This is a genomic window from Stutzerimonas tarimensis (genome assembly GCF_042648805.1).
Lineage (GTDB): Bacteria > Pseudomonadota > Gammaproteobacteria > Pseudomonadales > Pseudomonadaceae > Azomonas > Azomonas tarimensis.
Genome location: NZ_JBHRXZ010000022.1, coordinates 900,233 through 957,903, shown reverse-complemented (window position 1 = coordinate 957,903; position 57,671 = coordinate 900,233). Strand labels below are relative to the sequence as shown.

The 57,671-nt window shown below is 63.3% G+C and carries 45 protein-coding genes and 2 pseudogenes (1 of these 47 cut by a window edge); 10 read left to right on the top strand and 37 right to left on the bottom strand.

Annotated features, from left to right (window positions below; translation table 11 throughout):
- The 19 genes from ACFOMF_RS13535 to ACFOMF_RS13445 all read right to left on the bottom strand — a co-directional run.
- On the bottom strand, window positions 1–224 hold the 5' end (the start) of the coding sequence (locus ACFOMF_RS13535; RefSeq protein ID WP_386365677.1) for a VOC family protein. Its footprint begins 421 nt before the window's first position; only the first 224 of its 645 coding nucleotides appear in the window; the start codon lies at window positions 222–224; the stop codon falls past the left edge of the window.
- 99 nt (window positions 225–323) lie between these two features.
- Window positions 324–1,070 (bottom strand): SDR family oxidoreductase, encoded by a 747-nt coding sequence (locus tag ACFOMF_RS13530; protein WP_386365675.1) that lies wholly within the window; start codon window positions 1,068–1,070, stop codon window positions 324–326.
- 157 nt (window positions 1,071–1,227) lie between these two features.
- Window positions 1,228–2,544 (bottom strand): aromatic ring-hydroxylating oxygenase subunit alpha, encoded by a 1,317-nt coding sequence (locus tag ACFOMF_RS13525; RefSeq protein ID WP_386365673.1) that lies wholly within the window; start codon window positions 2,542–2,544, stop codon window positions 1,228–1,230.
- A gap of 66 nt (window positions 2,545–2,610) precedes the next feature.
- A complete protein-coding gene (locus tag ACFOMF_RS13520; RefSeq protein WP_386365671.1) occupies window positions 2,611–3,138 on the bottom strand; it encodes a nuclear transport factor 2 family protein in 528 nt (175 codons plus the stop codon).
- Between the two features lie 2 nt (window positions 3,139–3,140).
- A complete protein-coding gene (locus ACFOMF_RS13515; protein ID WP_386365669.1) occupies window positions 3,141–3,665 on the bottom strand; it encodes a nuclear transport factor 2 family protein in 525 nt (174 codons plus the stop codon).
- A gap of 257 nt (window positions 3,666–3,922) precedes the next feature.
- Window positions 3,923–5,506, bottom strand: a complete 1,584-nt coding sequence (locus tag ACFOMF_RS13510) for an SRPBCC family protein (protein WP_386365667.1) — start codon at window positions 5,504–5,506, stop codon at window positions 3,923–3,925.
- Between the two features lie 103 nt (window positions 5,507–5,609).
- Entirely contained in the window at window positions 5,610–7,268 is a 1,659-nt protein-coding gene (locus ACFOMF_RS13505) for a GMC family oxidoreductase (protein WP_386365665.1), read from the bottom strand.
- Window positions 7,269–7,278: 10 nt separating this feature from the next.
- Complete coding sequence (locus ACFOMF_RS13500; protein WP_386365663.1) at window positions 7,279–8,040, bottom strand: SDR family NAD(P)-dependent oxidoreductase; 762 nt, start codon at window positions 8,038–8,040, stop codon at window positions 7,279–7,281.
- A complete protein-coding gene (locus tag ACFOMF_RS13495; RefSeq protein ID WP_386365660.1) occupies window positions 8,033–9,115 on the bottom strand; it encodes an NADP-dependent oxidoreductase in 1,083 nt (360 codons plus the stop codon). The genes ACFOMF_RS13500 and ACFOMF_RS13495 overlap by 8 nt, the downstream gene beginning before the upstream one ends.
- 46 nt (window positions 9,116–9,161) lie before the next feature.
- Complete coding sequence (locus ACFOMF_RS13490) at window positions 9,162–10,337, bottom strand: MFS transporter (protein ID WP_386365658.1); 1,176 nt, start codon at window positions 10,335–10,337, stop codon at window positions 9,162–9,164.
- A 72-nt stretch (window positions 10,338–10,409) separates the two neighbouring features.
- The gene (locus tag ACFOMF_RS13485; RefSeq protein WP_386365656.1) at window positions 10,410–11,162 is read right to left on the bottom strand and encodes a glucose 1-dehydrogenase; all 753 of its coding nucleotides are present in this window, start codon (window positions 11,160–11,162) and stop codon (window positions 10,410–10,412) included.
- A gap of 234 nt (window positions 11,163–11,396) precedes the next feature.
- Window positions 11,397–12,017, bottom strand: a complete 621-nt coding sequence (locus tag ACFOMF_RS13480; protein ID WP_386365654.1) for a glutathione S-transferase family protein — start codon at window positions 12,015–12,017, stop codon at window positions 11,397–11,399.
- A gap of 15 nt (window positions 12,018–12,032) precedes the next feature.
- Complete coding sequence (locus ACFOMF_RS13475) at window positions 12,033–12,791, bottom strand: SDR family NAD(P)-dependent oxidoreductase (protein WP_386365652.1); 759 nt, start codon at window positions 12,789–12,791, stop codon at window positions 12,033–12,035.
- A gap of 42 nt (window positions 12,792–12,833) precedes the next feature.
- Window positions 12,834–13,571, bottom strand: coding sequence for a ThuA domain-containing protein (locus ACFOMF_RS13470; protein WP_386365650.1), 738 nt, complete (start codon window positions 13,569–13,571; stop codon window positions 12,834–12,836).
- Between the two features lie 60 nt (window positions 13,572–13,631).
- Entirely contained in the window at window positions 13,632–14,432 is an 801-nt protein-coding gene (locus ACFOMF_RS13465) for an SDR family NAD(P)-dependent oxidoreductase (protein ID WP_386365648.1), read from the bottom strand.
- The gene (locus ACFOMF_RS13460; protein ID WP_386365646.1) at window positions 14,432–16,906 is read right to left on the bottom strand and encodes an efflux RND transporter permease subunit; all 2,475 of its coding nucleotides are present in this window, start codon (window positions 16,904–16,906) and stop codon (window positions 14,432–14,434) included. Before ACFOMF_RS13460 ends, ACFOMF_RS13465 begins: the two co-directional genes overlap by 1 nt.
- Window positions 16,890–18,056 carry a WD40/YVTN/BNR-like repeat-containing protein gene (locus ACFOMF_RS13455; RefSeq protein ID WP_386365644.1) on the bottom strand — a complete coding sequence of 389 codons (1,167 nt, stop codon included), beginning with the start codon at window positions 18,054–18,056 and terminating at the stop codon, window positions 16,890–16,892. Before ACFOMF_RS13455 ends, ACFOMF_RS13460 begins: the two co-directional genes overlap by 17 nt.
- A 117-nt stretch (window positions 18,057–18,173) precedes the next feature.
- Window positions 18,174–19,544, bottom strand: coding sequence for a DUF1329 domain-containing protein (locus tag ACFOMF_RS13450; protein ID WP_386365642.1), 1,371 nt, complete (start codon window positions 19,542–19,544; stop codon window positions 18,174–18,176).
- Between the two features lie 32 nt (window positions 19,545–19,576).
- A complete protein-coding gene (locus ACFOMF_RS13445) occupies window positions 19,577–21,196 on the bottom strand; it encodes a DUF1302 domain-containing protein (protein ID WP_386365640.1) in 1,620 nt (539 codons plus the stop codon).
- Window positions 21,197–21,818: 622 nt separating this feature from the next.
- Here ACFOMF_RS13445 and ACFOMF_RS13440 point away from each other — a divergent pair.
- Genes ACFOMF_RS13440 through ACFOMF_RS13410 form a run of 7 tightly spaced genes read left to right on the top strand, consistent with a single transcriptional unit; the run spans window position 21,819 to window position 29,063 of the window.
- Window positions 21,819–23,330: a CoA-acylating methylmalonate-semialdehyde dehydrogenase gene (locus tag ACFOMF_RS13440; protein ID WP_386365638.1), complete on the top strand. Its 1,512-nt coding sequence runs from the start codon at window positions 21,819–21,821 to the stop codon at window positions 23,328–23,330.
- Window positions 23,331–23,382: 52 nt separating this feature from the next.
- A complete protein-coding gene (locus ACFOMF_RS13435) occupies window positions 23,383–24,159 on the top strand; it encodes an enoyl-CoA hydratase (RefSeq protein ID WP_386365636.1) in 777 nt (258 codons plus the stop codon).
- Window positions 24,160–24,213: 54 nt separating this feature from the next.
- Window positions 24,214–25,104, top strand: a complete 891-nt coding sequence (mmsB, locus tag ACFOMF_RS13430; RefSeq protein WP_386365634.1) for a 3-hydroxyisobutyrate dehydrogenase — start codon at window positions 24,214–24,216, stop codon at window positions 25,102–25,104.
- 1 nt (window position 25,105) lies between these two features.
- Window positions 25,106–26,191: an enoyl-CoA hydratase/isomerase family protein gene (locus tag ACFOMF_RS13425; RefSeq protein ID WP_386365632.1), complete on the top strand. Its 1,086-nt coding sequence runs from the start codon at window positions 25,106–25,108 to the stop codon at window positions 26,189–26,191.
- A gap of 12 nt (window positions 26,192–26,203) precedes the next feature.
- Window positions 26,204–27,355, top strand: a complete 1,152-nt coding sequence (locus ACFOMF_RS13420; protein WP_386365630.1) for an acyl-CoA dehydrogenase family protein — start codon at window positions 26,204–26,206, stop codon at window positions 27,353–27,355.
- Between the two features lie 27 nt (window positions 27,356–27,382).
- Window positions 27,383–28,132: an electron transfer flavoprotein subunit beta/FixA family protein gene (locus tag ACFOMF_RS13415; protein ID WP_386365628.1), complete on the top strand. Its 750-nt coding sequence runs from the start codon at window positions 27,383–27,385 to the stop codon at window positions 28,130–28,132.
- 1 nt (window position 28,133) lies between these two features.
- A complete protein-coding gene (locus ACFOMF_RS13410; RefSeq protein WP_386365626.1) occupies window positions 28,134–29,063 on the top strand; it encodes an electron transfer flavoprotein subunit alpha/FixB family protein in 930 nt (309 codons plus the stop codon).
- Window positions 29,064–29,229: 166 nt separating this feature from the next.
- Here the strand turns inward: ACFOMF_RS13410 and ACFOMF_RS13405 are convergent, their stop codons facing one another.
- Window positions 29,230–32,412 (bottom strand): beta-phosphoglucomutase family hydrolase, encoded by a 3,183-nt coding sequence (locus ACFOMF_RS13405; protein ID WP_386365624.1) that lies wholly within the window; start codon window positions 32,410–32,412, stop codon window positions 29,230–29,232.
- A 238-nt stretch (window positions 32,413–32,650) separates the two neighbouring features.
- Here ACFOMF_RS13405 and ACFOMF_RS13400 point away from each other — a divergent pair, with 238 nt between their 5' ends.
- Together ACFOMF_RS13400 and ACFOMF_RS13395 are read left to right on the top strand one after the other, a co-directional pair.
- The gene (locus tag ACFOMF_RS13400) at window positions 32,651–33,487 is read left to right on the top strand and encodes a CvfB family protein (RefSeq protein WP_386365622.1); all 837 of its coding nucleotides are present in this window, start codon (window positions 32,651–32,653) and stop codon (window positions 33,485–33,487) included.
- Window positions 33,488–33,639: 152 nt separating this feature from the next.
- Window positions 33,640–37,760: pseudogene (locus tag ACFOMF_RS13395) on the top strand (CheR family methyltransferase).
- 3 nt (window positions 37,761–37,763) lie between these two features.
- Here ACFOMF_RS13395 and ACFOMF_RS13390 read toward each other — a convergent pair.
- The 7 genes from ACFOMF_RS13390 to thiO form a co-directional block, all read right to left on the bottom strand.
- A complete protein-coding gene (locus ACFOMF_RS13390; protein WP_386365620.1) occupies window positions 37,764–38,330 on the bottom strand; it encodes a biliverdin-producing heme oxygenase in 567 nt (188 codons plus the stop codon).
- A complete protein-coding gene (locus ACFOMF_RS13385) occupies window positions 38,331–40,742 on the bottom strand; it encodes a response regulator (RefSeq protein ID WP_386365618.1) in 2,412 nt (803 codons plus the stop codon).
- A gap of 40 nt (window positions 40,743–40,782) precedes the next feature.
- On the bottom strand, window positions 40,783–41,280 hold the full coding sequence (locus ACFOMF_RS13380) for a response regulator (protein ID WP_386365617.1): 498 nt from the start codon (window positions 41,278–41,280) through the stop codon (window positions 40,783–40,785).
- A 13-nt stretch (window positions 41,281–41,293) separates the two neighbouring features.
- On the bottom strand, window positions 41,294–43,549 hold the full coding sequence (locus ACFOMF_RS13375) for an ATP-binding protein (protein ID WP_386365615.1): 2,256 nt from the start codon (window positions 43,547–43,549) through the stop codon (window positions 41,294–41,296).
- 149 nt (window positions 43,550–43,698) lie between these two features.
- On the bottom strand, window positions 43,699–45,612 hold the full coding sequence (gene speA / locus ACFOMF_RS13370) for an arginine decarboxylase (protein ID WP_386365613.1): 1,914 nt from the start codon (window positions 45,610–45,612) through the stop codon (window positions 43,699–43,701).
- Between the two features lie 572 nt (window positions 45,613–46,184).
- Window positions 46,185–46,556 (bottom strand): translation initiation factor Sui1, encoded by a 372-nt coding sequence (locus ACFOMF_RS13365; RefSeq protein WP_386365611.1) that lies wholly within the window; start codon window positions 46,554–46,556, stop codon window positions 46,185–46,187.
- 65 nt (window positions 46,557–46,621) lie between these two features.
- The gene (gene thiO, locus ACFOMF_RS13360) at window positions 46,622–47,722 is read right to left on the bottom strand and encodes a glycine oxidase ThiO (RefSeq protein ID WP_386365609.1); all 1,101 of its coding nucleotides are present in this window, start codon (window positions 47,720–47,722) and stop codon (window positions 46,622–46,624) included.
- Between the two features lie 238 nt (window positions 47,723–47,960).
- Between thiO and ACFOMF_RS13355 the strand changes: the two genes are divergently transcribed.
- Window positions 47,961–48,479 (top strand): GspH/FimT family pseudopilin, encoded by a 519-nt coding sequence (locus ACFOMF_RS13355; protein WP_386365608.1) that lies wholly within the window; start codon window positions 47,961–47,963, stop codon window positions 48,477–48,479.
- Window positions 48,480–48,518: 39 nt separating this feature from the next.
- Here ACFOMF_RS13355 and ACFOMF_RS13350 read toward each other — a convergent pair whose 3' ends face one another.
- The 10 genes and pseudogenes from ACFOMF_RS13350 to lspA all read right to left on the bottom strand — a co-directional run bounded on the left by ACFOMF_RS13350 (window position 48,519) and on the right by lspA (window position 57,634).
- Entirely contained in the window at window positions 48,519–52,169 is a 3,651-nt protein-coding gene (locus ACFOMF_RS13350; RefSeq protein ID WP_386365606.1) for a pilus assembly protein, read from the bottom strand.
- Window positions 52,170–52,267: 98 nt separating this feature from the next.
- Window positions 52,268–52,681, bottom strand: a complete 414-nt coding sequence (locus ACFOMF_RS13345) for a type IV pilin protein (protein WP_386365604.1) — start codon at window positions 52,679–52,681, stop codon at window positions 52,268–52,270.
- A 22-nt stretch (window positions 52,682–52,703) separates the two neighbouring features.
- Window positions 52,704–53,219 carry a pilus assembly PilX family protein gene (locus ACFOMF_RS13340; RefSeq protein WP_386365602.1) on the bottom strand — a complete coding sequence of 172 codons (516 nt, stop codon included), beginning with the start codon at window positions 53,217–53,219 and terminating at the stop codon, window positions 52,704–52,706.
- 9 nt (window positions 53,220–53,228) lie between these two features.
- On the bottom strand, window positions 53,229–54,239 hold the full coding sequence (locus tag ACFOMF_RS13335; protein ID WP_386365600.1) for a PilW family protein: 1,011 nt from the start codon (window positions 54,237–54,239) through the stop codon (window positions 53,229–53,231).
- A complete protein-coding gene (gene pilV / locus ACFOMF_RS13330) occupies window positions 54,236–54,655 on the bottom strand; it encodes a type IV pilus modification protein PilV (protein ID WP_386365598.1) in 420 nt (139 codons plus the stop codon). The genes ACFOMF_RS13335 and pilV overlap by 4 nt, the downstream gene beginning before the upstream one ends.
- 403 nt (window positions 54,656–55,058) lie before the next feature.
- Window positions 55,059–55,269 (bottom strand): annotated as a pseudogene (gene hepT / locus ACFOMF_RS13325) (type VII toxin-antitoxin system HepT family RNase toxin); the annotation flags it as partial.
- The gene (locus tag ACFOMF_RS13320; RefSeq protein WP_386365847.1) at window positions 55,259–55,405 is read right to left on the bottom strand and encodes a nucleotidyltransferase domain-containing protein; all 147 of its coding nucleotides are present in this window, start codon (window positions 55,403–55,405) and stop codon (window positions 55,259–55,261) included. The gene ACFOMF_RS13320 and the pseudogene hepT, both read right to left, overlap by 11 nt.
- 131 nt (window positions 55,406–55,536) lie before the next feature.
- The gene (gene ispH / locus ACFOMF_RS13315; RefSeq protein WP_386365597.1) at window positions 55,537–56,481 is read right to left on the bottom strand and encodes a 4-hydroxy-3-methylbut-2-enyl diphosphate reductase; all 945 of its coding nucleotides are present in this window, start codon (window positions 56,479–56,481) and stop codon (window positions 55,537–55,539) included.
- A 219-nt stretch (window positions 56,482–56,700) separates the two neighbouring features.
- Complete coding sequence (gene fkpB, locus ACFOMF_RS13310; protein ID WP_386365594.1) at window positions 56,701–57,138, bottom strand: FKBP-type peptidyl-prolyl cis-trans isomerase; 438 nt, start codon at window positions 57,136–57,138, stop codon at window positions 56,701–56,703.
- The gene (gene lspA, locus ACFOMF_RS13305) at window positions 57,131–57,634 is read right to left on the bottom strand and encodes a signal peptidase II (RefSeq protein WP_386365845.1); all 504 of its coding nucleotides are present in this window, start codon (window positions 57,632–57,634) and stop codon (window positions 57,131–57,133) included. The genes fkpB and lspA overlap by 8 nt, the downstream gene beginning before the upstream one ends.
- Window positions 57,635–57,671: the final 37 nt, after the last annotated feature.

Here is a 57,671-nt window from a genome sequence, read left to right as displayed (position 1 = left end):
GCCGGCAGGTCGAACTGGAACAGCTCGATGCACAGGTTGCCGCCCTGCAGCATCACCGTCCGGGCCGCCGTATCCGGCAGCCCGAGCACCTGATTGATCCGCTCGCTGCCGGCCGGCCAGCGCGCGTCGCTGAGCACTTCGAGACCCAGCAGATCCCGGTAGAAACCCAGCGCCCGCTCGAGATCGGGGGTGGAAATGGCGACGTGGTGGAAGTTCTGGGGCATGGGAAATCCTTCTGAAAGCCGACAGGAGCGCTGGAGGCTGGACGGAAAAAGCGGAACAAGGCGCCCTCGCTCAGCCTTGAGCCTTCAGCGGCTTTTCCTCTAGCGAATCGTCTCGCAGTTATCGATCACCATCTGCGCCCCGTTGATGTTGCGCGACTCGTCGGAGGCGAGGAACAGCACCAGGTTGGCCACATCGACCGGTTTGCCCTGCCCGAGGGCCTGGATCTGGTCCATGCCGTTGCTGTCACTGGCCACCTGCTGCAGCGCCTGGGCAGTCATGGGCGTCTCGTGGGCGCCGGGGAGGATGGCGTTGCAGCGGATGTTGTAGCCCTGGGTCTGGCAATGCACGGCGATGCTGCGAGTCATGGACAGGATGCCGCCCTTGGCCGCGGCGTAGGCGACGATCTCGGCGATGCCCTTGATCGCTCCGATGGAAGAGACGTTGATGATCGAACCGCCTCCGCTCATCCGCATCGCCGGAATGGCGTGTTTGCAACCCAGCAGTGTGCCTTCGGACATCACCGCGTTGAGAAAGCGGAACTCCTCCAGATCGATCTGCTCGACGTTGGCGAACTTCACCAGTCCGGCATTGTTGACCAGTACGTCGAGCCGGCCGTGATGGGCCAGGGTTTCGGCGATGACCTCCTTCCAGCGCTGCTCGTCACGCACGTCATGCTTGAGGAACATCGCCCCTGGGATGCCCGAGGCAACCTCCCGGCCCATCTCCTCATTGACATCGGTGAGCACCACCCTGGCGCCCTGCTCGGCCAGCAGTCGCGCATCGGCGGCTCCCAATCCGGATGCAGCGCCGGTGACAACTGCGACCTTGTTTTCAACACGTCCCATGACCTTTCCTCTTCGTATTGTTGTGGTTGTTTGGTCGAAGATTCTTTCGGCAGGCGCAACGCCCCGCAGCCCGGCCTCAAGGGTCAGCCCAAGCATGCCTGCCGTGACGGGCAATTGCGGGCACGAGGCGACGGCACGCCCGCCGTCGCCTCGCCGATCAGATGCGACCGGCGATGTAGTCGTTGATCACTTCGTGATAGCGACGCACGCGAGACTCCTGATTGGCCAGGTAGGAGTCGGTGTAGCCGCGTGAATGCAGTCCCTTCTGCTGCGCGACTGCGACGCTGAGATCCTGGTCGGCCACGAAGCCGAGGGACTTCTCGCCGTGCTTGAACACGTCGTGCTGGGCGGCTTCCATCGGCCACTGACCCAGCGGGGTCGCCGCCATGGTTTCGCCATGGGCAGGCCGAACGAAGTACCAGTGGTCGAACAGGCACTTCTCCGGGTCGGTCGGGTGCGGCATGGGCCGCAGGATCTGGTAGGACTCTGCCGCCATGGTGAAGGACATGTTCGGGAACAGGGTGTAGTGGTAATAGTCGGTCAACTGGTCATCGCTGAGATTGGCGTACTGGCTGTAGCCACGCGACTCGCCCAGCTGGCGCTTCTGCTTCTGCAGCGCTTCGCGGACCTCGCCGGCGCGGCCTTCGAAATCGTCGGGGTTCAGGTCCCAATGGCGCAGCATGTCATCCAGCGGCGCCTGCACTTTCTTCGACTTGTTGTTGGAAGCCGGCAGCGCGCCCTTCATCAGCATGCGGCTGTGCCCGTTGCGGAAGATCTCGAAGGCGGTGTTCTGGTAATGGTCGTCGATGAAGGTGGCCAGCTCCTTGTGCAGGCTCTGCACATGGTAGGCCTCGTTGAAGTTGTCCTGGATGACTTTCCAGTTGCAATCCACCTCGCCCGTGAGGTGCATCACCCGCACCATCTTGTCCATCTCGTAGGGTTCGAGCTGGTCGGCGACGATGCCCAGCGAATCGCGCAGGGTCTTCGCCTTCGGGTCCATGTTGAACCACACCAGCCCGCCGAAGGTTTCACAGCGCAACGCCTTGAGGTTGGCCTTGCCGACCGGGTTGCCCTGGGGGAAATCCTCGGAATCCTTGGCGATCAATAGCTGGCCGTTCAGACCGTAGCACCAGCTGTGATAGTTGCAGACCAGGCGTTTGACCTTGGTCTCCTCGCACTGGACCATGCGATTGCCGCGGTGCTGACAGACGTTGTAGAAGGCGCGAATGCTGTTGTCATCACCACGCACCATGATGATCGACTCGTGCCCGACCTCGGCGGTGATCACACAGCCGGGCTCGGGCAGTTGCGCGACGGTGCCGCCGACATGCCAGGTGCGGGTCCACAGGTGATCCCACTCCTTCTGCATGAATTCCTTCGAGTAGTAACGATCTCCGGTGATCGGATCCCCGCGCAGGAAATCCTCGTCGACCAGGGCTTCTTTGGTGCGTTCGACCAACGACAGCAGGCTCATGATTGTGCTCCTCTCTCACCGCGCCGCCTGGCGCGGGCGTTCTTGTTTTGGCGAGAAATAGTCGGGCTAGAGCGTGCCGGCCCGCAATGCATAGGCTGGATCCTGGGTATCCCGGCGGCTGCGGCGCATCTCGGCGAAGGGGCCGTCTTCACGCTGGCTGTAGGGCCAGAAGGCGTTCCAGTCCATGACGAGGTCACGGGACGACATGCGCCAGACCCCGTCGCGCTTCTCCCAGACATCTTCGTAGCGCATGTTGTCGGGGAAGTTGAGCATCACCCCGTCAGGCGTCGGCGCGGCGGCATTGCCGAGCATGTAGGACTCGGCCACGGCTCGGGTATCGCTGTGGAATTCGATGGTCGCGGTGCTGAAGCGATGCGCGCCCATGGTCAGGTTGTCGCGAATGAAGGGGATGTCGAAATCGCAGAATTCGTGGGCGTTGCCGTCGAAGATGCCGAACCTCACCACCCCGTCGGGATGAAAGGTGTATTTGAGCAACGCCAGATCGAGGCGATCGACGGCCTGGATGTAGCGCGCCATCTGCTCGAGGATGGCCTGGTGGTCGGCCACCCGCTGGATGCGTTGGGATAGCTCCATGATCACGCCCCCAGCAACTGGTAGGACGGGTCGGTCTTGTCGCGCTTGCCCTTGAGGAACAGCGCGAACATGCCCTCCTCGTAGTTGGCGCTGGAAGGCAGGTTCATGTTCCAGTCGTGGACGAAGGTGCGCTTGGCGATCTTCCAGTGGCCATCTTCCTGGCGATAGCGATCCAGATAGCGTCCGCCGATGAGGCGGTCGATCTTGGCGCCCTCTTCCACCAGGGTACTGACGATGATCACCGAGACCTCACCTATGGCATGGGTGCCGTCGACTTCGAAGTATTCGTTGGAAACCGAATGAAAGCTGCGCTCCAGCGCCTCGTCGGCGGTGGTTGCGGCAATGACGAAAGGCTTGGCGGAGCCCTTGTGGGAGCCCCAGTCGATCTCGCCGTCGTCACACCACAGCGAGACCATCAGGCAGCGATCCATACGGTCCATGGCGCGCGAAAAACGGGCGTTGAGCTGCTGCAGGGCTTGCCTGGCCTCGACCTGTTCGAGGACGGCATTGGGAGACATTGCGTTCATTGTGCCTTGACCTTTTTATTGGATTTATCAGGTATCACGGACAACTGGCCCGGACGCGAGGAGGCCTTATGGCCCTGACCGGAGCATGGGATTCAAGCTAACCCCCGCATTAAAACAAGTCAAACTGTTTTTAATTTTGGATGCCCTTGACTGCCTGCCCGGGCCACTGAGAGCTGATTGCTTCATGGCCTCGTCCTTGCCCTTCATAGAGGCTGAAACGAACGTCGCTTGGCAATGCGCACACTACCGGGAGACAGCTATTTTGCCCCCAGGCCAATATCACCCTCGGTGTGCAAGGCCACCAGCTCGCGCTGGACGATGCGCCAGCCATCCGGCCCCTTGCGCAGCCGATCCTGATACTCGCCCCAGAGGGTCATGCTGCGCCCCGCGTATTCGCCCTTGCCCAGGTGCAGCCCTTGCAGATAGCAGCGGCTGCTGGCCGAATCGCCGGTGATCGCGATTTGCAGGTTGCTCATCAGGTGCTGGCTGCCGGCGCACTGGCCCAGCGCCGCGTCGATGACCTCGGTGATCGCAGCCAGCCCCTGGAAGGTGCCGAGCTCGCCATAGTCGGCACTGGCGTCCTCGGCGAAATAGCGGCCCAGCGCCTGGTTGTCGCGACGATCCATAGCCGCGGCGCAGCCGAGCAGGAGCTCGCGAATGGCCGCTTCATCGTCAGTGCTCTCGTCCGCCGCCTCGGCCAGGTAGCGGTCGAGGGTGCGATGGAAGTCCTGGTTGCCCGGCTCGTTGCGGCCGAAGGTGACGAACTCGAAAGCACCGGATTCCAACCCCTCCTGCACCTTGAGGCCGAGGTCGTAGTCTTCTTTCTGCACCACGTTGCGCAACCAGTCCATCATCTGCTCATTGGCCTGGCGCTGTTCGTCATTCTCTGGCGCGCGCGGGTGCAGGAAGTGCAGGACGGTGCGGTTCTCGCCGGGTGTCGGGCCGGGGATCAATTGCGCGACCTGGGTGATTTCCGGCGCAACGAAGATCGAGACGTTGGGAAACAGGGTGCGGACGAAGTCGTAGCCGTTGTTCTCGTACTGGTGCAACTGATCCTTTGGCAGCCCGCCGAGCTTTTCCTGCATGGTCTTTTGCGCAAAGCCGATCAACTGATGCGGCCCGTAGAAGTGGTACGCCGCCAGGTTGGAGAAGGTGCGCTGGTGGATGGTATCGGGATGGGCGGCAGCGAAGTGGTAGCCCTCCAGATAACCATCGTAAGCGACCTTCCAGTTGGCGCCGTGGATCTCGCGGCTGCCGCAGTAATACCAATCCTTCAGGCCGAGGCCTTCGATGTCCTCCAGCATGCCGGCGAAAAAGCCTTCGAATTCCACTTCCAGGCCAGGCTTGAGTACCACGAAGATCATCCCTGCGCGCTCGTAGACCGGCAGCTGCTTGAGCTTGAAGGCCGCCTTTTCCACTTTTCCGTAGGTGTCCTCGGCAGCGATGCGCACCAGCTCACCGTCATTGGAATAGAGCCAGGCGTGATAGGGACAAGCGAACTTCTCGCACTTGCCCTGCCCGTCCGCCAGCTTCATCCCGCGATGACCGCAGGCATTGAGCATCGCCCGGACACTGCCATCGCGCAGGCGCGTGAGCAGAATCGGGGTGCCGAGCAGCTCCAGGGTCTTGTAAGACCCGCTCTGGGGAATCTCGCCGCTCATGGCGGTGAGGATCGGCAGGCGCTTGAAGATCACTTCCATCTCCCGCTCCCAGCGGGCCGGGTCGGTGTAGCTTGCGCTCGGGACCCGCATGACATCGTCCGCCTGATCGGTGCTGCGCTGCTCGATGTGGTCGAGCAGGCGCGCGGCGATGCGGTTATGGAGTTCTTGTTGTTGTTCCATGTGCTTCTCCGAGGCGCCCTGTGGGCTGTTATTAAAAAACACCTCTGCCTGTTTTAGCCGAAATCGGACGCCCTGAATACTCCTGTCGATCCATGGTCGGCGCTCAGGCAGCCGTGGGGCTTTGAGCGGACAGCGCGGACGGGACCGTTGCAAGCGACTCGCTCAGGATCAGATCCGCCGCCCGCCAGCCCAGGGCCATTGCCGGGCCACTGGTGTTGGCCGAGACCAGGCCCGGCATCACCGAGCAGTCGGCCGCACGCAGTCCCTCGACTCCGCGGACCCGTAGGTGCTCGTCCACCACCGAGTCGGCATCCTTCCCCATGCGGCAACTGCCGACGGCATGGGTGCCGCACAGGGAGGTGGTACGAAAATGCCTGAGAATGTCCTCGTCCGATTGGCACTCAGGGCCGGGCACCAGCTCCTCGCCGACGTAGCCGGCCAGCGCCGGCTGGCGCATGTAGCGGCGCATGTAATGCACCATGGCCACCGCGGCGCGGCAGTCGCCCTCGGTGGACAGCCAGTTGGGCGTGATCGCCAGTGGCGCCTCGGGATCGGCCGACTGGACCAGCACCGTGCCCTCGCTTTCCAGGTTGAGCAACTGTCCATAGATGGTCAGGCCCGGCTTGTCCTCTACCCCATCCGGCACCGGGAAGTTGTCCTCGCTGCGCGGATAGGTGAAGGCGCTCAGGTACAGCTGGGCGTCGGGCCGCTCGACCTCGGGGCGGGTGCGGAGGAAGGCACCCACCTCGAAGGGCCCGGTGGCCATCGGGCCACTGCGGGTGGCGTAGTACTGTAACAAGCTGCCCACCAGGCCCAGCCCCTGGAAGCGGTGGTTGAGACCCTTGTCACCCTTGAGCCGATACGGAAGCAAAAAGCCCAGGTGGTCGCGCAGCCGCCGGCCCACGTCGCGGTTGGTCGCTACCGTGGCGATGCCCAGCGGGCCGAGATGATCCGGATCGCCGATGCCGGAAAGCTGCAGGATCTTCGGCGTGAGGATGGCCCCGGCCGAGAGGATCACCTCGCCCCGACAGCGAAACTCCCGCGGCTGGCCGTCGATCCGAGCCATGACGCCCACAGCCCGACGGCCCTCGAACAGCACCCGCTCGACCTTCGCGCCGGTCTGTACCCGGAGATTGGCGCGCGACAGCACCGGATGCAGGAAGGCGGTCGCCGCGCTCACCCGGCGACCATCCTTGATAGTGTGGCTGTAGTAACCGACGCCTTCCTGGCGCTCGCGGTTGAAATCCTCCACCTTCGGCAGGCCCATCTCTTCCCCGGCCCGAACCATGGCCTCGCTCACCGGGTAACGGAACTTGCCGGTGCTGACATGCAGCGGCCCGCCGGCGCCGCGCAACTCGTCGGCACCCAGCTCGTGGTCCTCGATGGCGCGAAACGCCTGCTTCATCGCCGACCAGCCCCATTCGGGGCCGGCCTCCTGTTCCCAACGCTCGTAGTCTTGCGGCTGGCCGCGCACGTAGATCATGCCGTTGATGGAGCTGGAACCGCCGATGACCTTGCCACGCACCCACATCTCGGCGGATTCGGTATCGGGAAAGCGCGGCTGCTGCACCGGAAAGTGCCAGGCGTGCTTCGGGTCGCTGACCAGTCTGGCGATGCCCTTGGGCATCTTCACCAGCGGGCTCTTGTCCCAGCGGCCGGCTTCGAGCAGCAGCACCCGCTTGGCCGGGTCGGCCGACAACCGGTTGGCCAGCACGCAGCCGGTGGAGCCGGCGCCGACGATGATGTAGTCGTAATCGTTCATGCTGGATTCCTCAATGCGGGCTCATGCCGCCGTCGGCGGTGTAGAGCGAGCCGGTGACGTAGGAAGACTGGTCGGACAGGAGAAAGGCGATCACCGCGGCGATCTCCTCGGGTTCGCCGTAACGACCCAGGGGGATCGCGGCGCGGTTGCCGGCTTCGGTGGCGGCGGCGTTTCCGGAGTCGCGCTCGATCCGGCGCATCATCTCGGTGTTGATCGCCCCGGGCAGCACGGCATTGACCCGCACGTTCGCGCCGGCCGCTTCGGCAGCCGCGGTGCGGGTCAGGCCGATCACCGCGTGCTTGGACATGACGTAGGCGCCATGGGTAGGCGCGCCCATGATGCCGGCCAGCGAGGACAGGTTGACCACCGATCCGGCGCCCTGGCGGCGCATCACCCGCAGCACGTGCTTGAGCCCGAGAAACACACCACGGACGTTCACCGCGTAGACCTTGTCGAGCATCTCCACCGACTGGTCCTCGATCCGCCCCGGTGTACCCTCGATGCCGGCGTTATTGGCGAAGCCGTCGATGCGCCCGAAACGCTCGAGCGCGGCGGCGACGTAGCGCTCCACTTCTTCCTCGCGGGACACGTCGGCGGCCACCAGCAGGCTGCGTGCCGGGTCGAGGCCGGCCGTCTTTGCCACCCGCCCCAGCGCGGCCCCGTCCAGATCCACCAGCACCACCCGCTGGCCCTGCCTGTGCAGCAGGCGAACCAGGGCCAGGCCAATGCCGCCGGCCGCGCCGGTGACCACCACGACGGGGGCATCAGACATGGGCCGGTTGCTCCGCCGCGTTGCGGATCTCTTCAAGTGTCGGCGCCGGCTCCGAGGGGTCACGCACCTTCACCATCAGCTTGCCCCGGTTGGCGCCGGTGAACAGACGGCTAAAGGCTTCCAGCGTATTTTCCAGCCCCTCGACCATGTCCTCGGTGAACACCAGCCGGCCGTCAGCGATCCAGTCGCTCATCTGGGCGATGCCTTCGCCGAAGCGGTCCTTGAATTCCGGAGAGATGAAGCCGCGCACGGTGAGGCTGCGCGCCAGGATCTGCCAGTAGTTGAACGGGCCGGGCACCGGCTGCTCGGTGTTGTACTGGGCGATGGCGCCGCAGAAGACCACGCGGCCAACGTTGTTCATGTTCAACAGCGCCGCGTCCAGCACCTCGCCACCGACGTTGTCGAAATAAATGTCCACCCCGGCCGGGCAGGCCTCGGCGATGGCGTGGGTGAGGTTGCGGCAGGTCTTGTAATTGATGGCGAAGTCGTAACCCAGCTCCTCGACGATCCAGCGACATTTTTCGTCGCTGCCCACCAGGCCTACGGTGCGGCACCCCTCTATCTTGGCGATTTGCCCGGCCAGCGAGCCCACCGCGCCAGCCGCGGCGCTCACCAGCATGGTTTCGCCCGGCTTCGGCTTGCCGATATCGAGCACACCGAAATAGGGCGTCAGGCCCACCGCGCTGAATACGCTGAGGTAGTGGCTGAGGGGAAAGCGCGGGTCGGGCTCGATCCGGTCCAGCCGCTCGCCCGCGGTGAGGCTGAAATCTTCCCAGCCGTTGGCCGCGAGGCCGACCACGATATCGCCGACTTGGAAATCAGGGTGACGGCTTTCCACTACTCGGCCAAGCGTCGAGCTGCGCACCGGATCGCCCAGGGCGATGGGCGGCATGTAGCTTGGCTTGTCGCTCATCCAGCCGCGAATCGCCGGGTCCATCGAGAGATACAGGTTTTGCAGGAGCACCTGCCCCGGCCCGGGCCGGCGCAACGGAGCGCTGCGCAGGCGGACATTGTTCGCGTTGGGTACGCCCTGGGGGCGCGAGTCCAGGCACAGCTGGCGGTTGAGCAAGGTCATGGGTGTCGTCCTCTTGTTGTTATCGGGTCATGGGCTGCGCAGATGCTCAGGCGGCGGCGACGGCTTCCCCCGCGCCAGGCATGGCCGCCCGGGCCGAAGGCATCAGCAGCAGGCTGGCCGCCCAGGCCAGGGCGACCAGCGCCAGTAGGTAGCGCCACTGGCCCAGGGCCAGCACAGTCAGGAACAAGGGGGCCGCCGCCGTGGCGCCAAGGCCGGTGATCTGCCCGACCATGCCGACCGCGGTGCCGGACATGCCGGGGTCGGGCAAGACCCGGGGCAGCAGCGAATAGGTCACGGCGATGAAGCCGCCCATGGCGACCTGCTGGGCGATGGCGCCCGCCAGCGCGACGGGCAGCACGCCCCAGGGCACATAGAAAGCGGCCCCGCCGCACACGGCGATCAAGGCGATCAGCGCTCCGGCGGTGCGCCCGCCCACGCCACGGGCCAGCAGCACGCCTGCCACTACGCTGCCGATGATCCCCGACAGGCTGGCCACGGCCATGATCTGCGCGCTCAGGCCCGGCGAAACGCCATGCACCTGGTTCAGATAGAGCGCACCGATCACGTTGGTGCCCACACCGGCCAATGAGGCCAGGCTCAGGCCAAGACCGAAGCGCAGCACCCCGCGATTGCGCAACACCGCGCGGAAATGGCCGGCGGCCAGGGTCATGCGGATCCGCGGCAGCAGCAGGCTGGCCACGCCAAGGACCAGCAAGGCCACGCCGTGGACCTGGAATGCCGACTGCCATTGCCCGCTCCCGGCAAAAAACGACACCAGCACCGCGCCAACCGCGTAACCCACCGGCGCCACCGTGGACCACAGGGTCAGCGCCTGAACCTGCCGACGACCGTCAGTCATGATCATCAGCAGGCTCTGGCCGGAGGTGAGCAGCGCCACCAGCGCCAGCCCCTGCAGCAGCAAGGCGCCGCGAAATACCGCAAAGTGACCGGTCCAGGCATTGGCCAGTGCGCCCAGCGCCATCAGCAGCACGCCGATGCAAAGCAGCCGCCGCGGGCCGAGCCGGTCGATCAGCCAGCCCATCGCCAGCCCGGCGAAGGCCAGCGGCAACAGCTGCCCGGCAAGCGCGATGCCCACGGCCTGACTGTCCACCATGAAGTGCCGCTGAATGTCCCCAACCAGTGGCCCCATCATGCCCAACGGCGAAGTGGCCGCCAGGCCGAACAGATACACCAGGACAATCTTCAACCAGATGCCGTTCATGCACAGACCTCGAATTAGGAGCTGCAGGACGTGGTCGCGGCCGAGGACCGACAACAACCTCGCCCGTCGGCGTCAGGCGGCAGTCCAGCCGCCGTCCACGGTCATCAGGCTACCGTGCATGAAGGAAGCGCCATCGGAGGCGAGCCAGAGCACCGCATTGACCACCTCCTCCACCTCACCCAGGCGGCCAGCCGGATGCAGCGCCAGTAGCCTGGGCTCCAGCTCCGCCAGATTCGGTGCGTTTTGCAGCATGGCCGTGCGAATCACTCCGGGGCAGACGGCGTTGATGCGGATGCTGTGGCGAGCGTATTCGGTGGCGGCGGTTTTCGTCAGCCCGGCCACCGCGTGCTTGGTGGCGTTGTAGTGAGCAGAGCCGGGCAGCACGGTGAGCGCCAGCGCCGAGGCGGTGTTGACGATGACCCCTCCGCCCTGCTCCAGCATCGGCGGGATGGCGTACTTCAGGCCGAGCCAGACGCCCTTGAGGTTGATGGCGATGACACGGTCCCAGTCGTCCTCGCTGATGTCGGCGGTGAAGTCGGTGCCGCCACTGATGCCGGCATTGTTATGCAGGATGTCCAGGCGGCCGAAGCGGGCGATGGTCTCTTCGACCAGGGCGCGCATATCCTCGGACTTGCTGACATCGCAGCGGCGAAAGGCGGCCTGCCCGCCGGCGGCCTCGACCTCGGCGACGCGCTGCCCGCCCTGATCGGCGTCGATGTCCGCCAGCATCACCTTCGCGCCCTCGCGGGCGAAGGCCGCCGCGGTGCCGGCACCGATGCCGCCAGCGGCGCCGGTGACCAGTACCACCTTGTCTTGAAATTGCATGCTGCGATCCTTCTTGTAGGTTGTTATTCGTGCAACAGCAGTGAAATCAGGTATCGATCATTCGCGGCTCAAGCCGCGCCCCACAGGGTCGGCGCTGCGCCGGGTTTTTGTAGGAGCGGCTTTAGCCGCGAAGACGCCCCCCTGGTCCGGCTCGCGGTCGAGACCATTCCTACGGGTCTGGTGCTGCTCAGACCTTTGTGGTGCGAAAACAATGCCCCGGCGCACCCGGCGACACTAGCGGGTTTCGGCCACGCTCTGGCGTGTGTTCATCCCATCCAGCCAGCGGGCCAGGCCGGGGCAGGCCTCGCTGTCGAGGGGTTGCCCCACCAGCGCGCCGAACTCCACGAAACAGACCAGCAGCAAATCGACGACGGTCAGCCGCTCACCGCAGATGAACGGGCCTGAGCCGATCTGCCCATCCAGCCAGATCAGCCCCTCCCGGGCGGCAGCCTTGAACTCGTCGGCTGCGCTCGGGTAGCAGCGCACCCGGTCCTTGAACATGCCGTAGCCTTCGGCGGCGCGAAAGCCCGCGGTCAAGGGTTGCACGACGGCCTGATCGACCCGCCGCCACCACATGCGGGTTTCGGCCCGTTCGGCCAGGGTGCTGCCGATCAGGCGCGGCGTCGGGAAGCGCTCTTCCAGGTATTCGCAGATAGCGGTGGTTTCGGCGATGCAAAGCCCGCCGTCGACCTCCAGCACCGGCGTGGTCCCCAGTGGGTTGAGCGCAAGGAATGCTGGCTGACGGTTGACGCCAGCCATGATGTCCACCTGCTCCACCGGCAGCTCCACGCCCTTTTCAGCGAGAAACATCCGTACCAGGCGGGGATTGGGGCCGATCGAACTGTAGAGCTTCATGGCTGGCTCCTTTGCTCAGAACTGGACGCGCTTGGTGAAGCCGCCATCGATCACCAGGTTGGTCCCGGTGGTATAGGCCGACATGGGGCTGGACAGGAAGACCATGGCCCGGGCGATGTCGTCGACGCTGCCGAAACGGCCCATGGGGATCTCCGACAAGGTCTTTTCGTACAGTTCCGGCATGGCGTCCTTGATCGCCGACCAGTTGCCGCCGGGGTACTCGGTCGGGCCGGGGGAGAGCATGTTGACGCGGATGTTCTTCGGCGCCCATAGCTCGGAGAGCTGCTTGCCGTAGGTGATGATCGCCGCCTTGATGGCGTTGAACGCTTGCGGGTAGATGAAGGTTTCCACCGCCGCGGTGCTCGACATCAGGATCACCGAACCACCATCCCCACCGGACAGCGCTTCCTCCAGGGTCTGGCAGCCGGTGACGGCGCCCATCATGTCCAGGCGGAAGCTCATCTCCCAGTCCATGGTGCCCTGGGCGCCGGACGAGCTGGCGTTGTGGATGAAGATGTCGCAGCCGCCCAGGCGCTCGGCGGCATCCTTCAGCCAGGCCTCGTAGGCCGCGCCGTCGTTCATGTCGAAGGCATCGCCGAAGGCCTGCACGCCCTTGTCCTTGAGTACCTTGACGGTGTCGGCGACGCGCCCGGCATCACGGGAGAAAAAGGCGATGTCGCAGCCCTCATCGGCGTACATTTCAAGTGCCCGGCGGCCGATGCCGCGGCTGCCGCCGTTGATGATCACTTTCTTGCCACGCAGTCCGAGATCCATGTGTGTTTCCTCTTCTTGTGGTTGTAGCGACGCCAGGCGCCGTCAGGCTTGCTGTTGCTCGTCGTCGAGCCGTGCCGCCCAGTTCAGGCCACGGCGCAGCAGGTCGTAGAAGACCGGTGAGTCCCAGGCGCAGCGGTCCACCTGGGGCCAGAAGTCCATCAGCGGGCGAAGGTCGTAATGTCCCCGGCAGTGGCCGAGGGTGAGGTAGAGCACCGCCCCTTCGCCCAGGCGTCGCAGGTAGAGCACCGGGTGGCGCTGCTTGTGCCAGCGGTCGCGGACGAATCCAGGGGTCTCGCCCTCGAATTCGGTGTCCAGCAGCACCTCCACCTCGGCCTTCATGTCCATCAGGTAGCGTTCGTCGTTCACCTCGAAGGGCTCGATGCCGGCCACCAGCGGGTGCTCCGGCTGCGCCACGTCCACGCGAAACGGCTCGATCGGGGGGTGCGAGGCGAACTGCGAGCCGAGCAGTTCCATGAACGCCGGGGCGCCGTCAGGGGTATCCACCAGGCCGTTGTCGAGAAACTGCAGGATGGAATTGGTGCCGTGCAGCGCATACCAGCGCCCGCCCCCCTCCACCCACTGGCGCAGCGCCTGCTGCTCGGCTTCGGAAGGAATCACCTCGCAGGTGTAGGTGACCAGAAAGCGCGCCGTCCGGATGGCCTCAAGGTCAGAATAATCCTCGAACACCCGCACCCGGATACGCTCGTTCTCGCCCAGCAGCTTGAGGAGCTCCAGTCGAGCGAAATCGATGTCGTGGTACTTGCCGGCGGCGATCAACACGCAATCAATCCTGCCGGTTTGTTTGTCAGCCGTTTCCTGCCCGCTCATCCGCCGTTCTCCTCAGCCGTTGGCCTTGGCCGCCAGGGCCCGCTCCACCGCCGCGCCCACATCCGCGCCGGTGGGGTTGCCGCGCAGCAGCAAGCCGCCGTTGACCTGCAGGTTCTCGCCGGTCATAAAGCACTCGTCACTGGCCAGCCAGACCGCGGCCGCCGCGATGTCCGCCTTGGTGCCGATGCGGCCAAGCGGGTAGCGGGCCGTGAAGCATTCGCGCACGCCCGGGGTGGCCATGGCCTCGGCGGTCATCGGCGTTTCGGTAAGCCCTGGGGAGATGCAGTTGGCACGGATGCCGCGAGTGCCGAATTCATTGGCCACGCAGCGCACCACATGGTCGATGCCACCCTTGGTGCCGATGTAGGCGGCATAGTTCTCGATCACCGCACGGGTAGTGGCGGAGCTGATCTGGATGATCGAACCGCCCTGCTCCATGCCTTCGATCACCGCCTGCAGAAACATGAACGGCCCCTTGAACTGCAGCGCGATCATCTTCTCCAGTTCATCCTCGCCAGTTTCCAGGAAGCCCTGGGTCAGGCCCCAGCCGGCGCAATTGACGGCGATATCGAGTCGTCCGCCCCATTCCCTGGCATGGGCCACGGCCGCCCGCAGCTCGGCCTTGGAGGTGATGTCGCAGCTGACAGGGGTGCCGCCCACCTCTTCGGCGAAACGGGCCATCTCCTCCCGGTTGCGTCCGGAGATCACCAGCCGCGCGCCTTCCTCGGCGAAGCGGCGGGCGATGTCCTGGCCCATGTTGTCCCGGCTGTCGGCACCTATGACCAGTGCCACCTTGTCTTGTAGTCGTTTCATCAGATCTGGCCTCCGGCGACCGCATTGTTGTTGTCGGGGGTCTGCTCGGATTCGGCGTGCAGCATGGCGCGCCGCGATTCACCCTGAAGCAGGAAGTGGGACAGTGCCGGCACCAGCGTCAGCGCACCGAGCATGTTCCAGACGAACATGAAGGTCAGCAGCACGCCCATGTCGGCCTGGAACTTGATCGGCGACCAGACCCAGGTGATGACGCCGGCGGCGAGGGTCACGCCGACCAGGGCGACCACCTTGCCCGTCGTGGACAGCGCCTTGCGGTAGGCCTCGGCGACGCTCATCCCGGTGCGCTGGAAGGCCAGCTGGGTACTCAGCAGGTAAATCGCGTAGTCCACGCCGATTCCCACGCCCAGGGCCACCACCGGCAGGGTCGCCACCTTCATGCCCATGTTCAGGTGCACCATCAGCGCCTCGGCAAGAATCGAGGTGATGATCAGCGGCACCAGCGCCACCACCACCGCACGCCAGCTGCGGAAGGTGATCAGGCACAGCAGCGCCACCGCCGCGTAGACGTACAGCAGCATCTTGCGGTTGGCTTCACGTACCACCTGGTTGGTCGCGGCATCGACCCCGGCGTTGCCGGCGGCCAGCAGGAACTGGCGATCATCAGTGCTGTGCTCCTCGGCGAAGCGCTGGGCAACGCCGAGCACCCGGTCGAGTGTGTCGGCCTTGTGGTCGGAGAGATACGCCAGCACCGGGGTCAGGTTGCAGCTGGTGTTGAGGAACTCGGAGTTCCAGGACACCGCGTTGCCGATCTGCGCATCGAGAATCCCCTGGTTGTCGCTGATGGTCGCCCACTTCGGATTGCCCTCGAACATCCCGGCGGTGTAGCCGCGGACGGTGTCGGCCAGCGACACGGTGCGCTGCACGCCAGGCACCTGCGCCAGTTCCCAGCCCAGGCGGTCCACTTCGACCAGGGTTTCGTAGGCGCGGCAGCCATCGTCCGGGGTGCGCACCATCACCGCGAAGACGTCGCTGGAAATGCCGTAGTGCGAGGTGATGAAGGCATTGTCCAGGTTGTAGCGCGAGTCCGGGCGAAGCTCCGGTGCGCCGGCATCCAGATCGCCCACCTGCAGCTGCAGCGAGGTGGCAAAGCCCCACACGCCGAGCGCCGCGGAGACGAGGATCACCGTCACGGCATAGCGCCGCTCGGTGAAGTGCGCCAGTCCACCCCAGAGCCGGTTGCCCACGCCACGACTGCCGCTACCCTCGCCACGCTCGGCCGCCAGGCTACGCTGGGCGGCCTTGGGCGAGACGCCGACGTAGGACAGCATCACCGGAATCAGGATCAGGTTGGTGAAGATCAGCACGCCGACCCCGACGCTGGCGGTCAGCGCCAGTTCGCGGATCACCGGGATGTCGATGATCATCAGCACCGCGAAGCCGACCACGTCAGCCAGCAGCGCCGTCATCCCGGCGAGAAACAGCCGGCGGAAGGTGAAGCGTGCGGCGATCAGCTTGTGGGTGCCGCGGCCGATGTCCTGCATGATGCCGTTCATCTTCTGCGCGCCGTGGCTCACGCCGATGGCGAACACCAGGAAGGGCACCAGCATCGAGAACGGGTCCAGGTCATAGCCCATCAGCACCACCAGCCCGAGCTGCCAGATCACCGCGACGATCGAACAGCCCAGCACCAGCAGCGTACTGCGGATGCAGCGGGTGTAGACGTAGATGATCACCAGGGCGATGGCCACGGCGACCAGGAAGAACAGCATCACCTTTTCCAGCCCGGCGATCAGGTCGCCGATCAGCTTGGCGAAGCCGATGACATACATGTTGACCTTGGCGTCCGGACCCTCGGCGTAGCGCTGGCGGATGTCCTCGATCGCGCGGGACAGCTGGTCGTAGTCGACCGGGTTGCCCTCGGCATCGGTCGAGAGCAGCGGCACGATGATCATGCTGGAGCGGTAGTCGTGGGCCACCAGGCTGCCGACCACGTCAGCCCGACCTATATTGATGCGCAGATCGCGGATCGCCCGTGCCGAACCGTCGTAGTCATGCGGCAGCACCGGCCCGCCGGTGAAGCCCTCCTCGGTGACCTCGGTCCAGCGCACCACCGGCGTGAAGATCGACTTCATCCAGGGCCGGTCCACGCCCGGCAGCAGGAAGATCTCGTCGTTGATCGCGGCCAGTTCGGTCAGGTACTCGGCATCGAAGATGTTGCCTTCGCGGGCCTCCACCGCGATGCGGATGGAGTCGCCAAAGCCGCGCAACTCGGAACGGTTTTCCAGGAAGTTCTGAATGTACTCGTGGCTGTGGGGCAGCATCTTGTCGTAGCTGGCCGCGATGCGCAGATCGCGGATCTGGAACCCGAGAAACAGGGTCACCAAGAGGCAGGCCAGGACGATCATCAGCCGATGGTTGAAGATGATCCGCTCCAGCAGGCTGCCGGATGATTCGTCGAAGTCCTCGAGGTCGCGGACGACCTCGACCCGCGCCGGTTTAATTGGTGTAGCCATAGCTCGATCCCCATTGCTTGATCATGCTGGTGCCGGCGTTCTTCACCACGGCGCTCTTGTCGGTATCGGTCTTCACATCCACCGCCAGCGCCTCCTGCTGGACACCCGCGGCGCCGACCAGGGTGAGCTGGCCATCGGCACGCGCCGCCAGGCCGAAGTACGGCATGCTGCGATCGAGCTGCAGGCTCTGGAAGCTGCGCCCGCCGTCGCCACTGCGGACGACTTCTCCGGAGAGCGCGCCCAGCAGCATCACGCCGCCCGGCAGCACCGCGCCGCTGGTGATGCCGGCATTGGTGCCCAGATCGACCCGCGTCCAGCTGTCGCCGGCATCCGGGGACCGGTAGACGCTGCCGCGCATACCGAAGGCGACCAGCGAACGGCCGTTGGAAATCGAGCCGAACAGGGTGCCGTCGTAGCCGGTCGGGCGTTCGACGAAGTGCTCTTCGCCGTGGCGCATGCGCCAGACCATGCCCATCTCGCCGGTGATGTACACCGCCTCGTCATCGGCGGTGATGCCGTAGAAGTGCAGCTCCATGGGGTTGTCGATGCGGTGCTGCCAGGGCTGCCAGGTGGCACCGCCGTCGGTGGTATGGAACAGACGGTTGAACAGGCCTCCCACGAAGCCTTCCCTTTCATTGAGAAAATGCACCGCCATAAGCGCCTGGGTGCCGCCATAGCTCACCAGGATCTCTTCACGCTCGTGGTACATGGCGGCTTCCTCCACTTCCCTTCCTCCCGGGCCACTGGGCGAGTAGAAGTTCTTTACCAGCCCAATCGCCTCCTGCCCGTCCAGCTGTTTCTGCCAGGTCTCGCCACCGTCGGCGCTGTGCAGCACCACGCCCCCGTGGCCCACCGCCCAGCCGTGCGTTTCGCTGGGAAAGGACACGGCAACCAGATCGCTGCTGACCGGTACCTGGGCCTGGCGCCAGCTCTGGCCGTTATCCTCGGAAATGGCGATGTGGCCACGCTGGCCCACCGCGATGGTCTTCGTGCCCACGCTGGTGACGGCGGTCATCGGGCTGGTCAGCATCCGCTCGCTTCTGGCGGCGGGCACCTCGGTCGGGTCCTGGAAGGCTAGAGCCGGCGCGCTGGCCGCCAGTAATGCGCTGAGCAACAAGGCGCCACGCGCCGTCGCGGAGAGATTGAGCATGGAAGGTTTCCTCGAAACGCCCGCTGCCGCGGTTGTAGTTGTTGTGGGTAGATGCGCCTTGCGAGTCATACTGGCCTCCGGGCCCGAACCGGCGGCGGGCACTGCCCGCCCCGGGAATCAGCGGATCCCACTGCCTGCCATGGAGCTCGGGGAGAAAAGCGACTGGGGTTGCGGCTCGGTGATGTACCAGCCGGTACGCCCGGATGTGTAGGCCTGCCGTACGTAGGCACCGCTCTGCAGGTCATGGACGATGAACTGCCCGCTGACATGCCCGGTCGATTCGTAGAAGGGGAACGACTCGGACAGGGTCACCCGGTAGATCGCCCCGGTACCGTCATAGGAGTCGCCCATGCCGACGCCAAGGAAGTCCTCGTCGTAGTACAGCGTCCGGCGCGGGTAGATGTGCCGCTTGCCGTCCTTGAGCGTGGCTTCCACCACCCAGACCCGGTGCAGCTCCCAGCGCACGCAGTCGGGGTTGAGGTGGTTCTTGGTGAACACCACGTCGCGGCCGCATTGCTGCTGGTCCTGCAGCTTGAGCATGTTGTAGGGGATGTACATTTCCTTGCGACCGACCAGCTCGAAGTCGTAACGGTCGAAGGCGCCGAAGAACACCGAGGAGTCATCCACCGTGCCGATGCCCGCACCGGTGGGCGATGGCGTATCATAGGCGACGTCCGGCGACAGCTTGACGCGGCGCTGGCCGACCAGGTAGCTCCAGGCCCGCCGGGCGCTGTTGACCATGTCCAGTCCATCCTGAATCACCAGCTTTTCGCCGTTCTTGCGCGCCGGGGCGGTGTAGTCGGCGCGCAGCAGTTCGGTCAGCTCATCCCCCTTGAGCGCACCGGTCTGGCCATCCCACAGGGGATACTGGTTCCACTGCCGCCAGCCGGCGGTGTCCATCACGCTACCGTTGGCGTCCACCACCGTGGTCAGCAGATCGTCCGCGCGAAAGGCGTGCTGCTCGTATTTCAGGTACCGGTTCCACATCACTTCCACCCCGCTCTGCGGGATCGGAAATGGCGTGCCGGCATGACAATTTCTTAGCTGCAAGCCGTCTGCTGCGGTCTCGCAGGAGGTGGCGTTCTTTCGGGCGTTCTCCAGGAACCAGTCGGGATAGCGGGCCGTGCGATGGGTCGGATAGACATCCATGCGGAAGGTCGGATATCGCTCGAACATCGCCTTGACGCCCTCGCTCAGCTTGTCCTGATGCTCGCCGAGGTTGGCGCGGGTAATCGTGAGCCGTGGCTTCTCGTCGGCGAAAGGGTCGGGGCGGATCCCTGGCCGGCCTGGATCATAAGCCGCCGGCGGCTGAATGCCCCCGGTATAAGGCGGAATGGTGCCGGCATCGTTGCCACCAGCGATGGCGCCCCAAGGCGTGAGCGTATCGCCAAGCTTGCCTGCTTCCTCTGGCGAAACAGCGGCGCTGGCAGCGCCGCCGAAGGCCAGGAAAGCCAGGATGGCCAACAGTCTGGTCTGTTGATGCATCATGGCTACCTCTTATTGTTATACGTTTATCGCGGTCAGAACGTGGTCTTGAAGGTCAGCGACAGCCAGCCACGGTCATGCAGCAAGGCGTTGCCATTGGCCGCGACCACCTGCCCCTCTTCCCGTACCCAGTCGCCGAAGTAATCGGTGTAGGCCAGGCCGACGGTGTACTGTGCGTAGATGTCCGCTTCCAGCCCGACGCTCCAGGAGCCGGAGCCTTCGGTGGCGCCAAGCGGTGCAGGCGAGTTGCCCTTCAGGCCATAGCCGAAGTTCATCGGCATGGTCAGGTCGATACCCGGGAACACCTGGAACCAGGTCGGGGTGAAGGCCAGGTTCATGCCCCAGGCGTCGTCAGTCGCGCAGCCGGCCTTGATACCACCCGTACAGGCGTAGTCCTCGTGAGCGAAATTGGCACGACTGCCACTGTTCACACTGCCCAGACGCGAATAGGTCAGCTCGCCCTGCAATGGCGCCGAATCGAAGAAGCCGGTCTTGCCGACATAGGCAATGAAATTGACCAGGCCGTGCCAGGTGTTGCCGCGGGCGATGTCCGGGCCAAAGCCGACCGACGCCAGGGCGGCGTCTTGGCGATAGGAGAGCTCGGCACCGACCGACACCGACCCCACCAGGCGGTTGTAGCTGATGCCGTAGAGCTTCACGTCCTCGGCATAGGCGTTGTAGGCCACGCCGTTGACCGCATCGAGCAGGACGAAGGGCATGCGATCGTCGAAGTTGCGGTAATAGAGACCGACGTTGCCGTTGAGCGCGTCCGAACGGATCTGGGCATTCAGGCCCCAGCTGCCACGATTATCCGGGGTGCGGTAGGGCCCGCTGCTCTCGTTACCGACATAAGGCAGGCCGAGGTTCTGGCCCCCCAGCAGGCTGACGTTGCTGGCGCCGAGGTAGGTGCCGCCATCAGGCAGGCGGTGCGGATCCCATTCGAAGAAATAGTTGGCCGCCAGGCTCACGCTGTCGTTGACCAGCATCGAAGCGGAGAGCTGGGTCTGGGGCAGGAAGAGTTCCTTGGCCTCGATCCCCGGTGTCGAAGTGGCCTTGCGCAGGTCCAGCGGACCCTGGCCATAGGCGATGCTGTCGCCAAAGGTGAACAGCGATTCACCCCAGTAGACGTTGTGACGACCGGCGCGGATGTTGATCGGCATGTCACCCGCATCGATGCGGGTGAAGACGAAGGCATCGAGGATTTCGCCACCGCGCTTGTAGTACCGCTCGACATTGCTGGTGAAGCGGTTGTTCGGGTAGGGGGAGCCGCCGAACGCCGGATTGAACTCCACTTCGTCGTCATAGGCGAAGTCATTCCAGCCGGCAGCCGAAACGCGAAAGCCATGGGCATCCCGGTAGACGAAATCGAACTCGGAGAGGATGTCGAAGCGGTTGGTGACCAGGTCGTGCTTGTCGCGATAAAGGGTCGAGGTGTCGTAGCCGGACGAGTTCGCCAGGGTGTTGTCGCGCCCTTCCATCCGCCAGCCCAGGTTGTACTTCAGCGTGTTGTCCCAACGCATCGAGATGTCCGGATTGCCGGAGTCGATGCTGATTGCGCTGGCCGGCGCCGCCACCAGGGCGAGGGCGGCAGCTCCCACTGCCTTGGCAAGCAGACCACGGGGCGTGTTGAACCTGGCTTTCTTGTTCTTGTTCATGGGTATTCTCCAGGGTGAGGATCCATGCCTCGATGTGAGTGTATCGCCTAAATAAAAACCATCAAGCTCGTTTTTTGTTATCTGGCGTTGTCTGTTTTGTGCGTGGGACTCTCCGCTTATGGCTGGGAAAAAGGACGAGGCGGATGCAGGCTCTGAAAATGCCTAGGCCCCTTGCCGACGGCCAAGGGCGTACCAGGGTCCAGGCGATTGACGGAGCGGGAAGAACCCTTCAAGCCGAGGCGGCGGCTGAGCAAGCGGCACTGACGGCTGGAGCGGGTAGAGATGCAGTGCATGTTCTGCCTCTTTTTATTGTTGTGTTCTGGACCGAGCAAGCGGCTCCGGTAACGATCCAAGCAAAACAAAACCGACCGGAACGTTTTTATTAACCCTACACCCGACCCTGCCGCTGTACAAGCCGTGCGGATTTGATTTTCTCGTTATCCCTCCCGATGAATTGCCACTCGGACGGTCGATTCCGGCCCCCTTGGAGCAAATGCGCAAATTTGCACAGGCGCTATGCACCGAACCCGCTTGCCATATGCAAAAGCGCACTGCCAAGCTGGGATCAGCTCGCCCCACGGCCGAGACCTATAACAACGACAATGAACAGGCGGAGTGCCTCATGACCGATTCCAGCTCCATCCCCACCGTCAAGCTGCTCATCAATGGCGAATTCGTCGAGTCGCAGACCACCGAATGGCGCGACGTGATCAACCCGGCCACCCAGGAAGTCCTTGCCCAAGTGCCCTTCGCCACCGAGCAGGAGATGAACGCTGCCGTGGCGGCCGCCAAGGAAGCCTTCAAGACCTGGCGCAAGACCCCGATCGGCGCCCGCGCCCGGATCTTCCTCAAGTACCAGCAGCTGATCCGCGAGAACATGAAGGAGCTGGCGGCGATCCTTACCGCCGAACAGGGCAAGACCCTGCCGGATGCCGAGGGCGATGTGTTCCGCGGCCTCGAAGTGGTCGAGCATGCCGCCGGGATCGGCAATCTGCAGCTGGGCGAGCTGGCCAATAACGTGGCCAATGGCGTCGATACCTACACCGTGCTGCAACCCCTGGGCGTCTGTGCCGGCATCACCCCGTTCAACTTCCCGGCGATGATTCCGCTGTGGATGTTCCCCATGGCCATCGCCACCGGCAACACCTTCATTCTCAAGCCGTCCGAGCAGGACCCGATGGTCACCATGCGCCTGGCGGAACTGGCCATTGAGGCCGGTATTCCCAAGGGCGTGCTCAACGTGATCCACGGCGGCGCCGATGCGGTGAACCTGATCTGCGACCACCCCGACATCAAGGCGGTGTCCTTTGTCGGCTCGACCAAGGTCGGCACCCTCGTCTACAACCGCGCCACCGCCAACGGCAAGCGCGCCCAGTGCATGATGGGGGCGAAAAACCACGCCATCGTGCTGCCCGATGCGCACAGGCAGCAGACCCTGAACAACCTGGCCGGCGCCGCCTTCGGTGCGGCGGGCCAGCGCTGCATGGCGCTGTCGGTGGTGGTACTGGTGGGCGAGGCCCAGACGTGGCTGCCCGAGCTGATCGAAAAGGCCAGGACGCTGAAGGTCAACGCTGGCGTGGAGCCGAACACCGACGTCGGCCCGGTGATTTCCTGCGCCGCGCTGGACCGTGTCAGCGGGCTGATCGCCCGCGGCGCCGAGGAAGGCGCGACACTGGAGCTGGACGGGCGCAATCCGGACGTCTCGGCTTACGGCAAGGGCAACTTCGTCGGCCCGACCATTTTCTCCGGCGTGACCCCGGAAATGGCCATCTATCGCGAGGAAGTCTTCGGCCCGGTGCTCTGCGTGATGCAGGCCGACAGCCTGAAGGACGCGGTGGAGCTGATCAACGCCAACCCCAACGGCAACGGCACCGCCCTGTTCACCCGTTCCGGCGCCGCGGCGCGCTACTTCCAGGAAGAGATAGACATCGGCCAGGTGGGCATCAACGTGCCGATCCCGGTGCCGGTGCCGACCTTTTCATTTACGGGCTCGCGAGCGTCGAAACTTGGCGATCTCGGCCCCTACGGCAAGCAGGTGGTGCAGTTCTACACCCAGACCAAGACCATCACCGAACGCTGGTTCGACGAGGATGAGGTTGCCGGCTCGGTGAACACCACCATCACCCTCAAATGATCTTCGGCCGCCGCGGCCCGGGCTGCGGCGACCCTGCAAGGGAGCGAACCGCATGAACTACGAAAACCTGCTGGTCGAGATGCACGGCAAGGTGGCGCTGATCACCCTCAACCGGCCAAAGGCACTGAACGCCCTCTCCCCGGCCCTGACCGCAGAGCTGTCCGACCTGCTGGACCGGCTCGAAACCGATGACAAGGTCGCCGCCGTGGTGCTGACCGGCAACGAAAAGGCCTTCGCCGCCGGTGCCGACATCAAGGTGATGAAGGACTGGTCCTACATGGACGTCTACAAATCCGACTTCATCACCGCCAGCTGGGAGCGCCTGGCGAGCTTTCGCAAGCCCTCCATCGCCGCGGTGGCCGGCTATGCGCTGGGTGGCGGCTGCGAACTGGCGATGATGTGCGACTTCATCATCGCTGCCGATACGGCGAAATTCGGCCAGCCGGAGATCACCATCGGCACCATTCCCGGCGCCGGCGGCACCCAGCGCCTGACCCGCTTCATCGGCAAGTCCAAGGCCATGGACATGGTCCTCACCGGCCGCACCATGGACGCCGAAGAGGCCGAGCGTTGCGGCCTGGTAAGCCGCCTGGTGCCGGCCGAGCAGTTGCTCGACGAGGCCCTGGCCGCTGCCTCGCGCATCGCCGAGCTGTCCGCCCCCGTGGTGATGATGGCCAAGGAGTCGGTCAACCGCGCCTTCGAGACCACTCTGTCAGAGGGCGTTCGCTTCGAGCGCCGCCTGTTCCACTCCACCTTCGCCCTCGCCGACCAGAAGGAAGGCATGGCCGCCTTCGCCGAGAAGCGCAAGCCGGCGTTCAAGAACAGCTGATCCGGCCCCGCACCGACGACCGCGTACCGACAAGAACAACAAGAGGCACATACCATGAAAATCGGTTTCATCGGGCTCGGCAACATGGGCGCGCCCATGGCCCTCAACCTGCTCAAGGCCGGCCACCAGCTCTCGGTGTTCGACCTCTCGGAAGCGGCGGTCGCCTCGCTGGTCGAGGCTGGCGCCGAACGCGCCGATTCACCCCAGGCCATTGCCGGCGGCGGCGCCGAACTGATCGTCACCATGCTGCCGGCGGCCCCCCACGTGAAGTCGGTCTACCTCGGCGACGAGGGGTTGATTGCCTGCTCGCGCCCCGATGTGATGCTGATCGACTGCTCCACCATCGACCCCTACTCGGCCCGTGAAGTGGCCGCTGCCGCCGCGAGCCACGGCAACCCGATGCTCGACGCGCCAGTCTCGGGCGGCACCGGCGGCGCCGCGGCCGGCACGCTGACCTTCATGGTCGGCGGCAGCGCCGAGCATTTCCAGCAGGCCCAGCCGGTACTCGCGGCCATGGGCAAGAACATCGTGCATTGCGGCGACTCGGGCAATGGTCAGGTGGCCAAGGTGGCGAACAACATGCTGCTCGGCATCTCCATGATCGGCGTGTCCGAGGCCATGGCCCTGGGCGTGTCGCTGGGCATGGACCCGAAGACCCTCGCCGGAATCATCAATACCTCCAGCGGCCGCTGCTGGAGCGCGGATACCTACAACCCCTTCCCTGGCGTAATGGACAACGTCCCTGCGTCACGCGGCTACAGCGGCGGCTTCGGCAGCGATCTGATGCTCAAGGACCTGGGCCTGGCCACCGAGGCAGCGAAGCTGGCACGGCAACCGGTACTGCTTGGCGCACTGGCCCAGCAGATCTACCAGGGCTTCAGCCTGCAGGGCAATGGTGGACTGGATTTCTCCGCGATCATCAAGCAGTACACCCGGGAGTCCTGACATGAGCGAAGCCCAAGCGCCGATACAGGCCGAGGTACGCAACCGGGTCGGCCAATTGACCCTCAATCGCCCGGCCGGCCTCAACGCACTGAATGTAGAGATGGTGAGGCTGCTGCGCGAACACCTCGAAGCCTGGGAAAAAGATGCCGAAGTGCTCGCCGTGGTGCTGCGCGCCAGTGGCGAGAAGGCGTTCTGCGCGGGCGGCGACATCCGGGCGCTGTATGACAGCCACTTCGCCGGCGATGGCGCCTACATGGCCTTCTTCGAGGAGGAGTACGCCCTCGACCAGTACCTCTACGCCTATCCCAAACCCGTGCTGGCGCTGATCAACGGCCTGGTCCTTGGTGGCGGCATGGGCCTGGTACAGGGCGCCAGCCTGCGAGTGATCACCGACCGCAGCCGCATGGGCATGCCGGAAACCGGCATCGGCTACTTCCCGGACACTGGCGGGAGCTACTTTCTCTCGCATCTGCCGGGTGAGCTGGGCACCTACCTGGGCATCACCGGGCAGCAGGTGCGCGCCGCCGATGCGCTCTACACCGGGCTCGCCGACTGGTGCCTGCCAAGCGACACGCTGGAGGAGTTCGACCGTTGCCTGGACGGCATGAGCTGGAACACCCACCCGCGCGAAGCGCTGCGTACCCTGGTTTCGGCCCTGGCCAGCAACAAGCTGGCGGGTTCCGAGCTCAAGGCGCTGCGCCCTGCCATCGACGGGCATTTCGCCCACGACGACATCGCCGCCATCTTCGACTCGCTGGCAGGCGAACGACGCCCCGAGTTCCAGGACTGGGCCGAAGAGACCCTGAATGTCATGCGTACGCGCTCGCCGCTGGCCATGGCCGTGACCCTGGAGTCGCTACGCCGCGGGCGCGACATGATGCTGTCCGACTGCTTTGCCATGGAGCTGCACCTGGACAGCCAGTGGTTCGACAAGGGCGACTTCATCGAAGGCGTGCGGGCGCTGATCATCGACAAGGACAAGACCCCTCGCTGGAACCCGCCGGGCATCGAAGGGCTGGATCGACAACAGGTACTGGCATTCTATAGCGACCTCGAGCCCGCCATCGGCAAGATCCGAACCGCCTGAAGGAGCACCGCTATGCAGGACATCGAACTCACAGAAGAACAGCGGATGATCCGCGACATGGCCCGTGACTTCGCCCGCGCCGAGATCGCGCCAAAGGCCCAGGCCTGGGAAAAGGCGGGCTGGATCGACGACGGCATGATCGCCCAGATGGGTGAACTGGGCCTGCTGGGCATGATCGTCCCGGAAGACTGGGGTGGCGCCTACATCGATTACGTCGCCTATGCCTTGGCGGTGGAAGAGATTTCCGCCGGCGATGGCGCCCTGGGTGCGGTGATGAGCATCCACAATTCGGTGGGTTGCGGGCCGATCCTCAAGTTCGGCACCGAGGAGCAGAAGCAGACCTGGCTGCCGCAGCTAGCCAGCGGCCAGGCGATCGGCTGCTTTTGCCTCACCGAGCCGCAGGCGGGCTCCGAGGCGAACAACCTGCGCACCCGCGCCGAACTGAAGGACGGCCACTGGGTGATCAATGGCTCCAAGCAGTTCGTCAGCAATGCAAGGCGGGCGAAACTGGCCATCGTGTTCGCCGTGACCGACCCCGAACTGGGCAAGAAAGGCCTGTCGGCCTTTCTGGTGCCGACCGACAACTCCGGTTTCGTGGTCGATCGCAGCGAACACAAGATGGGCATTCGTGCCTCCGACACCTGCGCGGTGAGCCTGAACGATTGCCGCATCCCCGAGGAAAACATCCTCGGTGCCCGCGGCAAGGGGCTGGCCATCGCCCTTTCCAACCTTGAAGGCGGGCGCATCGGCATCGCTGCCCAGGCCCTCGGCATCGCCCGGGCGGCCTTCGAAGCGGCGCTGGTCTATGCCCGCGAACGGGTGCAATTCGGCAAGGCCATCATCGAGCACCAGAGCGTGGCCAACATGCTCGCCGACATGCACACCCGCATCAACGCGGCGCGCCTGATGATCCTGCACGCTTCGCGCCTGCGCAGCGCCGGCCTGCTCTGCCTGTCCGAAGCTTCCCAGGCCAAGCTGTTCGCCTCGGAAATGGCCGAGAAGGTCTGCTCCCAGGCGGTTCAGATCCACGGCGGCTACGGCTATCTGGAGGACTACCCGGTGGAGCGTTATTACCGCGATGCGCGAATCACCCAGATCTACGAAGGCTCCAGCGAGATCCAGCGCCTGCTGATCGCCCGCGACCTGGTGAACTACTCGCTCTGAGCCATCGACAACAACAAGAGGCTGCTTATGAAAGTACTGGTTTGCGTCAAACGTGTGGTCGACTACAACGTCAAGGTACGGGTCAAGCCGGACAACTCCGGCGTGGACCTGGCCAACGTCAAGATGTCCATGAACCCCTTCTGCGAAATCGCCGTGGAAGAGGCGGTGCGGCTGAAGGAAAAGGGCACCGCCACTGAAGTGGTCGCCGTGTCGGTCGGTCCGGCCCAGGCGCAGGAGCAATTGCGCACCGCGCTGGCACTGGGAGCCGACCGCGCCATTCACATCCAGAGCGATGAAGCGCTCGATTCGCTGGCCATCGCCAAGCTGCTCAAGGCCGTGGCGGACAAGGAACAGCCGCAGCTGATCATCCTCGGCAAGCAGGCCATCGACAGCGACAACAACCAGACCGGGCAGATGCTCGCCGCCCTCGCCGGCTACGCCCAGGGCACTTTCGCCTCGCAGGTGGTGATCGAAGGCGATCAGGCCAGGGTCACCCGCGAGGTCGACGGTGGCCTGCAGACCGTTTCGCTCAGGCTGCCGGCGGTGGTGACCACCGACCTGCGCCTGAACGAGCCGCGCTACGCCTCCCTACCCAACATCATGAAGGCCAAGAAGAAGCCGCTGGAAACCTTCACCCCGGACGCCCTTGGCGTCGCCACCACCTCGACCCTGAAGACGCTGAAGGTGGAAGCGCCCGCGGCGCGCAAGGGTGGCGCCAAGGTGGGCTCGGTGGCCGAGCTGGTGGACAAGCTGAAGAACGAGGCGAAGGTGATCTGACATGGCAATCCTGGTAATCGCAGAACACAACAATGCCGCGCTGGCAGGCGCGACCCTCAACACCGTCGCGGCAGCGAAAGCGATCGGGGGCGACATTCATGTGCTGGTGGCCGGCTCTGGCTGCGGCGCGGTCGCCGAGGCGGCCGCTCAGGTCGAAGGGGTGAGCAAGGTGCTAGTAGCGGACGATGCCGCGTATGCCAACGGGCTGGCAGAAAACCTCGCGCCGCTGGTCGTCGACCTGGCGAAGGACTACAGCCATGTGCTGGCGCCGGCCACCACCAGCGGCAAGAACTACCTGCCGCGGGTCGCCGCGCTGCTGGACGTGGACCAGATCTCCGACATCGTCTCGGTGGAAAGCGCGGACACCTTCACCCGGCCGATCTATGCCGGCAACGCCATCGCCACGGTGCAGTCCTCGGCGCCGATCAAGGTCGTCACCGTGCGCGCCACCGGCTTCGATGCGGTCGCCAGCGAAGGCGGCTCGGCCCAGGTGCAGCAGGTCAGCGGCCCTGGCGATGCCGGGCTGTCGAGCTTCGTCGGCGAGGAGCTGGCCAGATCCGACCGCCCGGAGCTGACCGGCGCCAAGATCATCGTCTCCGGCGGCCGCGGGATGCAGAACGGCGAGAACTTCAAGCACCTCTACGCGCTGGCCGACAAGCTCGGTGCGGCGGTCGGCGCCTCGCGCGCGGCGGTGGACGCCGGCTTCGTGCCCAACGACATGCAGGTGGGCCAGACCGGCAAGATCGTCGCCCCGCAGCTATACATCGCCGTGGGCATCTCCGGCGCCATCCAGCACTTGGCCGGGATGAGCGGCTCGAAGGTGATCGTGGCGATCAACAAGGACGAGGAGGCACCGATCTTCCAGGTGGCCGACTACGGCCTGGTGGGCGACCTGTTCGAGATCGTGCCGGAGCTGGAGCGATCGCTCTAGCCTACCTTCCCTCTCTTGGGCCCCCGCCCGAAGGTGCCACCAGGGATGCCCCATCCCTGGTGGCGCTGCCGACTCTATGATTCGGCGCCGGCGATCGGGTCGTCGGCGCGATGACTGCAATGCAACCGGTAGCTGTGGCTGACGACCGGGTACTGGCTTATCCGCATCAGTTCCTGTGGTGCCCGTTCAAGGCAAAGACCTGTGTGCCCGCACAGAAACGTACCACCCGGCCATCGACCGAGAGCGCGATCGGGGCGGCGCCATGGTCGTGTCCCTGTACCCGCAGGGTGTTGGCGGTCAGGCGCAGCTCCAGCGAATGGCCGCGGTAGCGGATGCGCATGTCCAGACGGTCTACCTCGGGTGGCAGTTGGGGATTGAGATGCAGGATGTTGTCCTTCACCTCGATGCCGGTGGAGACTCGCTGGATGAGGTCGACCGAGCCAGCCATGGCTCCGAGATGGATGCCTTCGGCGGTACTGCCCTGCTGGATGTCGGCCACATCGCTTTGCAGCGCCTCGGTGAAGAAGCTCATCGCCTGGCCCCGGTGCGAACGAGCCATCACCCAGGCGGAGACCACGTTGGACAGCGTCGAGCCGTGGGACGAGCGGCTGACGTAGTAATTGACGCAGCGCGGGATGGTGTCGTGCCTGAAGGGGTAGCCGAGGCGTTCGAACAGCTCGCCCAGCTCCTCGGCGGAAAACAGGTAGAACAGCATCAGCACATCGGCCTGCTTGGACAGCTTGTAGCGGTTGGGGCTGTCGTTTTCCGCCTCGAGGATCAGGTCCAGGCGCTGGATGTTGCCGTAGCGGGCCCGGTAGGCCTCCCAATCGAGCTCCAGCAGATTCTCGTAGCCCTCGAACTGGCTGATGATGCCGTCCTCGTGGAAGGGCACGAACATCTTGCGGCTGATCTCGTCCCAGCGGCGGATTTCGGCGGGCGTCAGACCAACGCGCGACATGAGCTCCGAGCGGCGAATGCCGCTGAGCAGGTCCAGCGCCTCCAGCGCCCGGCTCAGCACCCAGACCGCCATGAGGTTGGTGTAGGCGTTGTTGTTCAGCCCCGCTTCCGCCGCACCCGGGTAGCCCTCGTGAAACTCGTCCGGCCCCATCACCCCGTGCAGCTCGAAACGCTCCCGCTCCTTGTTGTACAGGGCGGCACTGGACCAGAAATGGGCGATCTCCAGCAGCAGCTCGGCGCCGTAGAACTGCAGGAACTCCAGATCATGGGTGACCTGGAAATGCTGCCAGACGTTGTAGGCGATGGCGCTGCCCACATGCCGCTGCAGGTAGGAATTGTCGGGTACCCAGCGCTCCGAGCGTGGGTTCAGGTTGAACGCCTGGGTCCGCTCCTGCCCATCGCTGGCGCTCTGCCAGGGAAACATCGCGCCGCGATAACCCGCCTGCGCAGCGGCGATGCGTGCCTCGTCCAGGCGCCGGTAGCGGTACATCAGCAGCGACCGGGTGACTTCCGGCAGCCGGTGGTTGAGAAAGGGGAAGATGAACAGCTCGTCCCAGAAGATGTGGCCCTGGTAGGCCTCGCCGGTCCAGCCACGTGCCGGCACGCCCACATCGAGGCCGATGGTATGTACCGAGACGGTCTGCAACAGGTGAAACATGTTCAGCCGCAACAGCATGGGTACGTTCAGGGCAAAACCCTGCCCCGACGGCTGCACATGGAAGTCAAAATTGCGCCAGGTCTGCCGCCAGACCCGCACATGCTCGGCCATCAGTTGCTCGAAGCGCCCTGCCCGTCCCGCCGCCCGGCAGGCGGCCAGCCCGCACTCCGAGATTCCCTGGTCGCGTGAGCTGTACAGCGCCACCAGCTTTTCCACCGCCAGGGTCTGGCCCTCCTGCAGCTCGACGGTCATTTCCTGGGCGATGTAGTCCGGCGCCTGGATGAGCTGGCGCGCCGGCTCGATCATCTGTGCATCGACGAACAAGCAGGTACGCGCCACCTGGGCGACCTCCAGCCTTGATTGCAGGGTGCGCATCTTCAGCGACAGACGATCGCCGCCGATCGCCTCGCCTTCCACGGGCTCCAGATGCTGCTTGTCGAATTTGCGGTAGAGCTTTGCCCCGGCGTTGATCACCCGGCCGTCCAGCGCACTGCGCAGGGTGACCGGCGCCGACCAGTTTTCCGCGGTGAGGGTGATTTCCAGCGCACCCAGGTGCATGTCCTGCATCGACACCAGGCGCCGTTCGGTCAGCAAGCTGCGCCGTCCCTCGGCATCGACAAAACGCAGGCGGCGCAACAGCAGCCCCTGGCGCAGGTCCAGCGCCTGATGGTAGGAGAGCAGCTCGACCTCGCGCGTATCGAACCAGGCGCCGTCCCCAACGCGCAAGCCCAGCGGCAGCCAGTTCGGCAGGTTGACCAGCTCCTCGTTTTCCACCACCCGCCCGGCGACTTCGGTGCGCAGACTGTTGTAGGCACCGGCCAGATAGGTACCGGGATAATGCACCGCATCCGCCGAGGCCCAGGGCACCGCGGCGCGGGTGGCGAAGTAACCGTTGCCAAGGGTACACAGGGCTTCCCGATTGCCCTCCAGTTCAGGCTCGAAATCCTCGAACACCAGATGCCAGCCTGACGGCGGCTCGGCCGCCACTTGCACCTGGTCCAGGCAGGTGACCACGGCATCGGCGCCGGCTTCGATCAAGGCTTCGGCCTGGCCGCCGAGGTCGACTCCGATCACCCAGCCGAACCCGCCGGCGCGACCGGCGGCCACGCCCGCCTCGGCATCCTCGATCACCACGGCCCTGGAGGGCTCCACGCCGAGCTCCCGCGCCGCCTGGAGAAAGCCGTCCGGCGCCGGTTTGCCCGCCAGGTTCAGGCGCGCCAGATCGGTGCCGTCGACCCGCACATCAAACAACTCGGCAATGCCCGCGGCCTCGAGCACGGTGGCGCAGTTGCGACTGGACGACACCACCGCGGTCCTCACCTGTTGCTGACGCAGGCGCCTGACCAGGTCGATGGCCGCTGGATAGGTCTCGATGCCATGCTGCTGCAACTGCGCCAGGAAGTGCTGGTCCTTGCGCCTGCCCAGGCCATGCACACTTGGCACCTGCGGCGGATCTTCGGGGTTTCCCTCGGGCAGGGCGATGCCGCGGGAGTGAAGAAAACTGGCGACCCCGTCCTGGCGCAGTTTGCCGTCGACATAACGGCGGTAATCGGCATTGGCATCGAAAGGCACGAAGTCAACGCCGGTTTCGCTTGCCCGCTGGCGCAGGAAATCATCGAACAGGCGCTTCCAGGCAGCGGCGTGCACCGAGGCAGTCTGGGTCAGCACACCATCGAGATCGAAGAGTACGGCATCGTAGTCGCGCGGCGACAGGCTGACGGCAGGGGTGTTCATCAAGGGCTCCTTGGGCGTGCCGTGACCTGACAGAACCTCACGCGGTGGCGCGGCGGGCTCACAGCGGGCATTCACGAATGGCTGAAGCCTCAGTTTGGACCGGAACGGCTCGGCATGGTGCCCGGAGCCTCCGTGGCGGCAGGTTCTTGCTACACTTTCGCCTCGTCGCGGCCCCGCCCGACGCCTTCCCGACGCACCGGATGCCACGCCCCGGCGTCTCATCTCTACAGGATCTCCCATGCCAGCCATAGGCCAGTACAACCGCCTGCGCATCGTCAAGCATACCGGCTTCGGCCTCTACCTCGACGGCGACGAGCTGGGCGAGATCCTTCTGCCCAGACGCTACATTCCCGCCGACCAACCGACCGAGCCAGGCGATACCCTGAAGGTATTCATCTACCGGGACAGCGAGGACAAGCTGATCGCCACGACCCAGCGGCCACGGGTGCAGGTTGGCCAGTTCGCCGGCCTTCAGGTCGCCGAGATCAACCGGGTCGGCCTGTTTCTCGACTGGGGGCTGCCCAAGGACCTGCTGTTGCCCCACTCCGAGGAGAAACGTCCGCTGCAGGTCGGCGACTACTGCGTGGTGTACGTCTACCTCGACCCGCGCAGCGGGCGAATCACCGCGACGGCGCGCCTGGACCGCTACCTCGACAAGACGCCCGCCCGCTACAGCGCCGGCCAGGCGGTGGATCTGCTCGTGGTGGAAACCACCGACCTGGGCTTCAAGGCGATCATCGAAGGCCGTCACTGGGGGCTGATCCACCGCAACGAGGCCTTCAAGCCGTTGCGCCCGGGACAGCGCGAAAAGGGCTTCATCCGAGAGGTCCGCGCCGACGGCAAGATCAGCCTGACGCTCCAGGCCCAGGGCCAGGACGCCGCCAGCGCGCTGCAGATGGCGATCCTCGAGCGACTCGAGGCCCAGCAGGGCGTGCTGCCGCTGAGCGACAAGACCCCGCCTGCGGAAATCGCAAGATTGTTCGGAGTCAGCAAGGGCAATTTCAAGAAAGCACTCGGCGGGCTGCTCAAGCAGGGGCGCATCCGTATTCTCGATGACCGCATCGAGGCCACCTGAACGGCGACTCCGGCACCCGCCGCGCCCGGTCATCGGGGCGCGGCCGCACAGGGAATGACCATGCAATTATCCGGGTATCACGGAATCCAATTCCGTCGACAGATTGGCTTTTGTGGCGTTCTTGAACAAGGTCTGCAGCAACAAGGAACTGGATGAACGATCAATCGCAGCAGTCTGACCCGGTGCCGAAGAACTACCAGAAGCTGGCGCGCAGTCACCTGAACTTTCCGGTGGTAGGTATCGGGGCATCAGCAGGCGGGCTGGCAGCGGTTCGGCGTTTTTTCGAGCATATGCCCAAGGACAACGGCATGGCGTTCGTCGTGGTCATGCATCTGTCTCCCGACCATGAAAGCCATGCCGCTGAAATCCTGCAGAAGGCCACTCGCATGCCGGTTCGCAAGGTTGTCAACCGACCCCGCTGGAAAAGAACCGCGTCTATGTGATTCCTCCCGCTCGGCTGCTGCTGATGAACGACGGCTACCTGCACCTGACTGAGCCGTCTGCCGACGACCGCCGCAGTTCCATCGACCTGTTCTTCCGCACCCTTGCCGATGCCCATCAGAGCCGTGCATTCGGCATTGTCCTGTCCGGTGCCGGTGCCGATGGTTCTGTGGGCCTCGCCCAGCTGAAGGAACAGGGCGGTGTGACCCTGGTACAAGCGCTGAACGATGCCGAATACGATTCGATGCCGCGCAACGCCATCGAGACCGGCAAGGTGGACCTGGTGCTGCCGGTGGTCGAGATGCCCCAGAAGCTGCTGGACCTCTGGGAAAATGCCAGCCGCATCCACCTGCCGCCCATCGACGACGAGGCCAGCGCTCCACCGACTGAACAGTCCATCCAGGCCGAACAGAGCGGACTCGCCCTGCGCGACATCATCACCCAGTTGCGCGCGCGCACCGGGCATGACTTCAAGCATTACAAGCGGGCCACCGTGCTGCGGCGCATCGAGCGCAGGATGCAGGTCAACCAGCAGGCGACTCTGCAGGAGTATCAGCACTATCTTCGGGAAACGCCCGACGAGGCTCAGGCGTTGCTGTCGGACCTGTTGATAGGCGTGACCAATTTCTTCCGTGACCGGGAATCCTTCGAAGCCCTGGAACGGGACATCATTCCCCGGTTGTTCACTGACGAACACGAGCGTGACCTGAGAGTCTGGTCCGCGGGCTGCTCGACTGGAGAAGAAGCCTATTCGCTGGCGATGCTGCTTTGCGATCAGGCCGCCGTCAGCAGCAAGCCCGCCAAGTTCCAGGTTTTTGCCACCGACATCGATGCTCGCGCCATTAACGCCGGGCGCTCGGCGCTGTATAGCGAGGCTATCGTCACCGACGTCAATCCCGCGCGCCTGCGGCAGTTCTTCATCAAGGAACAGAGCCATTACCGGGTCAAGAAAGAAGTCCGTGAACACGTCCTGTTCGCCCAGCACAGCCTGCTACGCGACCCACCCTTTTCCCGCCTGCATCTGATCAGCTGCCGTAACCTGCTCATTTATCTCGAGCGCAGCGTGCAACAGGAAATCCTGCGGATGTTCCACTTCGCGCTGCGACCGGGCGGGTTCCTGTTTCTAGGTAGCTCCGAGTCAGCCGACGTGTGTACTGAACTCTTTGCACCGGTCGACAAGAAAAACCGCATCTACTGCGCCCGGATCGGCGTTTCCAACCGCCACTCTCCGGTGATGCCCAGCGACGGCTATGTACGCACGACCGAGCCATCCAGGAGCGAACCGCCGGTGCGACACAAGGGCTCCTATGCCGACCTGCATCAGCGAATCATCGAGCTCTACGCACCGCCCAGCGTCATTGTCAATCGCGACGCCGATATCGTTCACATGTCCGATCGCGCCGGGCATTTCCTGCGCTACGTGGGCGGCGAGCCGTCGCACAACCTGATCAGGCTGATCCATCCGGAGCTGCAACTGGAGTTGCGCACTGCCCTGCTCCAGGCCACCAACACCGGCAAGAGCGTCGAGGCGCGCCGGGCCCATCTGAACCCGGACGGCAACAGCGTGATCGTGAACATGGTGGTGCGCCCGTTCCGAGACGGCGATCCCGGCGAGGATTTCGCCCTGGTGCTGTTCGATCAGGTCGACGACACCACGAGCAAGGAAGTCAAGGAACCACGGGACCGGGGCAAGGACAATGTCATTTCCCAACTGGAGAACGAACTGCAGCGTACCAAGGAGCAACTGCAGATCACCATCGAGCAATCGGAGACGTCCACCGAGGAGCTCAAGGCGTCCAACGAGAAGTTGCAAGCGATCAACGAGGAACTGCGCTCGGCCACCGAGGAGCTGGAAACGAGCAAGGAGGAATTGCAGTCGATCAACGAGGAACTGATCACGGTCAACCACGAGCTCAAATCGAAGGTCGAGGAAACAGGCAAGATCAATGACGACCTGCAGAATCTGATCGCCTCCACTGACATCGCCACGGTATTCGTCGATCGAGCCCTGCGCATCAAATGGTACACGCCGCGTGCCACCGATATCTTCAATATCATCGCCACTGACGCCGGCCGCTCCCTGCTGGACATCACACACCGCCTGAGCTATGAAGAGCTCGCCGCGGATGCCGCCAGGGTGTTCGAATCGCTCGGCCAGATCGAACGGGAAGTACACAGCGCAGACGGCCGCTGGTTCATTGCCCGGCTGCTGCCCTACCGCACGACAGAGGACCGTATCGACGGCGCGGTACTGACCTTCATCGAGATCACCGCGCGGCGCCAGGCCGAGGAAAAGCTGCATGAAGAAGAAGAACGGATGCGCCTGGTGGCCGACAGCACCCAGGACTTCGCCATCATCACCATGGACACCGAGGGCCTAGTTACCAGCTGGAACCGCGGCGCCGAGCTGATCTTCGGCTATACCCAGGCGGAGATGAGCGGACGCTCGGCGGACACCATTTTCATTCCGGAAGATCGCGACGTGGGTGCCGCCGAGCAGGAGCGCCAGCGTGCCCTGGCAGAAGGTCGTAGCGACGACGAGCGCTGGCACCGACACAAGGACGGCACCCGCATCTATTGCAGCGGCGTTGTCACGCCTCTGGGCGAAAAGCACGACAGCGGCTTCGTGAAGATCGCGCGCGACCTGACCCAGCGTAAACACCAGGAGATGGACCAGGAAAACCTGCTGGAACGCAGCCAGGCGAGCAGCCTGCGCAAGGACCAGTTCTTCGCGGTGGTTTCGCATGAGCTCAAGCACCCACTCAACCTCATCCAACTGAACGCTGAGCTTCTGGCTCGCCAACCGGCCATACGGGGCTCGTCGATATTGTCCAAGGCTTCCCAGGCCATTCTTCAATCAGTGCGCGGGCAGGCGCAGATCATCGACGACCTGCTTGAGATGAGCAGGGTACGTACCGGCAAGCTCAAGCTGCGCAAGGGGCCGGTCAACCTCAACGAACTGATCGACGACGTACTCAAGAGCACCCATGGGGAAGTCTACGAAGGCGGTCTGGAGATCGACTATCAGGTGCAACCAGGGCCCGATCTGGTGGCCCTGGCAGATCGCGGACGGGTCGAGCAGATACTCTGGAACCTGGTCAACAACGCGCTGAAGTTCACGCCGACCGGCGGACATATCAAACTGGCCGTGACTCGCGAAGACAGCATGGCCCGTCTCGACGTCATCGACGATGGCCGGGGCATCGACCGCGACTTTCTGCCAAAGATCTTCGACCTGTTCGACCAGGCCGAAGGCCACCATACCGAGCGGCACAAGGATGGTCTGGGTATCGGCCTGGCTCTCGTCCGCCAGCTCGCGGAGGCCCACGGCGGCCGGGTCGAGGCACATTCCGAAGGCGCTGGCAGGGGCGCGCGCTTCAGTGTCTGGCTGCCGCTGATCGAGCAGCAGGAAAGCGAGGCGCCTGACTGCAGCACCCAGGACAGCGGGGCGCTGACGGGTCTGCGCATCCTGCTGGTGGACGACTCGCCCGAAGTACTGGAAACATTGCGCATGCTCCTGGCCATGGAAGGCGCCGTGGTCGACGCCGCGCGAAGCGGCCAGCAGGCGCTGGCGTTGGCCAAGGAGCGCGACTTCGATCTACTGCTGTCGGACATCGGCATGCCTGGCATGGATGGCCATCAGTTGATGTCTGCGATCCAGGCACTGTCCGAAGAAAAGCGCTTGCCGGGTATTGCCCTGACCGGCTACGGCAGCGCTCAGGACGTCAGGCAGGCCCTGGAGGCGGGCTACCGAGCACATCTGGGTAAGCCGGTCTCCTTCGAGCAGTTGATCGGGACCATCGAGCGACTGGTAAGCGGCGGCGATACCTGAGGCTCAGACAGACGCCGGCACTTCGCTGGTCGCTTTCCCGGCGGCCTGGAACAACGCGAAGGTGGCCCGCGCGCCGGCGATCATGGCCTCGTCGTCAAGGGTGCCGGCCTGCCCATCGAGACGCTTGACGAAGGCGGGCCACAGCGGCGTATCCAGGCGGTGACAGAGATAGCCCAGCGCCGGGTGCGCCCAGCTGCGATCGCTGTCCTGCAGGCGCTTGCCGAGCATCCGGCTGCCCATTCGCGAGCCTTCGACCACATAAGCCGCACCCCATAGCCAGGCGTCCCCCTGCGGCAGCTCCAGCGCCGGTGCGCTGGGCACGCTGCCGCCCAGGGTTTCGATGTCCTGGGCCAGCACGAAGCGGCGACGGCGGCCGTGCCAGTCGGGCAGCAAGCGCTCGATGCCTCTTGCTTCCAAGCCCTCCTCGAGAGGCAGCAGCGCGCGGGCATGGGCTTCGAGAAAACGGCAGTAGCCCTCGGGCGTGTCCAGCGGAAACGAGGAAAACACCTGGTCCACCTGATCGTGCCACTCGGCAGACACCTGCCTGAGCCGGTCCCTGAGACTTTCCATTCACATCTCTCCCAGGCAGCGAGCCCGTCCGATGGCCTGGCGCAAGGTGTCATCGAGTAACTCTTCGGTGAAGGGTTTCTGCACGATGAGGGTTTCCCCCGCGTTCAGGCGCCCCAGTTCGGCATAGCCGGTAACGAATACCACCGGCAGGTCGGGAAAGCGTGCATTCACCAACGAGGCCAGTTCGCCGCCGTTCATCCCCGGCATGGCGAAGTCAGCCAGCAACAGATCCACCTCGGCGCCGCGCTCGAGACTGACCAGGGCATTGGGGCCGGAATCGGCGACCAATACCTCATAGCCCAGCTGGTCCAGCATCGCGGCGGTGACCTCGCGCACGTTGGGGTCGTCATCGACCAACAACACCCGGGCGGTCAGGCTGCCGTGCTCGGCATCGGGCCCCCTGGGCCGGCTGCTCGTGGCCAGAGCTTCTCGCAAGAGTGCCCGCGGCAGGTACACTTTGACAGTAGTGCCTACGCCCAGCTTGGTTTCAATCGCAGCCCCACCTCCAGACTGCTTGGCAAAGCCAAACACCTGGGCCAGGCCCAGGCCGGAACCCTTGCCGATTTCCTTGGTGGTGAAGAACGGCTCGAAGGCCTTGGCCAGCACCTCATCGCTCATGCCACTGCCGGTGTCCTCGACGATGAGCACCACGTACTCGCCCGGCTCGGGCTCTTCGGCACGCTGCGCCGCCGCGGTGATGCGCTGGTTGGCCGTGGCCAGCCGCAGGGTGCCGCCCGAGCCCATTGCGTCGCGCGCATTGATCGCCAGATTGAGGATGATCAGCTCGATCTGGGTCGGGTCGACCAGCGCCGGCCAGAGCGCGTCGGCGGTGTCGGTTTCCACCCAGACGCCGCCCCCCAAGGTACTCTTGAGCAGATCGAGCATGCCGACCAGGGTGTCGTTGAGGTTGACCGGCTCGGGGGTCAGCTGCTGACGACGGGAAAAGGCCAGCAGTTGGTTGGTCAGCCGCGCGCCCCGCTCACCGGCGTCGCGGATGTTGTGCAGGCGCCCGGCCATCTTCTCGCGGTCAACGCCTTTCTCCAGATCGCGCCCGAGAAAGGTGGCGTTGATCAGGATAATCGTCAGCAGATTGTTGAAATCGTGGGCCACGCCCGCCGTCAGCTGACCCACCGCCTCGAGCCGCTGCATCTGCTGCAGCGTGGCCTCGACCCGCTCACGCTCGTCGATCTGCTCGAGCAGTTGGCGATTGGTCTGCGCCAGTTCGTCGATGACGGCGATCTCGCTGGTGATGTCGCGGCCAACGATATAGAGCTTGTCTTCGTCAGGTACCGCACCCCAGGAAATCGACCGGTAGCTGCCGTCCGCATGCCGCAGGCGATTGATGAAGCGGGTGGTAAGCTTGCCCTGGCGCAGTCGCTGCAGATCCTGGCGAGTGCTGGCCACATCGTCCGGGTGCAGCAGCGCCAGCATCGAGCGCTGCATCAACTCGCGACGCGGCCAGCAAAGCGCTTCTTCCCAGGCCGGGTTGAGCGCCACCGGACGGGTCTCGTAATCGACCACCGCCAGCAGGTCGCGCGACAGCTCCCAGGTCCGGTCGCGCTCACGGGTGCGCCGCTCGACCCGCTCTCCGAGCGTTTCGTTGAGCCGCTCGAGGGCTTCGGCCGCCAGTCGCTGTTCGGTCACATCGGCCAATACTCCGACAAACTGCAGACAGGTGCCATCCTTGACGAAGGCCCGCCCGCGCGATGACAGCCAGCGCTCCGGGCCATCCGCCAGGCGCACGCGAAACTCCACGTGATAGCCATCGCGGCCATCGGGCGACATCGCCTGACGCAACGCTGAACGGATCAGCCTGCGGTCGCTCGGGTGACAACGCGCGGCCAGTTTGCGCAGGGTGACGGGCGTCGTCGGAGTGAACGCAAACATCGCCTGGCTGCGCTCATCAAGAATGAGTTCGCCGCTGCGCGGGTCGAACTCCCAGGTGCCCAGGTTGGCCGCATCGATGGCCAGCCGTGCCCTGGCCTCGACCCGGTGCAGTTCATCGGTCACCCGACGCCGCTCTCGCCGCTCGCGCACCTCGCTGACAGCCCGACCTACCGCCTGGGGCAGCAGGCTCATGTTCTGCTTCAGGACATAGTCAACAGCCCCAAGGCGCATCATCTCGACCGCGTGCTGCTCGCCAAAGACGCCGGAGAGGAACAGGAAGGGCGTCTCCGGCGCCAGTTGCCTGGCAATTTCAAGCGCCTGAGCACCGGAGAAGCCGGGCAGGATGAAGTCCGAAACGATCAGGTCGAAGCTCTGCCTCGACAGGGCCGACACGACGTTCGCCCGATCGTGCATCACCTGCACGTCGAGGCTGTAGCCGCTGCGTTCGAGAACGGCCAGCACCAGTTCGACATCGTGCGGGCTATCCTCGATCAACAGCAGAGAAATGTGGTCGTTGCCGGGCATAAGAGCAAAGCTCAGTGATCAGGGGTGAACGATGGCTGCCCTAGAGGGAAGGCTTGCCCTTGGGAAGAAGTAGGGATTTCGGTTGCCGTGCACGCTGCAGACGCATGGAGCCAGGAGGCGGCTCGTTCAATACGGCCCAGAAGATTCCGAGGTCGCTGATGGCAGCCACGAAATCCTGGAATTCGACCGGCTTGACCACGTAAGCGTTCACCCCGAGCTGGTAAGCCCGATCAAGATCAGGCTCTTCGCGCGAAGAAGTCAGCATGACCACCGGGATGGTGCGCAGCATCGGTGACTGGCGGACGGCCTCCAGTACCTCCAGCCCGTCGACCTTGGGCAGCTTGAGGTCGAGCAGGATGACCGCCGGGTTGCCCGCCGGACGATCCCCGTGCCGGCCCCGGCGCAGCAGGTAATCGAGCGCCTCGGCACCGTCACGCTGTATCACCACGTCGTTGGCCAACCGGCTGCGTTCCAGCGCCACCAGGGTCAATTCCAGATCGTGAGGGTTGTCTTCGACCAGCAGAATGGGCTTGAGCATTGAATAGTCCGTCTTACATCACTGAGCTATAGCTATGGCGTGGCAGCGAAAAATAGAAGGTTGCGCCCTGCCCCGGCGCACCCTCCGCCCAGACACATCCTTCATGGCGTTCTATGATGCGCCGCACACTCGCCAGGCCGATACCGGTCCCCTCGAACTCATCGACGTGGTGCAGTCGCTGGAACACGCCAAACAGCTTGCCCACGTACTCCATGTCGAAGCCTACCCCATTGTCGCGGATGAAGAGGATGGTCTCCTCCTCTCCGGGCAGGGTCCCGACCTCGATCACCGCGGGCTCGCGTCCGCGAGTGTACTTGATGGCATTGGACAGCAGGTTGCGCAACGCGAGATGGATGAAGGCCGCGTCCGCCACCACGATGGGCAAGGTGTCGACCTTCCAGTGTATGTCACGCCCTTCGTAGTCGGGAGTCATTTCCTGGCGAATCGCTTCGATCAGCGCCTCGAGATTGACGTCCGAGAGATGCAGTGCGGCGCGGCCCATCTGCGAGAAACTCAGCAGGTTGTCCACCAGGGTGCCGGCAAAACGCGCCGAGTCGCCGATGTTCTCCAGAAACCGCAGCCCTCGTTCGGAGAGATTGCTGCCGTCGAAGTCTCCCAGCAGCTCGGCGTAGCCCGCGATATGCCGCAAGGGCGCCCGCAGGTCGTGGGAAACGCTGTAGGAAAAGGCCTCGAGCTCCTTGTTGCTCCGGCTGAGTTCGCCGGCCAGTTGCGCCAGCTCCTCGGCCTTGCGCAGAACGATGCCGAGGAGCGCCGCGCGCAGGTCACGGGCGCTCTCCAGCTCGACCGACTCCCAAGGCAGGGAGGTGCCATGCGAGGTCTCCTGCCAGCTCTCGAAACTGTTGCGCGGGTTCAGCACACCGCGCTCGTCCAGTGACTTGGCGGGCTGGCCTGCCCAGGTCACGGTTCTTACCACTTCCGGGCGGAACCAGATCAGGTAGTGAGGGTGCAGCTCCGAAATCGACAGCGCCATGGCCCCGGCAATGTCGTCGAAACCGGGCAAGCCGGGCAGGTCGATGCCGAGATTGTCGCTGTGGAATACTTCGGCGCGGTCCCCACGGCCGGCCAACTGGTCGACCAGTGCGGCGACCCCTCCAGCTGCAGGCGTGTGCCCGATGAGCTCGATCTGATCAGCGAAGACGATCGCCGCACCGCATGCGCCGCCAAAGCCGAGCAGGGCATCCGGAACGGCTTTGAGACCCTCGCTGATGCTGTCCTCGTCGGCCATGGCCGAGAGCATGCGGACAATCAACTGGCGCAACTGCAACTGGCGTTCGGCCAGGGCCTGCAACTCTCGCGCCTCGATCTGCAAGGACAGAATCCGACCCAGCAGCTCGCAGGCGGTACGGGTCTGCAGACCCACAGTGCGCGGCGCCAGGTCATGGCAGGAGATCATTCCCCACAGCTGCCCCTGCACCACGATGGAAATGGACATCGAGGCTTGGGTACCCATGTTGCGCATGTATTGCAGATGCACCGGCGACACACTACGCAAGCCGGCAAAGCTCAGATCGAGGGGCTCGCCGCTCGCTGGGGCTCGCAGGCCCACCGGGTGGTAGTCGGCGGTAGGGATCACTCGAATCCGGTTGGCCAGATACAGCGTGCGTGCCTGGGCCGGAATGTCGCTGGCAGGGAAGCACAACCCGAGATAGCTGTCGTAGCCAGGGCCGGCGGTCTCGGCCAGCACCTTGCCATTGCCGCCGACATCAAAGCGATAGGCCATGACCCGGCCAAATCCAGTGATCTGTTTGAATTCTGTGCAGGCGAAACGGCACAGTTCCTCGACCGAGGCATCGTGTTTCAGTTTGGCGACGAAGCGGTGCACCAGGGGGTACAGCGAAGCGGCGGCATCGTGCGAAGAGCGCTCCACCGGCTCGAACTCGAGGATGAAGGCATTCCCGCTGCGGTGCGCGGTGCAGGCGAAACGCAGGTTCTCGCGGTCGCCGAGCAACCTCAGATCACCCACGTGGAAAGGATGCGGCTCGTCATGAGCGAGCTGCTTGAGCCGCTCGACCAGCGACGCGGGTCCGTCGTCGAGCCAGGCTGTCGGGGTCTGCCCGATCAGTTGCTCAGGCGCGACGCCTAGCCATTGCTGCACGTTCTCGCTGAGCTGGGTTATCCGTAACTGTTCATCCAGAACAAATAGAAAACCGTGGGGCTGGATGCTGCCGGGGGTGCGGATCGGTTCGTCGGCGCAAGCCGTGCTGCTACCCAGCAATGCGGCCAAACGTTCGAGTTCCGTAGTGGCCAAGAGGCGCTTCTCCTCAGTGCAGGACCAGGACAATATCCCTGCGTTCGTGTCAACCAAAGCGCCAAGCATAAGCGCGTCGCCAAAACGGGTCCAGCGGCCTGCCACCCGATCTTGACGGGCGGCATCTTGCCAGCACCGGGCACCTCGGCTCAGGGCGTGAGGTAGGACGAGCGGGTCAGTCCCAGCCGCAGTGCATCGACGAACTGGCTGCGCTCGCGGGCGCTCAAACCCGCGCCCGCCACCTTGTCGCGGTAGCGACTCATCAGCTCCTCAGGCGAGAGGTGCACATAGCGCAGCATGTCTTCGATGGTGTCGTGCGTCTCGATGCCGGCGTGATAGTAACTGCCATCGGGCCGCTGGTAGACATTCACCGAATCGGTGTCGCCGAACAGGTTATGCATGTCGCCCAGGATCTCCTGGTAAGCGCCGACCAGGAAAACCCCAAGGAAGTATTCCTCGCCCGGGCGCAGCTCGTGGGCCGGCATGCTGCTCTCGATGCTCTGCTCGTCCACGTAATGCTTGATCTTGCCGTCCGAATCGCAGGTCAGGTCCTGCAGAACCGCGCGACGGCCCGGCTCCTCGGTGAGCCGGTGAAGCGGCACGATGGGCAGGATCTGGTCGATGGCCCAGGTATCGGGCAGGCTCTGGAACACCGAGAAGTTGCAGATGTACTTGTCTGCCAGCTTGTCGTTGAGCTCATCGATCACCGCCCGGTGCGAGCGCTGACGGGCCTTGAGCTGGTCGTGCAGGCGACGGCAGATGGCATAGTAGCTCTGCTCGGCCAGCGCCTTGTGCGCCAGGGTCAGCTTGCCGGAGGCGTACTGGGCATTGGCCTCGCTGATGTAATGCGTGGCGCGCCAGTAGGTTTCGGTGACCATCTCGGGGTCGGTCGGCTCCAGCAGCTCCACCAGCGAGCGGACGATATCCGACAACTCCTCAGGATTCTCCACTACCGGCACCTCGTCGTTGTGCCGCTCTATATCGGTGACCTGGATCACCAGCACCGCGTGGTGCGCGGTCATGGCCCGGCCGCTCTCGGAAAAGATGTGCGGGTGCGGCAGCTCCTGGCGATCGCAGAACTCCTTGAGCATGCCCACCACGGTACCGGCGTACTCGTCCACGTCGTAGTTGATGGAGCTGGCATTGCGCGAATGGGTGCCGTCGTAGTCCACCCCCAGGCCACCGCCGACATCGATATGGTCGACCGGCAGACCCAACGCCCGCAGCTCGGCGTAGTAGCGGATGGCTTCGCGAAAGCCCTGGCGGTAGTCGGCCAGGTTGGCGATCTGCGAGCCCATGTGAAAGTGCAGCAGACGAACCCCCTGCTCCACCCCGGCGGCGCGAAAGCGCTCGATGACCCGCAACAGCTGGGCGGCCGACAGACCGAACTTTGAGCGCTCGCCACCGGTATCGGCCCATTTCGACGAACTCAGCGACGCCAGCCGCACCCGCAACCCCACCTGGGGCACGAGCCCCAAGGCCTCGGCCTCCTCGATCACCAGGCCGACCTCGGACTCCTTCTCGATCACGATGAACACATTGTGGCCCAGCTTCTGGCCCATCAGTGCCAACCGGATGAACTCACGGTCCTTGTAGCCATTGCAGACGATGGTGCCGCCTTTCGGCGCCAGCGCCAGCACCGCCATCAGCTCCGGCTTGGAGCCGGCTTCCAGGCCGATGGAGACGTTTTCGGTGGCGATGATGTTCTTGATCACCGCTTCTTGCTGATTGACCTTGATGGGAAACAGCGCCGAATACCGGCCGTGATAGTCCATCCGATCGATATTGGCGTCGAAGGCACCGGTAAGGCGGCGCACACGGTCCTGCAGGATATCCGGGAAGCGCACCAGCAATGGCAGGCTCAGCCCGGCCTCGCGCAGCTGCTCGATCAACGGAGTGAACTCGATGGGCCGGGTTTCCGGCCCGTGGGGACGCACCTCGACCTGGCCGTTATCATTGATTGCGTAATAACCGGCGCCCCAATGACGAATGCCATACAGGCTGCGGCTGTCCGCCGCGGTCCACTGGCTGCCATCGTCTTTGCGCGTGCGTCGTACGGCCATCGGGCTCTCCACTCCAGGGAATCGGTCCAAAACTACAGCATGGGACCGCAAGCGAAAGGCTAAGGTGCAGCAGCGGACAAATCCCGCGCCACAGCTCCCAGCGCATCGCCCGTACCCTCCCGTAGGTCGGATTAGCGAAGCGTAATCCGACAAGCCGGGGCCAGAGCATCCAGCGCATCGCCCATACCCACCCCGTAGGTCGGATTAGCGAAGCGTAATCCGACAAACCCGGGCCACAGCCCCCAGCGCATCGCCCATACCCACCCCGTAGGTCGGATTAGCGAAGCGTAATCTGACAAGCCGGGGCCAGAGCACCCAGCGCATCGCCCATATCCACCCCGTAGGTCGGATTAGCGAAGCGTAATCCGACAATCCCGGGCCACAGCACCCAGCGCATCGCCCATACCCACCCCGTAGGTCGGATTAGCGAAGCGTAATCCGACAAGCCGGGGCCAGAGCATCCAGCGCATCGCCCATACCCACCCCGTAGGTCGGATTAGCGAAGCGTAATCCGACCTACGGGGCCAGAGCACCCAGCGCCCTCGTCGGGTTACGCCTGCGGCTAACCCGACCTACCCACCGGACTTCTTCGCCTTGAGCCCGCGCTTCACCAGCTCATCCAGCAGCAGCTGGACGTGATCGCCCTGAATCTCGATCACTCCCTCCTTCAGCGAACCGCCGGTGCCGCAGCGACGCTTCAACGCCGTCGCCAACTCCTTGAGCTCAGCCTCGGCCAAGGGCACGCCACTTACCGTGGTCACCGTCTTGCCCCCGCGCCCCTTGGTTTCCCGGCGTACCCGGGCGATGCCGTCGCCCGCCGGGACCTCGGCCTGCTTGCATACACAGCCATCGACCGGCTTGTTGCAGCCCGGGCATAAACGCCCCTGATCGGTGGAGTACACAAGCCCGCCAAGACCGGCCAGGGAAGTGGTCTTCTTAGCCACACGCACCTCATATCAACGATTGCCAGAAGCGGAACTCATCCGCGAACAAGGGCGGCAGCATACCCTCAAACCCTGCCCATCCGGCCCGCCGGCAGATAGGGCGTCGGGTCCAGGATTGGCGCCTGGCCCAGCATCAGGTCCACTAGCAACTGGCAGGACGCCGGCGCCAGCACCAGCCCATTGCGGAAATGTCCGCAGTTCAGCCAGAGCCCGTCAAAATCCGGCACCGGACCGATATAAGGAATGCCCTCCGGCGAACCCGGCCGCAGCCCGGCCCATTGCCTGACCACCTGCGCATCGGCCAGCGCCGGCAACAGCGCCTCGGCCGAGGTCTTGAGGCTAGCCAGCGCCTCGTCGGTCGGAACCTTGTCGAAACCGACATCTTCCAAGGTACTGCCGATCAGGATGTGGCCATCCCGCCGCGGGATCGCATAGCGCCCCTCGGCGAGCACCATGCTCGGGAGGAAATCCTCGGCGCACTTGTAGAGAATCATCTGCCCCTTCATCGGCTTGACCGGCAAGCTCAAACCCAGGGTCGCAAGCAAGGACGCGCTCCAGGCCCCCGCCGCGACAACGACCTGGTCGGCCAGAAACTCGCCCCTCTCTGTCCGCACTCCCACGACCCGCTCGCCGTCCCGAACGAATCCGGTGACCGGGCAGTGCTCGATGACCTGCACGTTGGGCATCTGCTGCAGCCGCGCCCGCAGCGCCTGCAGCAGACGCGGATTGCGAACATTGGCCACCCCCTCCAGGTGAATCGCACTCGAAAACCCCGCGCCCAGCGGCGGCACCGCCTGCGCCACCTCGGCCGCCGGCACCTTCGACAGCGCCCGCCCCTCCCGCGCCGCCCAGGCCAGCGCCTCGGCCTCGTCCTCCAGATCCAGCCAATAGAGGCCGGTGACATAAACCTCCGGGTCGATGCCGGTCTCTGCCAGCAAACGCTCGCCAAGGCCCGGATAGAAATTCTGCGACCAATGCGACAGGGCCGTCACGGCTGGGCTGTAACGCCAGGGATAAAGAGGAGACACGATGCCACCGCCGGCCCAGGAAGATTCCTGGCCGGTGGCAGACTGATCGAGCAAGGTCACCTGCTGCCCGGACTGGGCGAGCAGGTAGGCGGTCTGGAGGCCGATGGCTCCGGCGCCGGTGATGAGGGTGTCTGGCATGTGAGCAGAATCCGATTCAAGCGGGGAGCGGACGAAAAAAGCAAATTCTACCCGAACCCTTTGCCACTCGTTATTCCAAAGCCTGCAGCCAACCCAGTTCCCGTCAGGTTGCGATACAACGCATGGTTTGGGCATGCGAAAACGTCAAAACTCCAACCGGTACCTGGACGCTGGCTCGGACCAGATCCAAAAAGGACTCTGACTCACAACTAGCCACTAAAACAAAGGATACAATTCGATGAAGACCCGGCCCATGGATGGGGTAACGCTGATTGAACTCGTCGTCTCGCTCTCGGTCCTGGCGATTCTGCTTGGCATCGCAGCTCCGGCCTTTAGCAACCTAATAGACAGAGAACAGGCAAACAGCGGATCGAAGGATCTGTTTCGAGCTTTACAGTACGCAAGAGGCCAGGCAATACAGCGAGGACAGACCATTTCGATCTGTGGTGGTGCAACAGCATGCGCCACACAGGGGGATTGGCGGCAACTCTTGATCTTTCACGACACCGACGGAGACGGGACCCTAGGCGAAGGGGATGAAGTGCTGAGAAGCATGTCTCTTCCAAAAGGTTACCACTGGAACTGGAGAAACTTCCGTAGCCAATCCCACATGACCTTTCTGCCAACTGGCTTCACCCACAGCTTGAACGGCACCTTCACCCTGTGCAAGGAAGGCAAGGCACTATCGCGAATAGTCGTCAACGCAGCAGGCCGTTCGCGAATTGAGTCAACCGGCGATTCAGCCCGCTGCCTTTGATTTATGGCCTGCCAGTCTCACGGCTGGCAGGCCATACGATCACTGCAGTTGCCGCCAGGACTGGCGTCCAACGCTATCGCCAGAGCCTTTTTCCAACGTCATCTCCAGGCTACCGCTGGAGCCCGACGTGTACTTGTATTCGAGTTCCCCTGCGCCAATGACGCCCGGCGTCTTGATGATCTCGTCGAACGATTTTCCGCCTACCGCTCTGGATTCCCCAGCCAGCTCTACGAAATCGCTTTCATTGATCAGACCATCGCCGTTGACGTCGAACACCGAGTACGGAAACCCTTGCCCATTGATGGCGTCCAGCTCCATCAGCCAACTGGTGCCGCCATAGCTGCACGGATCGGAACTGGGCGTAAATGTGGTGAAAATGACACGTCCCGCGCGAAGCAGCGCCTGACTCACGACTCGCTCCCCTGCGCCATTGCTTGCGCCGGGAGATTGTAAATCGAGGTACCAGCCACTCTTGTTCCTATAATCGACCGGCGTCTGAGAGGTGACACGGTAACCACCAAATCCGAGAAGGATTCCCTCTTGGGTTACGGTCTGCTTCACCAGTGCACTGTGGGACGAAATCCGCGAGTTAGTCTTGTTTGTGTCATGGATCCCATAAAAACGCTCCAATGGCGGAGTGGAACCGACAAGGTTATCCCCGGTAAAGATGAAGCGTCCGGTCCCAAAGTAGATCATCACTCCTTCGCCATCTGGACCACGCCCTGCAATAGCGCGAGCAGTGATTGGGCGACCCGCCGCGAAGAGTGGGACAGGTGTATTACCGCTCTTGAACGAAACGCCCCATTGATTGGGGTTGGTATCGGTCAGATCGAACTTCCACATGTTTCCTTCGAGATCACCAACGTAGACGTAGTCGGTGATGCGGTCGTTGTCCACATCTACCGGCAATGGCGTGGCGAGGCCATTTTGAGCGCCTGACTTCCCGGTATCGATCGATTTGATCAGGGAACCGTCCGAAAGCTTTACGATCATCAGCTTCACCCTTTCATTCGCGCCGTAACCATTGCCATAAATGGCAGCCCAGTCCCCAGACGCCAACCGTACGATGACCGGGCTGCCGACCGCCGTGCCAGATACTTGGTTTTCCCACATGACTTTACTGGCAGAAAACGCACCAGGATCGGTGACATCCAAGGCAAAGACCGATTGCCCTCCGGCTCCAGTGGAGCCGATCAGAACACTTCTCCAGGCACCGCCTACATAGGCGTCAGAGACGCGAGGAGATCCATCGACGAAGTACTGATGCGAGTAAGTTGGCGAAGTCAACGCGGCGAGCTTCGGCGAAGCCGGACTGCCAAAGACACCTGAGGGAATGAACGCGAATTTTTCGTGCCCGGTGTTGGCGTCGAATCCGTGCAGCATGCCGTCATTGGCCCCCACATAAACCATCGGGGTACGCGTGGCCTTGGCGGCAAGGAATGGCAGATAACCTGCCCCCTCGCCCGTAGCGGGAGCTACTGATGAAAAGCCGTAATCCTCGGAAAACACGAAAAGCGGATCGGAATTAACGATGTCCCCAAGCTTTTTCTGTCGGTTTCGCAAGGCGCCGCCCCGGCGTTCCTCAGCGCTATCCACGCCTCGCAGCCATTGCAATCTGGCCTTCCCCTCCGCCTCAGTCCCGCCATTCCGCAGGGCGTCACGCTGGGCCACCGAAAGATGGCTCCAATTCTCTTCCGTGAAGCTCACCCCTTGAGAGCCGTTCCAGGTAATGATATTGCGTAAAGCTGCCGCGGGAATGCCATCGTCGGATGACCACTTGAGCGACTCGATTTCACCCGTTTTTCCGACTAGATAAGCCAGCAAGGATCCAGACCAGTCAGAGCTGTCGAACTTGGCCTGGAAGACAAAGGTATCTGTATCCAGTCGGGTGGAGTTCGTAGCCACCGCCGAAGAAGATCCGGTGCGAACCACAATGCTGTCCAGTGCGCCACGTATGGTCGAGGCAACCGCCGCGGGCGTGTTTGCGTTAAGCATCTGGCCTCGCCCGTTGATTGTCGCGTGCCAGAGATCATCCACCGTTCGCGGATTACGGTCGGTAAAGGACGTCCACCATGCGGGCGGGCTTTCATACGGATCGACGGGGTTTTCCGGATCGTAGAGAATCCCCTTGCTTCCCAAGGTTACCCCGTAGGTCAGCATGTGCAGATTCCGGTTGCAATCCACCCACGGCGGCGGGGACGTGGTATTGCAGGCGAAAGGGACGGGCACGCGGCCGGCCGGAAATCCGATACCGCTACGCAGGGGCCCTGTATAATATTTCATCGCAATATCGGCGATGGTGTTCGATGCGGTATCTGCGTATGGTGCCCCCTTGTTGCCGTCGGCATTGCCCGGCTCCGGCTGCAAGGAGCCGGTGTCACTGTAGCCGTCGGTAAAAAGGATGGTTGCGTTGGCTTGGCAGGCGTATTGGATCGGAGCGGAACCGTCGGTCCGCATCAATTGCTCTCCTGCGTGCAGCAGTGCCTGCCTATTGGGCGTACCGCCGCTCCCGGTCGGTGCCATGACGTCAGTAAAGAACTGCTCCTTCTCCGACGCCGTGCCGAAATCCCTCATCACCAAATCCTTCGTCCGGTTGTTGATACGGAACGATGCAGCCCTAATGGTGGTGATGTCCTTGAAAGCAGCGGCGATACCGCCTCGGGTGGCAAGCTGGCGCTTCCGATAGTAGCTGAACCAGTTCGCGAAGTTCTGGATTGCCCGATCGTAGGCCGCCTGGGAATTAAAATTGTCACGCTTGATCTCATAGCGCTTCATATCGGCCACGGTGGCGCCGGGGCTGAAGCCGTCGACAACAGGCGCGGCAGAATATCCCCAGCTGTCTGAAGGGCAATATTCCTTACAGAAGAGCGTGGCAGGAAAATAGCTTACTGCGTAGCTGGTATTATCGGAGACGGTTACCCTGTTGCTCCCGGACCCGATGTTGAAAGGAACTGTCTGATCCGATGACAGCTCGTGCCAGTTGGAGCCCACTCTTATTCTGGTTCCCCTTGGGAGAACCATGCCTTGGAACAGCCTGAACAGCTCGTTACCGCCAGTAAGCTCAGCGACAGTTGTCAGGCTCATGGAACCCGAACCATTGAGCCAGGGATCGTACTTCGCCGCAGCCGCCGACATATCAGTAAAGCTTTTCCCGCCTACCGACGGCCACGGCAGATAGGTTTCCCGATAGTCAAAGTAAGCCTTGTTGTATTCTGCGGACCTGAAATAGGCGAGCGTTCCTACTGGCGGCACCGCATAATGGTCATGCGTACTATCCGAATATACGCGCCCGCCCGAGGATGTCGTGGTTCCATTAGGGAACAGATACGTATACTTTTTCCAGGTACTATTTGCCTGACCTCCATTATTGAAATTAAGCTGCGCGCCGCCGACCCAGCTATCTGCCGTATAGCTCGCATCAGTGCCCCAGCCAACGAACCCCCGGCGAGACACCGAACTGTCAGTCCGCCACCAAGCTGCACCGTCATTCCCCGGTAACAGTATTTCCGAATCCATACTACCCGAGTCGTCGACGGCCATGATGACGTTGGGTTTGACTTGAGCACTTAGAAAAAGAGGTACCTGAGCCACATCAACGGCAAGTACTGTGGATGATATGAAAGCTGTGAGTGCAAAACCCACAAGCGAAGCAGCTGCTGTCCCTACGCCCTTGCTGTGTCGAATGTCCATATGATATCCCTAAACACGACATTTTTCTCGAAGACCCAACTGCCCTGAACGAGGATGTATTGGGCCTGGACTACAAAACAATACGATGGGGCGGGCAATTACCAACAGTCGTCTACAGGCCTGGTATTATTTCCCAAGGACTTGGCACCCGCCTGGTTGATCCGGAAGTCACCGCACGCATCAGACGACATGCTGCCGGCACGAGTCGCTTCAAGTACAAAAGTGTTCCGGGCCGGCGTGCCCACCACCTGCACCCTGTAATTGGCGGCCCCGCTGACAGGAACAGAAGTAGCATAAACGCTGGGCAGATCCCCCCCGGAGTCCACATAACTGCCGTTCACTGAAAAATAGCGCTCAAGATTCTGCGCCGCCTCCATCAAGGCAGCCTTCGCTTCGGCCCGCTTGCCCTTGCTCACGTGCTCGGTATAGCTAGGGTATGCAATCGCCACGAGGACGCCTAGAATCGCCACCGCAATCATCATTTCAATCAACGTGAAACCGTTCTGCCGCATATCCCGCCCCCTGAGAAACACTTCAACCCCGCCGGAAGGTACTCTGCAGAACCACCATAGAGTGGTCCGATACGCCAAAACCTCGAGCGGTGATCCTATACACTTCAATCTTCCTTTTCGCCACATCGGCGTCAAGCGGTGCATCCATATCCTCATACCCCCTAAACTTCTCGATGATATATTGGGGCTGCGCACTGATACCGTTAACTTCTTCTAGCACTACCCAGCCAGTAGAAGAGCGCGTCTTCCAACTCGGTATCACGCATTGTGTCGCGGTACTATCCGGATTGGCACAGACCATGTAGCGCCCCCCCGAGCCATCGAAGCCACCCAGGCTCGCCAACTCGAGATAGCTCTCGCCGCCCCTCAAACCAAGCTCCGCCGCCTGGAAAGCGGAATTGAAATCACGAGCCGCGCCAGCCATTTGCTCTTGGAGCGTTGATGTCTGGATTGAATTAAGTCCAATCAGCGTGAGAATGAGCAAGAAAACCAGACAAACGATTAAAGTCGAACCCTCTTGATATGAGCGACCCATCATTGTTATCTCCTAAGGCAACCGGTTACGCAAAGCGATAACCGTGCTGAACGCCTGACGCAGACGCCCATCTGAAGCGGCAGCGGCATCATTGAAAGTGATTGCCTGCGTCATCCCGGGGCCGCTTGTAGCAGTGGCGTCGCTTCCATGAAGCAGAAGATTCAGACGGACGCTGACGACACTTGACCAATCGGCTATAGATGATGCGGTCACGTAGACGTCCGCCAGGTTGTTAGCGGTGTTATCAACTCCATATTCGAGTTGCATATCCTCAACGCCATCTACGAGCTCTACCGGCACAGCCGCAGCGGACCCTGTTCTTTCTCCGATCTGACGATGCACAAACAGTGCCCTTCGGCCATTCGTCTCCCGCACGAAAAAGCTGACTCGCTCGAACATCATGAGTTCTGCATCCATGCCATAGGCCTTGCTTAAATGGGGTGATGAATTGACTCCTTGCGCATGAGCAATGGCTACCTTGCCGCCTCCCTGAGAGACATTGGTAGCCCTGAAAATATCGGTGCTCACGCAATCCGATAAAAACAGTACATCATTCGGAATGATACCAAGGCTATTATCGTGAAGCTGGATGTTCGCGTTCGAATTGGCAAGGTTTCCAGCGAGCCTTGCTGAGGCAGGCGAACCACGCCGTATCACTATAACGTCCGTCCCAGGGGCCGCGCCCCAGGCATTTCCAGCAGCGACGTTCTCCGCTCCTGAGACCAGCGTCTGATTATTAAACTCACTCTGGCTGAAGTCGTCTGCAACAATGTTGACCGAGGAGCTATCTATTCGCCCACACCCCATATATCCAGCCATCCGGATATCAGTGGAAAGGTAATGGATTGCGAATCTTCCGTTTTCCTGCAACCTGGCAATCGAGTCCTGCAACCGATAAGTATTCTTTGACGAAAGAAACACCTGAATGGCGACTGCGCTCAACAACAAGCCGATGACCAAGGCAATCATTAACTCAACGAGACCGAACCCGCCGGCCCCCTGCTTATAAACTGCCTGCTTCATAGCTGCGTCTCGTAGACGAATTGTTCCGTGGAGCTGCCTCCTACGCGAGACTCATCCCAGACAATGGTGATGATTGCCTTCTTGCCGTCTCGTGAAACGGCTCCTTTTCCGTCTGGCAACTGGGATGCGAGTTTATCTTTCCACTCCCGCAAGTCGACTCTTTCCATTGCGGACCCGCTCGGCGCGGCGGCATCCATCGTGATATCGTAACTACCCGCCCGAGCCTTGCTTCGATTGGCACGCATGCGGTCTGCGATGTCATAGGCGAGGAAGTTTGCGTGAGTGCGCATTGACGCGGTCTGGTTGAATTTCAGCGAATTAACTTGCAAAGCAGCCATACCCAACACGCCAACGCTCAGCACGATCAGCGAAACCAGAACCTCGATCAGACTGAGCCCCTTGGATACTTTCTTCATGAACACGTCTTCCGGTTAGCTTTTGAGTTCGCAGCAGAACTAACTTTTATTTCATAGCAGTTCCGAGAGCCAACCCTAAATTTAGCGTTCGTCCATCTGCCGGCATGCCTTTGAAGTAATCCCCATTGGTATCCGCCCAGATGCTCTATCCGCCCGCGCAGTCGCGACCGGAAAGCCTGATTCCCCGCAGAGCAGTAGCGTGGCGCCACCATCGAGACCGCTCGGGGCCGACGCCCCTTCGAATTTCGGGGAACGGCTCTGAGCCTCCTAATCGCTGCACCTACGCGGTAGGCGAAACGGTAGCGGCGTAACGGATCAGGCAAAAGGACTTAATTCACAGATAGGAGCAATACTGGAGCCGCATTTACAACGGAGTATCGCTGTGGAGAGACATATGTCCGGGGGCGCCTTGCGGCACGCCCAACCGCTCGCGCCGGATCAGGTGCTGCCCCATATCCAGCGCCGCTTCGCAGGCGCGCTGGATGTTCAGAATGGCCGCGTCCTTCCGGGTGTAATCACCCGCGAAGTTTCCGGCGCCTTGCCGCATTCTTCCCTGGCCCGGCGCACGCACCGCTCGATGCTGCGGCCTTGTTCAGCAGTACGTCATCGACCATGGATTTGTCCGAGACACCATAGTCCATACGGCTCGTTGGGTCTCTCGCGCAGCACTGCAAGGTCGAGGTCGCTCTGCGGACCGGATTTCCCGCTGGCCCGGCTGCCAAAAAGATAGACGGCCTGCAGATCGGGCATCTGTTGCCGGAGGCGGGGAACAATCGGCTGGTAGCTCTCGACCATCAGGCGCTCCAATGTAGCAGCGAAATGTTCCGAGTCTCGACGGAGAGGGTACAGGCGGGGCTCATGGGAGTGCAGCCCCGCGAGGCTTATACAGCCTTGAGCTTGAGCTCCTTCGGCATCGAGAAGGTCACGTTTTCCGGCTGCCCCTGCAACTCTTCGGCGCCCGTGGCACCCCAGGCGCGCAGTTGCTCGATGACGCCACGTACCAGTACCTCGGGGGCCGAGGCGCCAGCGGTGACGCCGACACGGACGCCTTCGCCGAACCAGTCGCGCTTGAGGTCTTCGGCGCCGTCGATGAGGTAGGCGGGAGTGCCGATGCGCTCGGCCAGCTCGCGCAGGCGGTTGGAGTTGGAGCTGTTGGGGCTGCCGACCACCAGCACCAGGTCGCATTCGCTGGCCAATTGCTTCACCGCGTCCTGGCGGTTCTGGGTGGCGTAGCAGATGTCATCCTTGCGCGGACCACCGATGGCCGGGAAGCGCTGGCGCAGGGCGTCGATCACGCGACTGGTGTCATCCATGGAGAGGGTGGTCTGGGTGACGAAGGCCAGGCGCTCGGGCTCGCGCACCTGGAGGCTGGCGACATCGGCTTCATCCTCGACCAGATAGATGTCGCCGCCGTTGCGCCTGTCGTATTGCCCCATGGTGCCTTCCACTTCGGGATGTCCGGCGTGGCCGATGAGGATGCATTCGCGGCCGTCGCGGCTGTATTTGGCGACTTCCAGGTGGACCTTGGTGACCAGCGGGCAGGTGGCGTCGAAGACCTTCAGGCCACGGCGGTCGGCTTCCTGGCGCACGGCCTGGGAGACGCCGTGGGCGCTGAAGATGACGATGGTGTCATCCGGCACCTGATGCAGCTCTTCTACGAACAGCGCGCCGCGTGCACGCAGGTCTTCCACCACGAATTTGTTGTGGACGACTTCGTGACGCACGTAGATGGGCGGGCCGAAGACTTCCAGGGCGCGGTTGACGATTTCGATGGCGCGGTCGACACCAGCGCAGAAGCCACGGGGATTGGCGAGTTTGATCTGCATGTTTTGTCTTGGCACTGGAGGTTGTGGTGGATTGATCCGCGTATGCTGGTGGCCATGGCGGGTCGCTCTGGAAAGATCGAGATGACAGGTGATGTTCCTGCCTTCATCGAAGGCTCGGCCAATTCTGCCGCTTTCATGTAGCGCCCCTCTTCGGCCCGGGAACGCCGGACGAAATGACCATGACGCGCCTTGGACAGCGTCCATGACGCTGCCGCTCTGTCAGGAGATATCGACCTGGATCACCTCCACCTCGAAGCTCAGCGTCTTGCCGGCCAGGGGGTGGTTGAAGTCGATCTGGACAAAGGCCTCATCGAAGCTTTTGACCACGCCGGGCAGCTCGGTGTTGGCCGCGTCGTTGAAGATGACCAGCAGGCCTTCGGACAATTCCATGTTCTGGAACTGGCTGCGCGGCATGCTCTGCACATTCTGCGGGTTGGGCTGGCCGAAACCGTTCTCGGGCGGGATCGACAGGGTGCGCTTGTCGCCGGCCTTGAGGCCATAGAGGGCCTGCTCGAAGCCGGGCAGCAGGTTGCCGTCGCCGACCTTGAAGGTGGCGGGCTGCTTGTCGAAGGTGCTGTCGACCACTTCGCCGTTGTCCAGCTTGAGGGCGAAATGCAGGGTCACGGCCTTGTCCGGCCCGATGCGCTGTTCAGTCATGTGCCGTCTCTCCAGGCTTGTTGCCCTTGAACATGTCCAGCGCCAGCATGATGGCGCCGATGGTGATGGCGGTGTCGGCGAGGTTGAAGGCCGGGAAGAACCAGCGGTTCTGCCAGTGGACGAGTATGAAGTCCACCACGTGGCCGAGCACGACGCGGTCGTAGAGGTTACCGATGGCGCCACCGAGAACCAGTGACAGGGCCACGGCAACCCAGGTTTCGTTTGGTTTGAGGCGCTTGAGCCAGATGACCAGCACGACGCTCACGCCGGCGGCGATGACGGCGAACAGCCAGCGCTGCCAGCCGGAATGATCGGCCAGAAAACTGAAGGCAGCGCCGCGGTTGTAGGCCAGGGTCCAGCTGAAGTAGTCGGGGATCACCTCGATGCGCTGGTACAGGGTGAGCGCGCTCTCGAAATAGAACTTGGTGATCTGATCCAGCGCAACGATGGCGGCGCTGAGCCAGAGCCACGGCAGCTTGCCGAAACGCGCATTCATGGCGATACCCCCGCCCCGTTCCCTCTTGCAGGAGCCG

Bases quoted from the DNA above. Each gene is read 5' to 3' on its own strand.
- ACFOMF_RS13380 (WP_386365617.1), bottom strand. From the start codon at position 41,280: ATGCTCAAGCCCATTCTGCTGGTCGAAGACAACCCTCACGATCTGGAA.
- speA (WP_386365613.1), bottom strand. From the start codon at position 45,612: ATGGCCGTACGACGCACGCGCAAAGACGATGGCAGCCAGTGGACCGCG.
- ACFOMF_RS13495 (WP_386365660.1), bottom strand. From the start codon at position 9,115: ATGACCTTGCTCAACCGCCAGCTGTGCCTGGACTCGCGCCCCCAGGGC.
- ACFOMF_RS13335 (WP_386365600.1), bottom strand. From the start codon at position 54,239: ATGAAGCAGGCAGTTTATAAGCAGGGGGCCGGCGGGTTCGGTCTCGTT.
- ACFOMF_RS13460 (WP_386365646.1), bottom strand. From the start codon at position 16,906: ATGGCTACACCAATTAAACCGGCGCGGGTCGAGGTCGTCCGCGACCTC.
- ACFOMF_RS13425 (WP_386365632.1), top strand. From the start codon at position 25,106: ATGAGCGAAGCCCAAGCGCCGATACAGGCCGAGGTACGCAACCGGGTC.
- ACFOMF_RS13455 (WP_386365644.1), bottom strand. From the start codon at position 18,056: ATGCTCAATCTCTCCGCGACGGCGCGTGGCGCCTTGTTGCTCAGCGCA.
- ACFOMF_RS13500 (WP_386365663.1), bottom strand. From the start codon at position 8,040: ATGTCTGATGCCCCCGTCGTGGTGGTCACCGGCGCGGCCGGCGGCATT.
- ACFOMF_RS13350 (WP_386365606.1), bottom strand. From the start codon at position 52,169: ATGGACATTCGACACAGCAAGGGCGTAGGGACAGCAGCTGCTTCGCTT.
- ACFOMF_RS13510 (WP_386365667.1), bottom strand. From the start codon at position 5,506: ATGGAACAACAACAAGAACTCCATAACCGCATCGCCGCGCGCCTGCTC.
- ACFOMF_RS13345 (WP_386365604.1), bottom strand. From the start codon at position 52,681: ATGCGGCAGAACGGTTTCACGTTGATTGAAATGATGATTGCGGTGGCG.
- ACFOMF_RS13420 (WP_386365630.1), top strand. From the start codon at position 26,204: ATGCAGGACATCGAACTCACAGAAGAACAGCGGATGATCCGCGACATG.
- ACFOMF_RS13410 (WP_386365626.1), top strand. From the start codon at position 28,134: ATGGCAATCCTGGTAATCGCAGAACACAACAATGCCGCGCTGGCAGGC.
- ACFOMF_RS13440 (WP_386365638.1), top strand. From the start codon at position 21,819: ATGACCGATTCCAGCTCCATCCCCACCGTCAAGCTGCTCATCAATGGC.
- ACFOMF_RS13355 (WP_386365608.1), top strand. From the start codon at position 47,961: ATGAAGACCCGGCCCATGGATGGGGTAACGCTGATTGAACTCGTCGTC.
- fkpB (WP_386365594.1), bottom strand. From the start codon at position 57,138: ATGACTGAACAGCGCATCGGGCCGGACAAGGCCGTGACCCTGCATTTC.
- ACFOMF_RS13490 (WP_386365658.1), bottom strand. From the start codon at position 10,337: ATGAACGGCATCTGGTTGAAGATTGTCCTGGTGTATCTGTTCGGCCTG.
- ACFOMF_RS13415 (WP_386365628.1), top strand. From the start codon at position 27,383: ATGAAAGTACTGGTTTGCGTCAAACGTGTGGTCGACTACAACGTCAAG.
- ACFOMF_RS13390 (WP_386365620.1), bottom strand. From the start codon at position 38,330: ATGGAAAGTCTCAGGGACCGGCTCAGGCAGGTGTCTGCCGAGTGGCAC.
- mmsB (WP_386365634.1), top strand. From the start codon at position 24,214: ATGAAAATCGGTTTCATCGGGCTCGGCAACATGGGCGCGCCCATGGCC.
- ACFOMF_RS13435 (WP_386365636.1), top strand. From the start codon at position 23,383: ATGAACTACGAAAACCTGCTGGTCGAGATGCACGGCAAGGTGGCGCTG.
- ACFOMF_RS13515 (WP_386365669.1), bottom strand. From the start codon at position 3,665: ATGAACGCAATGTCTCCCAATGCCGTCCTCGAACAGGTCGAGGCCAGG.
- ACFOMF_RS13385 (WP_386365618.1), bottom strand. From the start codon at position 40,742: ATGCCCGGCAACGACCACATTTCTCTGCTGTTGATCGAGGATAGCCCG.
- ACFOMF_RS13505 (WP_386365665.1), bottom strand. From the start codon at position 7,268: ATGAACGATTACGACTACATCATCGTCGGCGCCGGCTCCACCGGCTGC.
- thiO (WP_386365609.1), bottom strand. From the start codon at position 47,722: ATGCCAGACACCCTCATCACCGGCGCCGGAGCCATCGGCCTCCAGACC.
- ACFOMF_RS13475 (WP_386365652.1), bottom strand. From the start codon at position 12,791: ATGGATCTCGGACTGCGTGGCAAGAAAGTGATCATCAACGGCGGCAGC.
- ACFOMF_RS13520 (WP_386365671.1), bottom strand. From the start codon at position 3,138: ATGGAGCTATCCCAACGCATCCAGCGGGTGGCCGACCACCAGGCCATC.
- ACFOMF_RS13480 (WP_386365654.1), bottom strand. From the start codon at position 12,017: ATGAAGCTCTACAGTTCGATCGGCCCCAATCCCCGCCTGGTACGGATG.
- ACFOMF_RS13530 (WP_386365675.1), bottom strand. From the start codon at position 1,070: ATGGGACGTGTTGAAAACAAGGTCGCAGTTGTCACCGGCGCTGCATCC.
- ACFOMF_RS13525 (WP_386365673.1), bottom strand. From the start codon at position 2,544: ATGAGCCTGCTGTCGTTGGTCGAACGCACCAAAGAAGCCCTGGTCGAC.
- ACFOMF_RS13450 (WP_386365642.1), bottom strand. From the start codon at position 19,544: ATGATGCATCAACAGACCAGACTGTTGGCCATCCTGGCTTTCCTGGCC.
- ispH (WP_386365597.1), bottom strand. From the start codon at position 56,481: ATGCAGATCAAACTCGCCAATCCCCGTGGCTTCTGCGCTGGTGTCGAC.
- ACFOMF_RS13445 (WP_386365640.1), bottom strand. From the start codon at position 21,196: ATGAACAAGAACAAGAAAGCCAGGTTCAACACGCCCCGTGGTCTGCTT.
- ACFOMF_RS13465 (WP_386365648.1), bottom strand. From the start codon at position 14,432: ATGAAACGACTACAAGACAAGGTGGCACTGGTCATAGGTGCCGACAGC.
- ACFOMF_RS13405 (WP_386365624.1), bottom strand. From the start codon at position 32,412: ATGAACACCCCTGCCGTCAGCCTGTCGCCGCGCGACTACGATGCCGTA.
- lspA (WP_386365845.1), bottom strand. From the start codon at position 57,634: ATGAATGCGCGTTTCGGCAAGCTGCCGTGGCTCTGGCTCAGCGCCGCC.
- ACFOMF_RS13485 (WP_386365656.1), bottom strand. From the start codon at position 11,162: ATGCAATTTCAAGACAAGGTGGTACTGGTCACCGGCGCCGCTGGCGGC.
- ACFOMF_RS13400 (WP_386365622.1), top strand. From the start codon at position 32,651: ATGCCAGCCATAGGCCAGTACAACCGCCTGCGCATCGTCAAGCATACC.
- pilV (WP_386365598.1), bottom strand. From the start codon at position 54,655: ATGAAGAAAGTATCCAAGGGGCTCAGTCTGATCGAGGTTCTGGTTTCG.
- ACFOMF_RS13320 (WP_386365847.1), bottom strand. From the start codon at position 55,405: ATGCCCGATCTGCAGGCCGTCTATCTTTTTGGCAGCCGGGCCAGCGGG.
- ACFOMF_RS13340 (WP_386365602.1), bottom strand. From the start codon at position 53,219: ATGATGGGTCGCTCATATCAAGAGGGTTCGACTTTAATCGTTTGTCTG.